Origin of the sequence: Streptomyces sp. NPDC050211 (assembly GCF_040656035.1) — a bacterium.
Classification (GTDB): domain Bacteria; phylum Actinomycetota; class Actinomycetes; order Streptomycetales; family Streptomycetaceae; genus Streptomyces.
On the sequence record NZ_JBFALC010000072.1, the window covers coordinates 1 to 45,630 of the forward strand.

The 45,630-nt window shown below is 69.8% G+C and carries 42 protein-coding genes; 21 read left to right on the forward strand and 21 right to left on the reverse strand.

The window, feature by feature from the left end; translation table 11 throughout:
• Window positions 1–145 precede the first annotated feature (145 nt).
• Window positions 146–1,300: a serine hydrolase domain-containing protein gene (locus AB0I98_RS41755; protein WP_362951086.1), complete on the reverse strand. Its 1,155-nt coding sequence runs from the start codon at window positions 1,298–1,300 to the stop codon at window positions 146–148.
• Window positions 1,297–3,864: a M14 family zinc carboxypeptidase gene (locus tag AB0I98_RS41760; protein WP_362951087.1), complete on the reverse strand. Its 2,568-nt coding sequence runs from the start codon at window positions 3,862–3,864 to the stop codon at window positions 1,297–1,299. The genes AB0I98_RS41755 and AB0I98_RS41760 overlap by 4 nt, the downstream gene beginning before the upstream one ends.
• A 309-nt stretch (window positions 3,865–4,173) precedes the next feature.
• Here AB0I98_RS41760 and AB0I98_RS41765 point away from each other — a divergent pair, with 309 nt between their 5' ends.
• The 4 genes from AB0I98_RS41765 (at window position 4,174) to AB0I98_RS41780 (ending at window position 7,707) form a co-directional block, all read left to right on the forward strand.
• Window positions 4,174–5,040: a hypothetical protein gene (locus tag AB0I98_RS41765; RefSeq protein WP_362951089.1), complete on the forward strand. Its 867-nt coding sequence runs from the start codon at window positions 4,174–4,176 to the stop codon at window positions 5,038–5,040.
• A gap of 96 nt (window positions 5,041–5,136) precedes the next feature.
• Window positions 5,137–5,610: a carboxymuconolactone decarboxylase family protein gene (locus AB0I98_RS41770; RefSeq protein WP_362951090.1), complete on the forward strand. Its 474-nt coding sequence runs from the start codon at window positions 5,137–5,139 to the stop codon at window positions 5,608–5,610.
• Between the two features lie 290 nt (window positions 5,611–5,900).
• Entirely contained in the window at window positions 5,901–6,845 is a 945-nt protein-coding gene (locus AB0I98_RS41775) for a TauD/TfdA family dioxygenase (RefSeq protein ID WP_362951091.1), read from the forward strand.
• A 67-nt stretch (window positions 6,846–6,912) separates the two neighbouring features.
• A complete protein-coding gene (locus tag AB0I98_RS41780) occupies window positions 6,913–7,707 on the forward strand; it encodes an EI24 domain-containing protein (protein WP_362951093.1) in 795 nt (264 codons plus the stop codon).
• Window positions 7,708–7,740: 33 nt separating this feature from the next.
• Here AB0I98_RS41780 and AB0I98_RS41785 read toward each other — a convergent pair whose 3' ends face one another.
• Window positions 7,741–8,979, reverse strand: a complete 1,239-nt coding sequence (locus AB0I98_RS41785) for a pyroglutamyl peptidase (protein ID WP_362951095.1) — start codon at window positions 8,977–8,979, stop codon at window positions 7,741–7,743.
• Window positions 8,980–9,052: 73 nt separating this feature from the next.
• Window positions 9,053–9,988: a LysR family transcriptional regulator gene (locus tag AB0I98_RS41790; RefSeq protein WP_362951097.1), complete on the reverse strand. Its 936-nt coding sequence runs from the start codon at window positions 9,986–9,988 to the stop codon at window positions 9,053–9,055.
• 50 nt (window positions 9,989–10,038) lie between these two features.
• Here AB0I98_RS41790 and AB0I98_RS41795 point away from each other — a divergent pair, with 50 nt between their 5' ends.
• Together AB0I98_RS41795 and AB0I98_RS41800 are read left to right on the forward strand one after the other, a co-directional pair.
• Complete coding sequence (locus AB0I98_RS41795) at window positions 10,039–10,437, forward strand: RidA family protein (RefSeq protein ID WP_362951098.1); 399 nt, start codon at window positions 10,039–10,041, stop codon at window positions 10,435–10,437.
• Between the two features lie 95 nt (window positions 10,438–10,532).
• The gene (locus AB0I98_RS41800) at window positions 10,533–12,968 is read left to right on the forward strand and encodes a glycoside hydrolase family 3 C-terminal domain-containing protein (protein WP_362951100.1); all 2,436 of its coding nucleotides are present in this window, start codon (window positions 10,533–10,535) and stop codon (window positions 12,966–12,968) included.
• A gap of 88 nt (window positions 12,969–13,056) precedes the next feature.
• Here AB0I98_RS41800 and AB0I98_RS41805 read toward each other — a convergent pair whose 3' ends face one another.
• Window positions 13,057–14,025: an aldose epimerase family protein gene (locus AB0I98_RS41805; RefSeq protein ID WP_362951102.1), complete on the reverse strand. Its 969-nt coding sequence runs from the start codon at window positions 14,023–14,025 to the stop codon at window positions 13,057–13,059.
• A 28-nt stretch (window positions 14,026–14,053) separates the two neighbouring features.
• Window positions 14,054–14,953, reverse strand: coding sequence for an SGNH/GDSL hydrolase family protein (locus tag AB0I98_RS41810; protein ID WP_362951104.1), 900 nt, complete (start codon window positions 14,951–14,953; stop codon window positions 14,054–14,056).
• 257 nt (window positions 14,954–15,210) lie between these two features.
• Here AB0I98_RS41810 and AB0I98_RS41815 point away from each other — a divergent pair, with 257 nt between their 5' ends.
• On the forward strand, window positions 15,211–15,705 hold the full coding sequence (locus AB0I98_RS41815; RefSeq protein ID WP_210573945.1) for a DUF3145 domain-containing protein: 495 nt from the start codon (window positions 15,211–15,213) through the stop codon (window positions 15,703–15,705).
• A gap of 133 nt (window positions 15,706–15,838) precedes the next feature.
• On the opposite strand, the gene fabF is transcribed toward AB0I98_RS41815, so the two are convergent.
• The 5 genes from fabF to fasR form a co-directional block, all read right to left on the reverse strand.
• Window positions 15,839–17,110: a beta-ketoacyl-ACP synthase II gene (gene fabF, locus AB0I98_RS41820; RefSeq protein WP_210573943.1), complete on the reverse strand. Its 1,272-nt coding sequence runs from the start codon at window positions 17,108–17,110 to the stop codon at window positions 15,839–15,841.
• A gap of 107 nt (window positions 17,111–17,217) precedes the next feature.
• Window positions 17,218–17,466, reverse strand: a complete 249-nt coding sequence (locus tag AB0I98_RS41825) for an acyl carrier protein (RefSeq protein ID WP_004001566.1) — start codon at window positions 17,464–17,466, stop codon at window positions 17,218–17,220.
• Window positions 17,467–17,543: 77 nt separating this feature from the next.
• Entirely contained in the window at window positions 17,544–18,542 is a 999-nt protein-coding gene (locus tag AB0I98_RS41830) for a ketoacyl-ACP synthase III (RefSeq protein ID WP_362951106.1), read from the reverse strand.
• Between the two features lie 22 nt (window positions 18,543–18,564).
• Entirely contained in the window at window positions 18,565–19,482 is a 918-nt protein-coding gene (locus tag AB0I98_RS41835) for an ACP S-malonyltransferase (RefSeq protein ID WP_362951146.1), read from the reverse strand.
• A gap of 89 nt (window positions 19,483–19,571) precedes the next feature.
• Window positions 19,572–20,777 (reverse strand): fatty acid biosynthesis transcriptional regulator FasR, encoded by a 1,206-nt coding sequence (fasR, locus tag AB0I98_RS41840; RefSeq protein WP_362951108.1) that lies wholly within the window; start codon window positions 20,775–20,777, stop codon window positions 19,572–19,574.
• Between the two features lie 210 nt (window positions 20,778–20,987).
• Here fasR and AB0I98_RS41845 point away from each other — a divergent pair, with 210 nt between their 5' ends.
• Window positions 20,988–21,650: a pirin family protein gene (locus AB0I98_RS41845; RefSeq protein ID WP_362951110.1), complete on the forward strand. Its 663-nt coding sequence runs from the start codon at window positions 20,988–20,990 to the stop codon at window positions 21,648–21,650.
• Between the two features lie 7 nt (window positions 21,651–21,657).
• Here AB0I98_RS41845 and AB0I98_RS41850 read toward each other — a convergent pair whose 3' ends face one another.
• Both AB0I98_RS41850 and AB0I98_RS41855 read right to left on the reverse strand, forming a co-directional pair.
• Entirely contained in the window at window positions 21,658–22,476 is an 819-nt protein-coding gene (locus AB0I98_RS41850; protein ID WP_362951112.1) for a serine hydrolase domain-containing protein, read from the reverse strand.
• An 18-nt stretch (window positions 22,477–22,494) separates the two neighbouring features.
• Window positions 22,495–22,980, reverse strand: coding sequence for a GNAT family N-acetyltransferase (locus AB0I98_RS41855; protein WP_362951114.1), 486 nt, complete (start codon window positions 22,978–22,980; stop codon window positions 22,495–22,497).
• A 94-nt stretch (window positions 22,981–23,074) separates the two neighbouring features.
• Here AB0I98_RS41855 and AB0I98_RS41860 point away from each other — a divergent pair, with 94 nt between their 5' ends.
• Both AB0I98_RS41860 and AB0I98_RS41865 read left to right on the forward strand, forming a co-directional pair.
• Entirely contained in the window at window positions 23,075–23,539 is a 465-nt protein-coding gene (locus AB0I98_RS41860) for a MerR family transcriptional regulator (protein WP_210573932.1), read from the forward strand.
• Window positions 23,536–24,558 carry an aldo/keto reductase gene (locus AB0I98_RS41865; RefSeq protein ID WP_362951116.1) on the forward strand — a complete coding sequence of 341 codons (1,023 nt, stop codon included), beginning with the start codon at window positions 23,536–23,538 and terminating at the stop codon, window positions 24,556–24,558. The genes AB0I98_RS41860 and AB0I98_RS41865 overlap by 4 nt, the downstream gene beginning before the upstream one ends.
• Before the next feature lie 82 nt (window positions 24,559–24,640).
• Here the strand turns inward: AB0I98_RS41865 and AB0I98_RS41870 are convergent, their stop codons facing one another.
• The 3 genes from AB0I98_RS41870 to AB0I98_RS41880 all read right to left on the reverse strand — a co-directional run bounded on the left by AB0I98_RS41870 (window position 24,641) and on the right by AB0I98_RS41880 (window position 27,487).
• Entirely contained in the window at window positions 24,641–25,501 is an 861-nt protein-coding gene (locus AB0I98_RS41870) for a DUF4429 domain-containing protein (RefSeq protein WP_362951147.1), read from the reverse strand.
• A 58-nt stretch (window positions 25,502–25,559) separates the two neighbouring features.
• Window positions 25,560–26,777: an alpha/beta hydrolase gene (locus AB0I98_RS41875; protein WP_362951118.1), complete on the reverse strand. Its 1,218-nt coding sequence runs from the start codon at window positions 26,775–26,777 to the stop codon at window positions 25,560–25,562.
• 83 nt (window positions 26,778–26,860) lie between these two features.
• Window positions 26,861–27,487, reverse strand: a complete 627-nt coding sequence (locus AB0I98_RS41880) for a TetR family transcriptional regulator (RefSeq protein ID WP_362951120.1) — start codon at window positions 27,485–27,487, stop codon at window positions 26,861–26,863.
• 66 nt (window positions 27,488–27,553) lie between these two features.
• Here AB0I98_RS41880 and AB0I98_RS41885 point away from each other — a divergent pair, with 66 nt between their 5' ends.
• Both AB0I98_RS41885 and AB0I98_RS41890 read left to right on the forward strand, forming a co-directional pair.
• Window positions 27,554–29,173 (forward strand): MFS transporter, encoded by a 1,620-nt coding sequence (locus AB0I98_RS41885; protein WP_362951122.1) that lies wholly within the window; start codon window positions 27,554–27,556, stop codon window positions 29,171–29,173.
• A gap of 266 nt (window positions 29,174–29,439) precedes the next feature.
• Entirely contained in the window at window positions 29,440–29,745 is a 306-nt protein-coding gene (locus tag AB0I98_RS41890) for a small hydrophobic protein (RefSeq protein ID WP_362951125.1), read from the forward strand.
• Window positions 29,746–29,944: 199 nt separating this feature from the next.
• On the opposite strand, the gene AB0I98_RS41895 is transcribed toward AB0I98_RS41890, so the two are convergent.
• Together AB0I98_RS41895 and aceE are read right to left on the reverse strand one after the other, a co-directional pair.
• Window positions 29,945–30,712 (reverse strand): potassium channel family protein, encoded by a 768-nt coding sequence (locus tag AB0I98_RS41895; protein ID WP_362951127.1) that lies wholly within the window; start codon window positions 30,710–30,712, stop codon window positions 29,945–29,947.
• A gap of 79 nt (window positions 30,713–30,791) precedes the next feature.
• Window positions 30,792–33,539: a pyruvate dehydrogenase (acetyl-transferring), homodimeric type gene (gene aceE, locus AB0I98_RS41900; protein ID WP_362951129.1), complete on the reverse strand. Its 2,748-nt coding sequence runs from the start codon at window positions 33,537–33,539 to the stop codon at window positions 30,792–30,794.
• 351 nt (window positions 33,540–33,890) lie between these two features.
• Between aceE and AB0I98_RS41905 the strand changes: the two genes are divergently transcribed.
• From AB0I98_RS41905 to AB0I98_RS41930, 6 genes are all read left to right on the forward strand, one after another.
• Window positions 33,891–34,322, forward strand: coding sequence for a DUF3052 domain-containing protein (locus AB0I98_RS41905; RefSeq protein WP_020116104.1), 432 nt, complete (start codon window positions 33,891–33,893; stop codon window positions 34,320–34,322).
• 126 nt (window positions 34,323–34,448) lie between these two features.
• Window positions 34,449–34,907 (forward strand): peroxiredoxin, encoded by a 459-nt coding sequence (locus tag AB0I98_RS41910; RefSeq protein WP_362951131.1) that lies wholly within the window; start codon window positions 34,449–34,451, stop codon window positions 34,905–34,907.
• A 115-nt stretch (window positions 34,908–35,022) separates the two neighbouring features.
• A complete protein-coding gene (locus tag AB0I98_RS41915) occupies window positions 35,023–35,598 on the forward strand; it encodes a TerD family protein (RefSeq protein WP_033320773.1) in 576 nt (191 codons plus the stop codon).
• A 108-nt stretch (window positions 35,599–35,706) separates the two neighbouring features.
• On the forward strand, window positions 35,707–36,282 hold the full coding sequence (locus tag AB0I98_RS41920) for a TerD family protein (protein WP_328365386.1): 576 nt from the start codon (window positions 35,707–35,709) through the stop codon (window positions 36,280–36,282).
• Window positions 36,283–36,340: 58 nt separating this feature from the next.
• Window positions 36,341–37,483 carry a DUF475 domain-containing protein gene (locus tag AB0I98_RS41925; RefSeq protein ID WP_362951133.1) on the forward strand — a complete coding sequence of 381 codons (1,143 nt, stop codon included), beginning with the start codon at window positions 36,341–36,343 and terminating at the stop codon, window positions 37,481–37,483.
• A gap of 95 nt (window positions 37,484–37,578) precedes the next feature.
• Window positions 37,579–38,322, forward strand: coding sequence for a Tellurium resistance (locus AB0I98_RS41930; protein ID WP_362951135.1), 744 nt, complete (start codon window positions 37,579–37,581; stop codon window positions 38,320–38,322).
• Between the two features lie 103 nt (window positions 38,323–38,425).
• Here AB0I98_RS41930 and AB0I98_RS41935 read toward each other — a convergent pair whose 3' ends face one another.
• The gene (locus AB0I98_RS41935; RefSeq protein ID WP_362951136.1) at window positions 38,426–39,205 is read right to left on the reverse strand and encodes a TerD family protein; all 780 of its coding nucleotides are present in this window, start codon (window positions 39,203–39,205) and stop codon (window positions 38,426–38,428) included.
• Between the two features lie 184 nt (window positions 39,206–39,389).
• Here AB0I98_RS41935 and AB0I98_RS41940 point away from each other — a divergent pair, with 184 nt between their 5' ends.
• The 3 genes from AB0I98_RS41940 to AB0I98_RS41950 are packed head-to-tail and all read left to right on the forward strand — an operon-like array spanning window position 39,390 to window position 43,931.
• A complete protein-coding gene (locus tag AB0I98_RS41940; protein ID WP_362951138.1) occupies window positions 39,390–40,556 on the forward strand; it encodes an HpcH/HpaI aldolase/citrate lyase family protein in 1,167 nt (388 codons plus the stop codon).
• Window positions 40,557–40,599: 43 nt separating this feature from the next.
• Entirely contained in the window at window positions 40,600–43,116 is a 2,517-nt protein-coding gene (locus tag AB0I98_RS41945) for a phosphoribosyltransferase (RefSeq protein WP_362951140.1), read from the forward strand.
• Window positions 43,116–43,931: an HAD family hydrolase gene (locus tag AB0I98_RS41950; RefSeq protein ID WP_362951142.1), complete on the forward strand. Its 816-nt coding sequence runs from the start codon at window positions 43,116–43,118 to the stop codon at window positions 43,929–43,931. The genes AB0I98_RS41945 and AB0I98_RS41950 overlap by 1 nt, the downstream gene beginning before the upstream one ends.
• A gap of 52 nt (window positions 43,932–43,983) precedes the next feature.
• Here the strand turns inward: AB0I98_RS41950 and AB0I98_RS41955 are convergent, their stop codons facing one another.
• Window positions 43,984–44,196 (reverse strand): zinc ribbon domain-containing protein, encoded by a 213-nt coding sequence (locus AB0I98_RS41955; RefSeq protein WP_362951144.1) that lies wholly within the window; start codon window positions 44,194–44,196, stop codon window positions 43,984–43,986.
• A gap of 16 nt (window positions 44,197–44,212) precedes the next feature.
• Complete coding sequence (locus AB0I98_RS41960; protein WP_362951149.1) at window positions 44,213–45,529, reverse strand: hypothetical protein; 1,317 nt, start codon at window positions 45,527–45,529, stop codon at window positions 44,213–44,215.
• Between the last annotated feature and the right edge of the window lie 101 nt (window positions 45,530–45,630).

The following is a 45,630-nucleotide window of genomic DNA, read 5'->3' on the forward strand; positions in this document are numbered from 1 at the left end:
GCTGGCGCGATCGCCGCCACATACCGCTGACGAGCCTCCGCGCGCTCGGTCTCTCGACACCGGCGCGCCCCCTACGGCTCCCTCGCGGCCGGCGCGTTGGACCAGTTGTTGTTGGTGGGCTCTTGCCCTCTGCTCTTGCTGGCGGTCAGGTCGCCAGCGCTGAAGTGTGAGCGGCCCTTACGAACCGCTCGTTCTCCGGTGCTGCTCCGCCTGGGTAGGCGAACCGGCGGCGTGTGTAGCCGTAGGCCAGGCCGCTGCGGGGGTCGGCGAAGGCCTGGGAGCCGGGGGCGCCGCTGTGGCCGAAGGCGCCGGCGCCCAGGAAGGGGTACCAGGTGTCGGCGGTGGCCTGGAAGCCGAGGCCGTAGGAGCGGTGGGTGCGGGCGACCAGGTCGTAGCCGATGGAGTGGATCTGGCCCACCTCTGCTGCGGTGTCCGGCTTGAGGAGGGGTGGGCGGTCGTTCATCTCGCTGATGGCCGCCGCGTACATGCCGGCCAGGCCGCGTGCGGAGGCCACGCCGCCCGCTGAGGCCTGGCCCTTGGCGCGTACGGTGCGGGAGTTGGCGAAGTCGGTGAATTCGCCCGGGTTCGGGACATGGGCGTTGAACGCGATCGACGCGAGGGTGTGCGGGCCGGTCGGGGCCGCGTCCAGTACGGCCTGTTGCTTCGGGGTCGGCAGCATGGGTTGGGCCGAGCGGAAGCGGGGCTCGAGTGGCTGCGGGAGCCCCAGGTGGAAATCGAGGGCGTACGGGGCGCGTACGCGTTCCTCGAACAGTTCCTGGAGGGTGTGTCCCGTCGCGCGGCGTGCCACCTCGCCGGCGAGGGCGCCGATGACCAGGGCGTGGTAGCCGAAGGCGGTTCCGGGGCGCCAGAACGGGCGTTGGTCCGCGAGCCGTTCGGCGATCATGCGGTCGTCGGCCAGCTCGTCGAGGGAGAAGCCGGTGTCGAGGCCGATCAGGCCCGCCCGGTGGGTCACCAGGTCGCGCAGAGTGAGGTTGGCCTTGCCCTCGGCGCTGAACTCCGGCCAGTAGTAGGTCACTTTGCGGTCGAGTTCCAGCGTGCCGTCCTGCACGAGCAGCGCGACCACGAGGTGGGCGGCGCCCTTGGTGGACGAGTACACGCCGTAGAGGGACGTGGCGTCGGCGCCCTCGCCGGTCCACAGGTCGACGACTCTGCGGCCGTGGACGTACGCGCACAACTGGCCCTCGTAGTCGTCCCGTTCGCTCGCCACGAACGCGGCGAATTCGTCGCGCACCGCCTCGAAACCGTCCGCCACGGTGCCGTGGATCTCCTTCGTCGTCATCCACCACTCTCCTGACTCGCCTGTGCCACGGTGAACAATGCCCGCGCCACCTGCGCGAATTCCCCCTTCGGATGATCCCGGAAGAGGGGTTCGGTGCCGAACAGCACGGCACCTGGACCACTGACGACCGAGGCCTGCCCGGCCGCTGCCTCCGGACCACCACTGCCGTCCTCCAAGGGCCGCCAGTGACCGGAGAGCAAGGGGTTACCGGTCGCGTACGACTGCTCCACCCGCACTTCTGGGCCGAGGTCGGTGAACCATACGGGCGCGTAGACGAAGCTGTGGTCCGGAGCTCCGCCGGTGATACGCCCGCCGTTATTCGCGACTTGCACTACGCCGTTGGCGTCACCGTTGCCCTCTACCGGCTTCGCGGCCAGCAGTCCGGTCGCGGAGGTGAGGTCCGCGCCGGTGGCGCCTCGGCCGACCAGCCCGCCGCCGTGGTGGGTGAGGAAGGTGTCCAGGGCTTTGCGGGCTGCCGGATTCAGGGCTTCGTAGGACAGTCCCGCCGAGACGAACAGCGCGTCCGTCTTCGACCAGTCGAAGCCCGCGTTCAGTACGGTCGTGGAGACGGGCGTGACCTCGAAGTTCATCTCCCGGAGCGCGAACAGCTCGCCCGCTGTGACGGCGGCTGTCAGGCGGAGTCGGCGCAGTTCCGTGGTGCCGCGCGTGTGTGTTGCCTCGAAGGTGACGTCGTGGGTGCGGGCCGCGGTGACTGCGGCCTTGCGTGCCGAGGGCGGGACGATTGCGCTGCCGTCCGGGGCCTGGCGTATGGAAATGCCCTGCTGGAGAAGGTCGTTGAGGGCCGCGATCTCCTGGGGGGTGTCCAGGCGGAGGCGGAGGGGGCCGTAGGGGGCTACGTGGGCGACGGGTGCGGCCCTGTCGAGGGTGCGGAGTGCGCCGTACGGCAGGCTGCCGCTCTGTGCGGACTTCACCGTGGCGCCCCAGAGGCGGCCCAGGCTCCAGCCCGAGATGTCGTACATCACCGATACCTTGTCGCTGATGTCGGTGCCGTCGGCGAGGAGGGCGTTCGCGAGGCCGCGCTTGGACTGGTGCATGTCGATGACGTAGGAGCCCTGTGCGTACGTCCTTCCGGCCAGGCGGAAGGGGCGGGTTGCGCGGGTGACGGTGACGTCGTTGGCGAGGAGGTGGTCCACGAGGCGGGCGGCTGCGGTCGCCGAGCGCTGGGTTGGCCCGGTGGGGATGACGTATGCGCGGGGGAAGTTCGTGGTGTAGACGTCCTCGGGGCCGATGCCGGGGACGCCGGGGACCGTCTCCTCCGAGACCGGGATCTGTGCCTCGCCTGCCGCGCCGCGCCGGAAGACCTCGATCTGGTCGGCGATCAGTGAACCGCGGTGAGTGCGCGTGAAGTCGAGGGTGGCGCGGATGGCGGCGCCCGCTATGTCGACGTTGATCGCGGACCTGCGGCGCAGTTCCGCCGTCGGGAGGGTGTCGTACTCCTCGTTGTTCACCGCTAGGGGGATCTCTACGGTGTGCGCGGCGACCGTGCCCTGGAAGGCCGCGTACTGCGGGGTGAAGATGGGCGGCCAGTCGTCCCAGCCCTCCTGCTGATCGCGGAAGGGGATTTGGGCGGGCTCCACGCCGTCCTTGGCGCGTGTGTAGCCGAGGCCGTTGACTGCCGACTCCATGCGCAGGGCGTTGGCGTAGGTGTTCTTGAGGAAGAGGTCGTACTCGTAGTTCTCGCCGTGCGGGGGAGTGGTGGGCTCGATGAGGGTGCCGTTGACGTAGCCGTGCAGGTCGAGCATGACGGCGGGTTGCTTGTCGATCTGGATCTGGCGCATCGCGCGCACCTCGGGCTGCGAGGCGGTCACGAAGTCCCGGTTCATGTCGAAGCCGTTGGCGTTGGCGCGGGTGCCGGCGATACGGCCGTCCGGGTTGGCGGTGATGTTGAAGTAGAGGCGGGAGCGGGAGAGGAGGTCCTTGGTCCGCGTGTCGCTCGCCGTTGCCAGTTGTTTGATGAGGTTGAGGGAGGCGTCTGTTCCCTCCCACTCGTTGCCGTGGATGTTGTTGTTCACGAACAGCGGGATCTTGTAACGCGCTTTGATCTCGGGGGATTTGGCGGCGGCTGCGGGTGCCTTGTCGATCAGCTCGCGCATCCGCTCCTGGGCGCGGGTCTGGCGGGCGGACTCCGGGGCGGTGACCGTGACGAGATACAGGCGGTGCCCGCCTGCCGAACGGCCTGCAACCTCTACGCTCACCCGATCGCCCAGGGACTGTAAGGCGTTGAGCTTGGGGGCGATCGCGTGGTACGGGGTGAGGCCCAGCTTGATGGACTTGTCGGCGGGGTTCTCGGGGTCGGGGGTGAGGATCTGCTCACGGGGATAGCCGCTTGCGGAATCGGTTCTGCCGACGGTGGTGGCGAGGGCCCGTTCGGCCGCGCTCACCGGGGTCAGGGCGGCCTGTCGGTCGAGGGCAGGGCCCTCGCGGGTGACGGGCTCGGTGTCGGCCCCGGCACTGCCGGGGGTGAGCAGAAGTGAGCCGGCCGTGGTGAGGGCCAGGGCGGTGATCAGGACGGGTCTCGCAGGGGCGGTTCTCGTGGTGCGCACGCGTACCTCCTCCGGGCTTCCTGAGATCGGTACGGCGAGATGTACCTGTTCGACTCAACGGCAACAAGAGGGAGTCCGTGTCGCCGATGCCCCGGATGGCGCATCCCCGGCCCGGTGAACGGGGCATGCTGAGGGGGCCCGGCGGTGTGCCACAGCGCCCAAGAGGGGCGCGGGGCTGTGACATATGAGGCTCCGCCACGATGGGGGTCCCCCTGCTCGAGCGAAGCCGAGAGTCGGGGAGCGACCAGCCCCGACGGACCCGCAGCCGAGTCACCGCCTTCCAGCGGAGCGCTTACGCGAGGAGTGTTCATGGCGACGATCCCTTCGCTCCCCAGCAGGGACGAGATGCTGCGCATGGCCCGCAGCACGACCGACATCACCGGCCAACTCCTGGACACGGCCGGGAACATCACCAGAATCGCCATCAACACCTTCGACCCACGTGACGGTTCGGGCGCGGAGGTGCTGCGCGTCCTGCGCGAGACCACCGCCGAACTCGCCGAAGCCAGCGCCTCCCCGCAGGCCCAGGAGGCCTTCTACCGCATCGTCGACACCCTCACCCGGCTCGGCACCAGCGGCGCCCCGCTCGCCGTGCACCCGGTCAGCGAACCGGCCCAGGCGCTGCTGGCGGCGCTGAGCGACAGCCTGCTGCCGGTGCTGGACGCGGTGGAGCCCGCGGTGGAGGAATTCGCCACCGCCCTCGGCGACTTCGTCGAGGCGACGTCACCGCTGCTGCCCGCGGCGGCGGGCCTGGCCGCGGGCGTGCTGCTCGCTCTCACCCCGCTGATCCGGGCGGCGACCGACGTCCTCGACGAGTCGACCCCCGAACTCCGCCGTGTCGCCGACGCGTTGACGTCCGCGCTGGCTCCACTGATGCCGCTCCAGGTGGCCCTGGCCGAGCGCGCGGCCGCCGCGGGCGCGGGTGTCGTACGCGCCGCCCTGCCGCCTCTCGCCGACCTCACGGAAGCCGCCGCGGCGACGACCAAGGCGGCGCGGCCGGTGCTCATCGCCGGGGAGGAACTGGTGGTGTCCGCCCTGGAGTCGGTTCAGCCCTTGATGCTGGCCACGGCTTCGCGCGCGGGGCGGGTGGCGCGGGCGGCGGCGGTGCGGGTGACGGCGGCGGTGTCTCCGGCGGCGGATCGCGGGGTGGTGGTGGCCGTGTCCGCGGCGGGGTGAGACGGGGAGACGCAGGTCACATTCGGCGATGTCACATCCCGTCGGGGTCGTTCCGTCATAGCTGTGTAGCCAACGAAAACGGCGGAGGAGATCACCATGACTGCCCGACTGGACGCCTTCAGCAGCCCGACCATCATGAAGGTCTTCAAGCAGATCACCGCGGCGAACTCGGTACTCAAGGGCTCGACGCTGCCGGTCGCGACACAGGAGCTCGTGAAGCTCCGCGCCAGCCAGATCAACGGATGCGGCTTCTGCACCGACATGCACTTCAAGGACGCCGTCGCCGCCGGTGAGACCCCCGAGCGTCTCAATCTGGTCGCGGCCTGGCGGGAGGCCACGGTCTTCACCGAGGCCGAGCGGGCCGCGCTGGAGCTGGCGGAGGAGGGCACCCGCATCGCGGACGCGGCAGGCGGTGTCACCGACGAGGCGTGGGCGAACGCCGCCAAGCACTACGACGAGGAGGAGCTGGCCGCCCTGGTCTGCACGGTCGCCCTCATCAACACCTTCAACCGGGCGAACGTCATGCTCCAGATGCCCGCCGGCGACTACCAGCCCGGCCAGTTCGGATAGCCGGGAGGGTCCACCCGCCCCGGTGACCGGTCACCGGGGCGGGCGCGACATTGACAGGACAAAGGGGGGCCCACACAATCGTCGTCATGATCGGGCACCTATTCGACACGACGACGGGGCCTCTGCGTGCCCCTGATCGGACCGGGTGCGAGCGCTCCGGTCGCTAGTCGAGTTGCCGCCGAGCCGTGTGCTCGCCGCGCGCAACGCCCTTCGTTCGCGATGCTCCAAGGCACACGTGTCTCGCGCCGGCCGTCTTCTGCCATAGACAACGCGAACGAGGAGACACATCCATGACCGTGACCGTCCCATCCGCCGTGCCGCCGACGGTGCTGCGCGAAGCGCGCGTGCCCGAGGGCGGGATGTACGAGGGTGCGCGCACGCTGCGGCGGCTGCCCGACGGGTGGCAGGAACGGCCGTATCGGCACCTTGAGCTTGTGCCGCAGGGGTGCACCATCGGGGCCGAGGTGCGAGGCGTCGACCTCTCGCGTCCGCTCGATCCCGCACTGCGCGAGGAGCTGAACCGCGCCCTGCTGGAGTGGAAGGTCCTCTTCTTCCGCGCCCAGCACCTCACCTCCGCGCAGCAGCGCGACTTCGCCCGTAACTGGGGGGAGTTGGAGACCAACCCGCTGCTCGCCCGCGGATCCAGCGAGGACGTGGTGCGCTTCGACAAGGGTGGCGAGGCCACGCCCACCTTCGAGAACGTCTGGCACGCCGACGTCACCTTCCGTGAGCGGCCCGCGCTCGGCGCCGTGCTCCAGCTCCGTGAGGTCCCGCCGTTCGGCGGGGACACCATGTGGGCGGACATGGCCGCCGCGTACGACAACCTGCCGCAGGACGTGAAGGACCGCATCGACGGCGCCACCGCCGTGCACGACTTCATCCCCGGGTTCGCCCGCTTCTACGGCCCCGAGCGCCTCGCCCCCTATCAGGACGAGTTCCCGCCCGTGGAGCACCCGGTGGTGCGCACCCACCCGGAAACGGGCCGACGGCTGCTGTTCGTCAACACCTCCTTCACCACCCGGATCACGGGCATGGAGCGCGAGGAGAGCGACCGGCTGCTGCGTTATCTCTTCCAGCAGGCGCATGTCCCGGAGTACCAGGTGCGGTTCCGCTGGCAGCCCGGAGACGTCGCCTTCTGGGACAACCGCGCCACACAGCACTACGCGGTGAACGACTACGGCTCGCACCGCCGCGTCGCCGAACGCGTCGCCATCGCCGGCGACCGCCCCTTCTGACCCCGCCCACTCCCACTCCCCACGGCCCACCCCGTCACTGTCAGTGCATGCCGCTAGAGTTTTCTCCATGCGCGATCTTGGGGTGGGCTTCAATTACCTGCTGAAGGGCCAACGCTGGGTGGCCCGGCACGGCAAGCAGTACGGCTTCGGGCTGGTCCCGGGCCTGATAACGCTCGTCCTCTATGCGGCGGCGCTGGTCTCGCTGGCGCTGTGGGGCGAGGACTTCGTGGCGTGGGCGACGCCCTTCGCCGACGACTGGTCCAGCCCGTGGCTCGGCCTGTTCCGCGGCTTCCTCACCGCCGTCCTGTTCGCCCTCGGCCTGCTCCTCTCCGTCCTCACCTTCACCGCGGTCACCCTCCTGATCGGCCAGCCCTTCTACGAGAACCTCTCCGAGAAGGTCGACCGGGACGTCTCCCCGGACGGCACCGCACCGGAGTCCGGCCTGCCGCTCTGGCGCGAGTTGTGGATCTCCGGCCGCGACAGTCTGAGAGTCCTCATACGGGCCGCGCTCTGGGGCGTCCTGCTCTTCGCCTGCGGCTTCATCCCGGTCGTCGGCCAGACGGCCGTCCCGGTGATCGGCTTCTTCGTCACCGGCTTCTTCCTCACGGAGGAACTCACCTCCGTCGCCCTCCAGCGCCGCCGCGTCGCCCTGCGCGACCGCCTCACCCTGCTCCGCTCCCGTAAGACCCTGGTCTGGGGCTTCGGCACACCCCTCGCGCTGGCCTTCGTGGTCCCGTTCGTCGCCGTGTTCCTGATGCCGGGCGCGGTCGCGGGCGCCACACTGATGGCCCGCGACCTGGCCGGCGAGGAGACCGTCGAGGACGGTGCCGAAGACTCCGAGGAGGAGGAAGTCACCCGGTGATCGCCCGGTGATCAGCCAGTGCTCGCCCAGTGATCATTCGTTGACGGCCACCGTCAGGATCGCCCGCACCTGACCGATGATGTCCAGCCGGTTCCGCACGAACTCGGGGTCGGTGACCGCCCCCGTCGCCGGGTCGGTGTTGCCCGTGCCGAACTGCAGCACCGGCGTGTGCACATGCCCGCCCGGCAGCGCGTCGTGCAGCCCCAGCCGGTCCCGCAACAGCGTGGCCCGGTAGGCGATCTCGTTGGACAGATAGTCGCCGCCGCCCCCGGCACGCGCCGTCGACCCGGGGGTCGGTCCGTCCGGCCGTACGACGGACTGGGTGCCGCCCGCCGGGATCTCGGTGACGCTGGTGTTGTCGTACACGGGGAACCGCCCGGTGTTCGCGGCCACGATCGCGGCGTACGGCAGGCTGGTCGTCGTCCACTGCGGCTGCGAGGCCGGGTCGCTGACCGGGATGGTCTCGGCCGTACCGGTGTTCTCGTTGTCCAGGAAGCCGCCCCGCCAGGCCCCGTTGGTCCGCTCGACGTCGAACCGTCCGACCCGGCCCTGGCTCACGGTCGTGAACAGGTCCACCTTCGGCAGATACGGCCGCAGCGTCCGCTCCACCGTCCCCTGCCCGAAGTCCCGCCAGCGCACCGGGAACACGGCGGTCTCGATCCGTGCCGGACCGTCCGCCGTCTCGATCACCGTGCCGTCGAGGGCCAGCGCGGTCGCCCCGGACGGATTGGAGATCCGGACGTCCCGGTCCAGCGTGAACGGGTCGAACCCAGTGACCAGAACCCGCTTCATCCCCTTGCCCTGCGGATACCGGATGGCGGTCTGCCCCCGAGAATTCCGCTCCAACTCGTCGAGCAGCTTGGCTCGTTGGGTGTCGCTGAGCCCGAACTCCGGCTCCCAGGTGCGCACTTCCCGGGTCATCCCCAGCCGCGCCCAGTACAGCGGCCGGTCGTCGTCCCGGCTCAGATCCCCGCCGACCGGCGCCCGACCCTGTGCCCGCGCCACGGCCAGCCGCCACAGTGCCGCGCCCTCCCGAACGACGGTCCGGCGGGCCTGCGCATACGACTCCGTCGCCGCGAGCGCCCGCGCGAACTCCGGCGCCACCGTGTCGAATCCGGAACGCCTGAGGATCTCCTGCGGTTGCGCCTTGTCCAGCCGCTGTTCCTCGACCGTCGGGGACGGGGCTGTGTCCGCCGTCGCCGTCGTCGGGGCGGCGAGCCCCGCCAGCAGGGCGAGTCCGAGTACGCCGATCCGAACACGTATGGAATTCAAGGGGGTCAGGTCCTTCCGTCGCTGCGGGGAAGCGTGCTCGGCAGTATTGCGTGACGGGAGGGACATGGGTAGATCAGCCAGGGGAGGCAGTCAACTCGGCGGCCACTTCCCGCAGTACGCCGATGAACGCCTCCGCCGCCGGTGACAGCGACCGCCCCCGCACCGTCGCCGCATACACCGCCCGCGCCGGAGCCCTCTCGTCGAGCACCGGCACCAGCGCGACGTCCGGGCGTACCGACTCGGCGGCCAGCGCCGGGACCAGGGTCACGCCGAGGCCCGCGGCGACGTAGCCCAGCTTGGCGGTCCACTCGCCGACGACATGGGCGACGCGGGGGCGGAAACCCTGGCGCAGGGCCGCGTCGAGGAGCGTGCCCTCGGGGCGGGAGCCGCCGGAGATCCAGTCGGCGTCGGCCAGTCGGTCGAGGCGGACGGGGCCTGGATGGTTCGCCAGGGGATGGTCGGCGGGGACGGCGACGTACAGGGACTCGTCGAGGAGGTGGTGGAGTTCGTACGCGTCGAGTGGCGTGCCGCCCGTCGTGGAGACCACGGCCAGATCGAGGTGGCCGGCGGTGAGGCGGTCCAGGAGGGCCGGCGTGAAGCCCTCCTCGCGGGTGAGCAGGACGCCGGGGTGGCGGGCGCGGAACGCGGCCAGCGCGCGGGGCACCAGCGCCGCGTCGGCGGTCGCGAACGCCCCGAACCGCAGCCGCCCGCCCGCCACTTCCCGCAGCGCCGCCAGCTCACGCGCGGCACCGTGCAGCGCCCCTACGACCGCCTCCGCGTGCGGCACCAGGACCCGGCCCGCCTCCGTCAGCCGTACACCCCGCGGCAGCCGGTCGAACAGGGGCGCCCCGCCCAGCGCCGCCTCCAGCGAGGAGACCTGCCGGGACACCGCGGACTGCGTCCAGCCGAGCGTGCGGGCGGCCACGGTGAACGAGCCGTTCCGGGCGACCTCCAGGAACACGCGCAGCCACAGGGTGGACAGGTCATGCGAGGTCGGCATGGCAGCCATGCTAGACATTCGCTTGTCGCATCCCGAGGCCCGAGCCTAGCGTCGAGGACATGAAGGTCACTCTCGACAGTCCGCCGTCCGCGCCGCAGCCCGCCAACGCCTACTACTCCCAGGTCGCCCGCGTCGAACTCCCCGGTGGCGGAACGCTGTTGTACGTCTCCGGACAGGTCGCCGACGGGGCCGACGTCGCCGCTCAGAGCCGCGGTGTCTTCGAGGCCATCGAGGCGCTGCTCAGGGCCCACGGAGCCACGCTCGCCGACATCATCAACATCCGCACCTACCTCACCGACATCGGCACGCTGCACGAATACGGCGCGGTCCGCCGCGAGTTCCTCACCGGCACAGCCCCCACCAGCATGACCTTCGAGGCGTCGAAGCTCTTCAAACCCGAAGCGCTGGTGGAGGTCGAGGTCGTGGCGGCCGTCAGCCCTCCTCGCCCAGCAGCCTGAGGAAGTCCCGGAACGTCGATGGTTGCGGTTTCGAGTCCTTCACGGGTGCCGAGGAAGGATGAAGACGTGCACGGACTCAACGAGGAGGCACCCCGATGGCGGGAACCCGCACCCACGCCGATGAAGCGCGCGAGGAGGTCGTCGAGGCCGCGCTCGCCAGGCTCGGACTCGACGCGAAGGCACGGCTGCTGTCCGGTCAGGACATGTGGACCCTGCCCGGGCTCCCCGAGATCGGGTTGAAGTCCCTGGTCATGTCGGACGGCCCGATCGGCGTCCGCGGTGTGCGCTGGACCGCCGACGACCCCTCCATCGCCCTGCCGTCCCCGACCGCCCTCGCCGCCGCCTGGGACCCGGAACTCGCCCGCAGGGCAGGGGTGCTGCTCGCCCAGGAGGCCCGCCGCAAGGGCGTCCACGTCCTGCTCGCCCCCACGGTCAATCTGCACCGCTCCCCGCTCGGCGGCCGGCACTTCGAGGCCTACAGCGAGGACCCGTACCTCACCGGCCTGATCGGCGCGGGCTATGTGAAGGGCGTCCAGTCGGGCGGCGTCGGCACCACGGTCAAGCACTTCGTCGCCAACGACGCCGAGACCGACCGCTTCACGGTGAACAACCTGGTCTCCGAACGCGCCCTGCGCGAGCTGTACTTGGCCCCGTTCGAGATCATCGTCGCGAACGCCCACCCCTGGGGCATCATGACCGCGTACAACACGGTCAACGGTACGACGATGACCGAGCACCGCTACCTGGTGAACGAGGTCCTACGCGGCGAATGGGGCTTCGACGGCTTCAACGTCTCCGACTGGGTGGCCGCCCGGTCGACCGTCGGTGCCATCGAGGGCGGGCTCGATGTCGCCATGCCGGGTCCGGAGACGGTGTACGGCGCGGCGCTCGCGGCGGCCGTACGGGACGGCAAGGTCGACGAGGCCACGGTCGACACCGCCGTACGCAATGTCCTGCGCCTCGCGGCCCGCGTCGGCATCCTGGAAGGCGCCGAGCCGGTCGTCACCGAGCTCCCGGAGAGCGTCGACGGTAGCGAGCTGGCCCGCGAGATCGCCCGCCGCGCCTTCGTCCTCGTACGCAACCAGGGAGCCCTACCGCTGAAGCCGGGAAGGGTCGCACTCATCGGCGCCGCCGCCCGCGACGCCCGTGTTCTCGGCGGCGGCTCCGCCACCGTCTTCCCGCCCCGGATCGTCTCCCCGCTCGACGCCCTCACCGCCGCGCTTCCCGAGGGCACCCTGACCTACGCCGTCGGCGCCGCCCCCGACACCGAACTCTCCGTCTTCGACCCGGGCTTCGAGCTGCGTGCGATCTGCCGCGACGCCGACGGAAACGTCATCGGCTCCGACTCCGCCCCGGGCGGCCAGCTCAAGTGGATGGGCCCGCAAGCCCTGCCCGAGGGCGTCACCTACGAGCAGCTGCACACCGTCGAGCTCACCGGCACCTTCACGCCGCGCGAGAGCGGGCTCCACACCTTCGGCATCCAGGGCATCGGCACCTTCACGCTCACCATCGGCGGCACGACGCACTTCGACGACGTCCAGAACCCCGCCAAGGACGACCCCTTCATCACCTTCTTCGGCGAGCCCACACCCCGCGCCCAGACCGAACTCACCGCCGGCGAACCGGTCGACGTCTCCCTGACCTACCTCGTCGAACGGCCCGAGGGCCTCCCGATGCGGGCGATCATCTTCGCCCTCGCCCACCAGGACCCGCAGCGCGACCCCGACGAGCTGATCGCCGAGGCCGTGGCAGCGGCACGCGACGCCGACACGGCGGTCGTCGTGGTCGCCACGACCGAGCGCGTCGAGTCCGAGGGCTTCGACCGGGCGGACCTGCGCCTGCCCGGCCGCCAGGACGACCTGGTCCGCACGGTCGCCGCCGCCAACCCGAACACCGTCGTGGTGGTCAACTCCGGCTCCCCGGTGGAGCTGCCGTGGCGCGACGACGTGGCCTCGGTCCTGCTCAGCTGGTTCCCCGGCCAGGAGGGCGGCGCGGCCCTCGCCGACGTCCTGACGGGCGCCCACGAGCCCGGCGGCCGCCTGCCCACCACCTGGGGGTCCCTCACCGACGCCCCGGTCACCCAGGTCGTCCCGTCCGAGGGCGAACTCCCTTACACCGAGGGCGTGTTCATCGGCTACCGCGCCTGGGAGAAGGAGGGCCGCAGCCCGTCGTACGCCTTCGGCCACGGCGTCGGCTACACCGACTGGACGTACGAGTCCGTCGAGGTCACGGGCACGACGGTACGGGTCCGGGTGCGCAACTCCGGACAGCGCCCGGGCCGCGAGGTCGTCCAGGTCTATCTCGCGCCGAGCGAGCCCGACGCCGAGCGCCCGGCGCGGTGGCTGGCCGGCTTCGCGGGCGTCGAGGCCGCGCCCGGCGAGACGGTCGAGGTCACGGTGGAGCTCCCGCGCCGCATGTTCGAGATCTGGGACGAGATGACCATGTCGTGGTCGTTTGTGAAGGGTTCGTACGAGATCCAGGTCGGCCGCTCGATCACGGACCGCCGTCTCACCGCGACGATTAACGTCTGAGGCGGGACGGGACTTCGGGACGAGCCTTCCCACGAACAGCCCCGGCCCGGGACCTGACACCCGGGCCGGGGCTCGTGTGTTCCCAGGACTAGCGGGCTGCGAAGCCGTACACCGTTTCCGACCGGAACACCTCACCCGGCCGCAGCACCGTGCTCGGGAACTCCGGTCGGTTGGGGGAGTCCGGGAAGTGCTGGGTCTCCAGGGCGATGCCGTCGCCGGGGGAGAAGGGCTCGCTCAGGTGGTCGGCGGTGTAGAGCTGGAGGCCGGGCTCGGTGGTCGCGACCGTCAGCGCCCGCCCGGACGCGGGGTCGTACAGCTCGGCCACCTGCTCGGGGGCCGACGTCACTCCCTTGTCGAGCACGAAGTTGTGGTCGTACCCGGCGCCGACCTTGCGCTCCGCACGGAAGTCGAAGCGGGTGTTCTCGATGGGGGCGACCCCGGTCGGGATCAGGTCCGCGTCGACCGGCGTGAACCGCGACGCGGCGATCCGCAGCTCATGCCCGCCCGCGTTCCCCGCACCGCTCAGGTTCCAGTACGAGTGGTTCGTCAGGTTCACGATGGTCGGCGCGTCGGTGACGGCCTGGTACGCGATCCGCAGCGCACCGGCGCCATCCAGCGTGTACGTCGCCGAGACCTCGAGCCGTCCCGGGAAGCCCTCCTCGCCGTGCGGGCTGACGCGCGCGAGCCGCACCCCGTGCTCGACCGGCGTCACGTCCCACACCCGCTTGTCGAAGCCGCGCCCGCCGCCGTGCAGCGAGTTGGGCCCGTTGTTCGGCTCCAGCGCGTATGTCACGCCGTCCAGCGAGAAGCGGCCGCCCGCGATCCGGTTCGCGTACCGCCCGACGAGCGCGCCGAAATACGGCTCCGGGTGTGCCGTATATCCATCGAGGTCCGCGAACCCCAGCACCACGTTCCCCGGCCGCCCCTCCCGGTCCGGCACCTCCACCGACTGCACGATCCCGCCGTACGACAGAATCCGCACGCGCACGTTCGCACGCTCCAGGGTCCAGCGGTGGACAGGGGTGCCGTCGGAAAGTGTGCCGAAGAGTTCGTTCATGTTCGGAACTCTAATTCGGAAGCCCGGCTCACGCCTTCTTCGCGGTGACCGTGCGATAGGCGATCTCCGCCAGCCGCGCCTGTCCGTTCACACTCGGGTGGAACCAGTCCCAGCGGCTCAACTGCTCCGTACCGAACCGGTACTCGTACACCGCGCCGCCGTCGAAGCGGCAGTACCGGTCCTTCTCGCACACCTCCTCCAGCACCTCGTTGTATGCCTCGACCCGGTCCTGCACCGTGTCCCGCCGCAGGGTCGCTGCCGCGTCCAGGGCGTCCGCGTCGTCCAGCATCGAGGGGCAGATGCCGAGCTTCCACACCGCCTTACCCATTGGGTTGCTCCGCCCCTCGGACCACAGCCGCTTCAGATCCGGCACGCTCGCCACATACACCTGGGCCTTGGGCAGAGCAGTGCGCAGCGTGCTCATCGCGTCCTCGAACTGGGTGCGGAAGTCGGCCACCGACGTCATCGCCGACGTGGTCGCGCGACAGGCGTCGTTCGCCCCCGCCATCACCGCCACCAACTGCGGCTTCCGCGTCACCGCCTGCGCCATCTGCCCGGCCACGTCCGCCATCAGCGCCCCGGTCCGGGCGTAATTCCAACTGCGCTCGGCGGCCTGCGTCCGCCCGAGCAGCCGTACGGCGAGACTGTCCACGTCCTCTCTGCTGCCGGTCGCCCACGAGGCCTCGGGGCAGTCCGACAGCACCGAGCACGCGTCGAAACCACGGGTGATGGAGTCGCCCACCGCGGCGACCGAACTCGGGCTGCGGTCCCACGTCGGCGTCGGCCTCGGGGACGGCTTCCCCTGCTTGGCCTCGGTGCCTCTCGGAGCCGGCGAGTCGCCACCGGTGGCGTCGCACCCCGCGACACTCAGGACAGCCGTCACCAGAACGGCGAGAACGGCCGTCGCACGGCCGCTGCGCTTCCGCATCCCCTGGTGGTCCCCTCGCTCGACATGCAATGCTCCTCCCCCATAACAACGCGCGGGAGTTCCCGACCGCGCGAGAAGCAACGCCGCGCACCCGTACAAGCGTCCTGCCGGGTGAATGGCGGGCGTTTCACGGCACCGGGACCGACGGTACGTCACACTCCTTGCGCCGCCGCACGGTAGCCTCGCCATCAAACGTGGCTGGAACCACTGCCGTTCCGCCAGTTCGCAAAGATGGTCCGCTCTGCCCGGAGGTCCCGGTGACGACACGTGGAGTTCTGTACGTGCACTCCGCGCCGCGCGCGCTGTGCCCGCATGTCGAGTGGGCCGTGGCCGGGGTGCTCGGCACACGCGTCAGCCTCGACTGGATCCGGCAGCCCGCGGCACCCGGCACCTGGCGCTCCGAGTTCTCCTGGCAGGCCGAGGCCGGCACCGCCTCCAAACTGGCGTCCGCCCTGCGCGGCTGGCACCTCCTGCGCTTCGAAGTCACCGCCGAGCCCTGCCCCACCGCCGAGGGCGAGCGCTACAGCTGCACCCCCGACCTCGGCATCTTCCACGCCGTCACCGGCATCCACGGCGACATCCTGATCCCGGAGGACCGCCTGAGGGCAGCCCTCGTCCGCTCCCAGCGAGGAGAAACGGACCTGGAAGCCGAACTCTCCAAGCTCCTCGGAAAGCCGTGGGACGACGAGCTGGAGCCGTTCAGGTACGCGGGTGAAGGAGCCCCGGTCCGCTGGCTGCACCAGGTCGTGTAGAGCGCCCCTTCAGGGGCGCGGGGAACTGCGCGACCAGCCCCCACCGACCGGCAGTCGGCCGACAACAGATCCAGCAACGGCGAATGGCCCGACCTCCCCACGGAGACCGGGCCACTTCCAGCTAACGGCGCTGTCACACCGTACGGAACGCCAGCACCACGTTGTGCCCGCCGAACCCGAACGAGTCGTTCAGCGCAGCGATCCGACCCTCGACCGGCAGCTTCCGGGCCTCGCCGCGCACGACATCCGCGTTGGCCTCGGCCTCAGGGTCGAGGTTCTCGACGTTGATGGTCGGCGGAGCCACCCGGTGGTACAGGGCCAGCACCGTCGCGACCGACTCCACGCCGCCCGCGCCGCCCAGCAGATGCCCGGTCATCGACTTGGTCGCGGAGACCGCCATGTGATCCGCGTCGTCGCCGAACACCTTCCGCAGCGCCTTCAGCTCGGCCACGTCACCGGCCGGCGTGGACGTCGCGTGCGCGTTGACGTGCATGACCTCGGCGGGGTTGAGGTCGGTGTTGTCGAGCAGGTTCTGCAGCGCGTGCGAGATGCCGCGCCCCTCCGGCTCGGGCTGCACGATGTCGTGGCTGTCGGCGGAGATACCCTGCCCGACCGCCTCGGCGTACACCCGCGCACCGCGCTTCGCGGCGTGCTCGGCGGACTCCAGGACGATCACGCCGGCACCCTCGCCGAGGACGAAGCCGTCACGGGCCACGTCGTACGGACGGGACGCGCCCTCGGGATCGTCGTTGTTCTTGGACATCGCCATCATGTTGCCGAACGCGGCGATGGGCAGCGGATGGATCGCCGCCTCCGTGCCACCCGCGACGACGACGTCGGCGCGGCCGGAGCGGATCATCTCGATGGCGTAGCCGATGGCCTCGGCGCCGGAGGCACACGCGGAGACCGGCGTGTGCACGCCCGCGCGGGCGCCCACGGCCAGACCCACGTTGGCGGAGGGGCCGTTGGGCATCAGCATGGGGACGGTGTGCGGGGAGACGCGGCGGACGCCCTTCTCCTTGAGCACGTCGTACTGGTCGAGCAGGGTCGTCACGCCGCCGATGCCGGAGGCGATGACCGCGCCGAGCCGGTCGGGGTCGACGGCGCCGTCCTCACCGGCCTTGGCGGTGAAACCGGCGTCCGCCCAGGCCTCCTGGGCGGCGATCAGCGCGAACTGCGCCGAGCGGTCCAGGCGGCGGGCCTGCGGCCGTGGAATGACCTCGGAAGGCTCCACGGCGACCGGGGCCGCGATACGGACGGCCTGCTCGGCCGCCCACTCCTGCTCCAGGGGCTTGACGCCGGACTTGCCGGCGATCAGGCCCTCCCAGGTAGAGGCTGCGTCGCCACCCAGCGGTGTGGTTGCGCCGATACCGGTGACGACCACGGTGCGATTGGTCGGGCTCACGGGAATTCTTTCTCCAACGGATCCGAGGAGGACAACCCCCGCTCATCGCGGGGACAACGGCGCCACCGCCGGGTGGCGGGGCCTTGCAGTCAGGACTACGGGGTGAGTCAGCCCTGGTGCTTGAGGATGTAGTCGGTCGCGTCGCCGACCGTCTTGAGGTTCTTGACGTCCTCGTCCGGGATCTTGACGTCGAAGCGCTCTTCGGCGGCGACGACGACCTCGACCATGGACAGCGAGTCGACGTCCAGGTCGTCGGTGAAGGACTTGTCCAGCTGGACGTCCTCAACCGGGATGCCGGCGATCTCGTTCACGATGTCGGCGAGACCGGCGACGATCTCTTCCTGAGTGGCGGCCATGTCAGGCGCTCCTTCTATGTATCCAGAGGGTGTGGCGTTGGTTCCCGTGCCGGATCGGGTGATCCGGCACGGAGTGCCTAGGGGAGGGTAACGACCGTGGCGGCGTAGACGAGACCCGCCCCGAATCCGATGACGAGCGCGGTGTCGCCGCTCTTCGCCTCGCCGGTCGCCAGAAGCCGCTCCATCGCGAGCGGAATCGAGGCGGCCGAGGTGTTGCCGGTGGTGCGGACGTCACGGGCGACCGTGACATGCTCCGGCAGTTTCAGCGTCTTCACCATCGAGTCGATGATCCGCTCGTTGGCCTGGTGCGGAATGAAGACATCCAGGTCGTCCGGGCTGATTCCGGCCGCGTCCAGCGCCTGCTGGGCGACCTTCGCCATCTCGAACACGGCCCAGCGGAACACCGCCTGGCCCTCCTGCGTGATCGCAGGGAACTTGCCCGTGGAGCTGTCGTACTCGTTCCACGGCACGGTCTGCTTGATGGTCTCGGACTTGTCGCCCTCGGAACCCCAGACGGTGGGGCCGATCGCGGGCTCCTGCGCGGGACCGACCACGACCGCACCGGCACCGTCGCCGAAGAGGAACGCGGTGGCCCGGTCCTCCAGGTCGGTCAGGTCCGACAGCCGCTCGACGCCGATGACGAGGACGTACTCCGCGGAGCCCTCGACGATCATGCCCTTGGCGAGCGTGAGGCCGTAGCCGAAGCCCGCGCAGCCCGCCGAGATGTCGAACGCGGCGGCCTTGGCGGTGCCGAGCTTGTCGGCGATCTCGGTGGCGACGGCCGGGGTCTGGCTGAAGTGCGAGACGGTCGAGACGACCACCGCGCCGATCTGCTCGGCGGAGATCCCCGCGTCGGCGATCGCCTTGCCGGACGCCTCGATCGACATCGCGGCGACCGTCTCCTCGTCGGAGGCCCAGTGCCGGGTCTCGATGCCGGAGCGCGAACGGATCCACTCGTCGGACGAGTCGATCTTCTCGAGGATCACCTCGTTCGGCACGACCCGGGTGGGACGGTAACCGCCCACGCCGAGAATGCGCGCGTACGGGGCGCCCTTGCTGGGCTTGATCTTCGACATGTTCGTTACGGCTCCTTAGGCGTCAGGCGTCGGCGTGCTCGGCGATGAGCTCGCGGGCCGCGTCGAGGTCGTCGGGGGTCTTCAGGGCCAGCGTCTTGACGCCGGGGAGCGCGCGCTTGGCCAGGCCGGTGAGCGTACCGCCGGGGCAGACCTCCAGGAGCGCGGTGACGCCCAGCTCCTTGAAGGTCTCCATGCACAGGTCCCAGCGGACGGGATTCGCGACCTGCCCGACGAGGCGGTCGAGCACCTCGGCGCCGGTCGCGACGGCCTGGCCGTCCTTGTTCGAAACGTAGGTGACCTTGGGGTCGGCGGGCGTCACGTCCGCGGCGGCCTTGGCCAGCACGTCGACCGCCGGAGCCATGTGATGCGTGTGGAAGGCGCCGGCCACCTTCAGCGCGACGACCTTGCGGACGCCCTCGGGCTTGTCCTCGGCGAGCGCGGCGAGCTGCTCCAGCGTGCCCGCGGCGACGATCTGACCGGCGCCGTTCACGTTCGCCGGGGTCAGGCCCAGCTTCTCCAGATGCGCCACCGACACCTCGGGGTCGCCGCCGAGCAGCGCCGACATACCCGTCTCGGTGACCGCGGCGGCTTCGGCCATGGCCAGACCCCGCTTGCGTACGAGGGTCAGCGCGGCGGTGTCGTCGAGGATGCCCGCGAAGGAGGCGGCGGTGAACTCGCCGACGCTGTGACCGGCGACCGCGCCGGGCGCAATGTCACCGAGTGCCGCGGCGGAGAGGATTCCGGCCGCGACCAGCAGCGGCTGGGCCACGGCGGTGTCGCGGATCGCGTCCGCGTCGGCCTGTGTGCCGTAGTGGGCGAGGTCCAGTCCGATGGCGTCCGACCACGCGGCGACGCGGTCCGCGGCACCGGGCAGTTCGAGCCAGGGGGTCAGGAAGCCGGGCGTCTGGGCGCCTTGGCCGGGAGCGACGAGTACGAGCACTCTCACACTCTCTCTTGTGGACGGCCACGGCCGCCCGTGGGGACAGGGACGAAGAACGCGAAGGGGTTTTGTAGGCCCCCGACAAAAGGCTAGGCCTGCGGATCTCCATCGGCCAGACGCCCCAGGATCAGCGCGATCCGCAACGTGAACGCCGACCGTACATCTGATGGCGACCAGCCGGTGACGTCAGTCACACGTCGGAGCCGGTAGCGCACGGTGTTGGGATGGACGAACAGCATGCGCGCGGCGCCCTCGAGGCTGCTCGCCTGTTCGAGATAGACGGAGAGCGTCTCCAGGAGCGCAGACCCGGCTTCCTCCAGCGGTCTGTAGATCTCCTCCACCAGCTGCTCGCGAGCGCTCGGGTCCCCGGCCATCGCGCGCTCCGGCAGCAGATCGTCGGCCAGCACCGGCCGCGGGGCGTCCTGCCAGGCAGAACACGCCTTCAGCCCGGCCGCGGCGGCCTGCGCGGACCGGGTCGCGGCCAGCAGATCCGGTACGACGGGACCCGCCACCACCGGCCCGGCGGCATACGGCCCGATCAGCGACTTGGCCACCGCGAGGGGATTGTCGCTGCCGCCCGCGATCACGACGAGCCGGTTGCCGAGCACCCCGGTGAGCACCTGCAACTTGGCGTGCCGGGCCGCCCGCCGGATCGCCTCCACGGTCAACTCACTGTCACCGTCCGGCGCCGTACCCAACACCACGCACACATGCTCGGGAGCGTTCCAGCCGAGGGCGGCGGCGCGCGATACCGCGCCCTCGTCGGCCTCCCCGCTGAGGACCGCGTTCACGACCAGCGACTCCAGGCGCGCGTCCCAGGCACCGCGTGCCTCGGCGGCCTGGGCGTAGACCTGGGCGGTGGCGAAGGCGATCTCGCGGGCGTAGACGAGGAGCGCCTCGCGCAGCACGTTCTCGTCGCCGGGCGCCGCCACCTCGTCGATCGCGGACTCCATGACCTCGATGGTGGTGCGCACCATCTCGACGGTCTGGCGGAGGGTGATGGCCCGGGTCAGCTCGCGCGGCGCGGTACCGAACACGTCGGTGGAGATCGCCTGGGGGGCGTCGGGGTGCCGGAACCACTCGGTGAACGCGGCGATGCCCGCCTGGGCCACCAGACCGATCCAGGAACGGTTCTCCGGGGGCATGGCCCGGTACCACGGCAGCGTCTCGTCCATGCGCGTGATGGCTTGCGCGGCGAGATTTCCCGACGACTTCTCCAGCCGCTTGAGGGTTGCGGGGTGGGGGTGGATGTCGTGGGCGGTGGCGGGGGGCTTGCTGGATTCGGGTTCGGGCACGGGACAAGACTGCCTTATCGGATGGCTCGGTCGCCTACGGGGGCGCTTAATGCCGGTGTCGAGACCCCGACCGTGCTCAGCGCTTCGCGCCTCCGCGCGCTCGGGCTCTCGACACCGGCGCGCCCCCTGCGGCTCCCTCGCGGCCGGCGCGTGGGACCAGTGGAGGTTGGTGGGCCCTTGCCGCTTGCTGGATGTGACTACGGTGGGGGCGTGATGGACGTACGGCGTGCGACGGACCGCTACCGGGGAGGCGAGCCCGCGGCCGGCATCGAGTCGTGGCACGCCTTCTCCTTCGGGCCGCATTACGACCCCGACAACCTTCGCTTCGGGCCGGTGATCGCGTGCAATGAAGAGCACCTCGCCCCCGGCGCCGGTTTCGACGAGCATCCGCACAGCCATACCGAGCTGGTGACCTGGGTGGTCGAGGGGGAGCTGACGCACCGTGACTCGCACGGGCACGAGACGGTGATCCGGCCCGGTGATGTTCAGCGGCTGAGTTCGGCGGCCGGGGTGCGGCATGTGGAGCGGAATGACGGTACCGAGCCGCTCACGTTCGTGCAGATGTGGCTGGCGCCGCTGGAGCCGGGTGGTGATCCCGCCTACGAGACCGTGCGGGGCATCGCGGACTCCACGCCGTACGCCGTTCCGGAGGCGGGCGCGATGCTGCACGTGCGGCGGCTCGCGGCGGGGGAGCGTACCGCCGTGCCGGACGCGCCTTTGACGTATGTGCATGTGGTGCGCGGGACCGTCCGGCTCGGTCCGCATGAGCTGGGGCCGGGGGACGCGGTGCGGGCGACCGACGAGAAGGATCTCGAACTTCTGGCCGTGTCCGCGCCGGCCGAGGTGCTGGTGTGGGAACTGCCTGAGAAGTAGGCGGAGTTCAGCGGGCCTCGGTGAGTACCGCGTCCGTGAACGCCGGCCATACGTCGACCGCCCAGGGGCCGAAGGCTCGGTCCGTGAGGGCGACGCAGGCCAGCCGGGCGTCCGGGTCGATCCAGAGGAACGTACCGGACTGGCCGAAGTGGCCGAAGGTGCGCGGTGAGGAGGAAGCGCCGGTCCAGTGGGGGGACTTGGAGTCGCGGATCTCGAAGCCGAGGCCCCAGTCGTTGGGGTTCTGGTGTCCGTACCCAGGCAGGACGCCCTTGGTGCCCGGGTACTGGACGGTCATGGCCGCGGCGACCGTGCGGGGGTCGAGGAGGCGGGGGGCCTGGACCTCGGCGGCGAAGTGGGTGAGGTCGTCGACGGTCGAGACGCCGTCCTTCGCCGGGGAGCCCTCCAGCGTCGTCGAGGTCATGTCCAGCGGCTCCAGCACCGCCTGGCGCAGATACTCGGCGAAGGGGATGTCCGTGGCCTTCGCGATGTGGTCGCCGAGCTGCTCGAAACCCGCGTTGGAGTACAGCCGCCGCTCGCCGGGTGCGGAGGTGACGCGGTGTTCGTCGAAGGCGAGTCCCGAGGTGTGGGCGAGGAGGTGACGGACGGTCGAGCCGGGCGGGCCGGCCGGTTCGTCGAGTTCGATGGCGCCCTCCTCGTACGCGACGAGGGCGGCGTATGCGGCGAGCGGCTTGGTGACCGAGGCGAGGGGGAACCGGTGTCCGGTCGGGCCGTGGGACCCGAGGACGGTGCCGTCGGCTCGTACGACGGCCGCGGCGGCGGTGGAAACCGGCCAGTTCTCGATCAACGCGAGGCTCTTCAAGGACATGCGTCGAGCGTAAGCCGCTCAGAATTTCAGGCGCATGAAGGGGTCCTTCGTGCGCGCGAAACCCAGCGAGGCGTACAGCGGCTCGGCGTCCTCGGAGGCGGTGAGGTCCACCTGCCCGACGCCCCGCTCCCGGAACCACTCCAGCAGCTCCGCCATGCACGCGCGCGAGTACCCGCGGCGCCGTGCGTCAGGGTCCGTGGCGACGCTGAAGACGAAGCCGACCCGCCCGTGCGGATTCCCGGCCTTTCCGATGCGGTACTCGACCGTCCCGGCCACCAGGGCCGCCAGGGCCCCCGGCCGCTCCGGATGGTCGACGACGAACGCGGCGAAGTCCCCGTCGGCGTCGGCGAGCCGGTCCCGGAGGGTGGGGAGCGACTCCGTATGCCAGTCCGTGCTGGACCCTGTGGAACCGGACCCTGCGGAGAACACGGAATCGATCATGATCTGACGCAGACGGAGCACTTCCTCCGCGTCCTCGGCTGTGGCACGGCGTACGAGACTCATGGCCCGCACGCTAATGACAACAGCCCGTGGAGTCTTGCCGATTTCTCACGGTCGGCTTGCCTGGAGTGCACTCCAAGGCCATAGCGTTGAGGCCATGACGGTGATGGACACCACGAGTACCAGGACCGACACCTGCGCAGGCCCGCCGCACGTCGATCGGCGGCCGGACGGCCAGGACAGCTACACGATCAGCGAGGTCGCCGCGTTCACCGGCCTGACTGCGCACACCCTGCGCTGGTACGAGCGCATCGGTCTGATGCCGCACATCGACCGCTCGCACACCGGCCAGCGCCGCTACAGCAACCGCGACCTGGACTGGCTCGACCTCGTCGGCAAGCTCCGGCTCACCGGCATGCCGGTCGCCGACATGGTGCGGTACGCCGAGCTGGTGCGCGAGGGCGACCACACCTACGGCGAACGGTACGAACTCCTCGAGGCGACCCGACGGGACGTACGCGCCCGGATCGCGGAGCTGAACGACACCCTCGCCGTACTCGACCGGAAGATCAACTTCTACGCGGACGCCGGGCGTGCCCTGGCGTCGGAGAGGCCCCGATGACCGACAGCACCAGGATCCCCACGACCCGGCTGGGCGAGCACGGCGGCCCCGAGGTCGGCGTCCAGGGCCTCGGCTGCATGGGTATGAGCTTCGCCTACGGTCCGACGGACGAGAAGGAGTCCCGGGCCACCCTGGAGCGGGCGCTGGAACTGGGCGTCACCCTGTACGACACGGCGGACGCGTACGGCGCCGGGGAGAACGAGAAGTTCCTGTCCCCCTTCTTCAAGGCCCACCGCGACGAACTCGTCATCGCCACCAAGTTCGCCCTGTCGATCCCGCCGGACGACCCGACGCGGCGCATCATCCGCAACGATCCGCCGTACATCCGCCAGGCCGTCGAGGCGAGCCTGCAGCGCCTGGACGTCGACGTCATCGACCTCTACTACATGCACCGCCGGGACGTGAACGTCCCCATCGAGGAGACCGTCGGCGTCATGGCCGAACTGGTCCGCGAGGGCAAGGTCAAGCACCTGGGCCTGAGCGAGGTGACGGCCGCCGAACTGCGCGCCGCCCACGCCGTGCACCCCATCGCAGTGGTGCAGTCCGAGTGGTCGCTGTTCAGCCGCGACATCGAGGCGTACGTGATTCCCGCGGCCCGCGAGCTGGGCGTGGCGCTCGTGCCGTACTCCCCGCTCGGCCGGGGCTTCCTCACGGGCTCCTTCGCCGCCGCCGACAAGGACCTGACGCCCGACGACTTCCGCCGCCAGCAGCCCCGCTTCACCGGCGACAACGCGGCCGCCAACGTGGCTCTCCTGGACCCGATCCGCACAGTCGCCGACTCCCACGACGCCTCCCTCGGCCAGATCGCCCTCGCCTGGGTCCACCAACAGGCAGCCCAGCACGGCCTCCCCGCGGTCCCGATCCCGGGCACCCGCAAGCCGAGCCGGGTGGAGGAGAACACGGCCGCCACGAGGATCGTGCTGAGCGAGGAGGACCTGGCGCTGCTGGACCCGATCGCCGGAAAGGTGTCAGGAAACAGGTACGCGGACATGACGTTCACATCGGCAGGCAGGGAGTAGTGCAACGCCCTTAGGGGCGCGGGGAACTGCGCGACCAGCCACGGACGGCCCGCACCAGCCCTACAACCGCACTCGGCAGACGCTAAAGCTCTGCCAACAACTCCGCCTTCTTGAGCGAGAACTCCTCATCCGTCACCAACCCCGCCTGATGCAGCTCCCCAAGATGACGGATCCGCTCGGCGATGTCGGCGGGATCGCGCCTCGGCGCGCTCGCCGGCACCGCGGCGACGGGCCCGCACTCCCGCACGGCGGCAAGTACAGCCGCCGCGAACGGCAGTGACTCATGCACAGGCCCGTACCCCAACCCGAACACCACAGCCCCCGGATCCTGATCGGCCTGCGCCGGCGGCGGCACAGCCGCATCGCGCCGCAGCAACCGCAGATACCCCTCGAAGACCTCCGGCGACCGCCACTCGACCCCACTCAGGTCGCCGACGGCGAACGTCTGGTCCCCGGCCTTCCACTTCGCGGACGACGCCCCGGTCCAGAACCACCGGAACGACACCGAACGCCCGTCGAAGGACGCCTTCGCGTCGTACGCCTTGAAGGCCCGCGGAGCATCTGGCGCGGCCACCAGATACCGTTCCGCCGGCCCGCTCTCGGTCAGCGCGGCCCGCAGCTCGTCGGCGTAGTACTCGGCCAGCGTCTCCTTGTCGGCCGGCAGCACAAGGCGGTAGGGATCGCTGCCCTCCTTCAGCTGGCCGGCGGCCGCCTCCAGCAGCGGATCCGCCCCCGGCCGCGGCTCGGCCCGCAGGATCACCGTGCCGCGCTTGCCGTGGGTGAGCGTCACCCCCTGCAGAGCTGCGAGCGGCACGCGCCGCTCGCCGAGCACCTGGAACAGCTTGGGTGTTCGAATCCCCCGTTCGTAGCGGATGAGCACGGAGTCGGACTCGAACTCCCAGGCGGCATGAAATCCGGCCAGTACGTCACCCATGCGGCTCATCGTATGCGGCACGAGCTCCTTCGTCCCCTCCCCGCGCAAACCGCAGTTTCTTGCGCCTCTACGCGCGTCCGGCCGTGGCGCTGTCGGACAAACCCGCCCGGCAGCCTTCGTCATCGTCGGCGCAGTGAACCGAGTGGTACGCGCCAATGCCGATCTCGGCGAAGTTCAGCAGACTCTCCGTACCGGGCTCGAAATAGCCGCCATGTCCCTTCGCGTCCCGTGCCCCCAGCACCCGCGCCCCGAACGCGCGGGACATCGGATCGGCACCGTGCCCCAGCCCGCCGAGCTCGAGATACGGCACGTCCTCGATCCAGTCGTCGGCGTCCCGCATCGCCCATACATGAGCGGAGGTGCGCAGATGGGACGCCTTGGCGACCCGCATGCCCGGGCTGCCGGCCACGGCTATGTCGGCCACCCGGCCCGGCAGCGTATGCGCGGCGAGTCCGCACACCACGGAGCCGTAGCTGTGGCAGAACAGCGAGACGGCCGAGGCTCCGGGCAACGCCCTGACCAGCGAGTTCAGTCGTACGGCTCCCTCGGTGGCGCGTGTCGCGGTGGCCGACTCGATGCCGAGACCGGCGGGGGTGGTGTAGTCGGCCCAGGCGATCACGGCCGTACGCGTCGAGGGGCTCGCCTCGCGTTCGGCGTGGTAGAGGGATTCGGCCATACCGGCGGTCGCCGTGTACTTGCGGGCCGTCTTCTGGAAGGAGAGCAGGTCTGTGTCGACACCGGGCACGACAACGGAGACGCGCTCGGCCTTGTTCAGGTTGCCGAAGACCTCGGCGACCCGCCCCCCGCCCGCGGGGTCGAAGGCGAGGATCTTGCGCTCGGCCTGCATCAGCGACTCGAGGCGGTGCATACGACGCCCCGCCTCCTGCTGCCCGTCGGGCGTCAGGCGTTCGTCGTGCATGCGTTTTCGCTCGACCTTGCGTGCCTGGTCGATGGCGATCCGGTTGGCGCGGTAGCGCAGCTCGACCGGGGCGCCGTTCATATTGCCGACCGCGAGGGAGTAGCGCTGCGCGAGGTCGATGCGCTGCGCCGCGGTGAGCGTGGCGAAGAAGCGGCTGAGCAGGGCGGGACCGGCGTCCGGGTCGGGGAGTCGGTGACCGTTGATACGGCCGTCCTCCCACGCGGTGACCGAAGCCTGGAGCGGGGTGGACGTCCGCTGGTGGCGCAGGGCGGTCCAGCCCGTGGTCGCCAGCATCACGAACACCACGGCCAGCGCGAGCAGTGCGCGCCAGACGTTCAATTGGGGAGAGGTGTCGAAGGAAGTCACTGGGAGGACACACTAGGAGAACGAGACGGTCTCGCGTTAACCAAGTGACGGGGATCACGTTTGGGGGTTACGTGACGATGACCTCAGTTCGTTCGCCAGTTCCCCATCAGCGCCGGTCCCAGTTGTTCCAGGTAGGTGGCGGTCAGCTCGCGCATCGCCGTCAGGCTGAAGTCGTCCCCTTCTGACCACATGCGCTCCGTGACCCTGATGACCGAGCTGAAGACCGCCACGACGAGACGTGGTCGCGGATCGGTGTCCACGTCGAGCCCTTCGCGCTCGGCGATGATGCGGGCGATTTCCTCCTCCAGCTCCGCCGAGCGCCCCAGATGAGCGGCGAGCAGGGAGGGTGTCGATTCGATCATCCGGTAGATGCGCATGTGGAGTTCGAGCGGCACCACTTCCTCGATGGCCTCGCCGATGGTGTCCCAGCTCTCCAGGACGGCCCGGCGCAGCGCCTCCAGCGGAGCCTCGTGGGGCGGGCGGGCCCGTACGGCCTCGACGAAGCGGGACTCGGCGAGGCGAGCGGCGAAGAAGGCGGCCTCCTCTTTGCTCGCGAAGTAGCGGAAGAAGGTGCGCTGCGAGACCTCGACGGCCTCGGCGATGTCGTCGACGGTCGTCTGCTCGTACCCGCGCGTGGTGAACAGTTCGAGCGCGGCGCGTAGCAGCGCGTCCCGGGTGCGCTGCTTCTTGCGTTCGCGCAGTGTTTCCATGTGTGTCAGTTACCGTCTTGTGAATTGGTTTGTCAATTGTCAGTGGCTGTCATTAGCCTCGAACGCATGACTAGTCAGACCACCATCGACAAGACGGGGCCGGGGGACAAAGCACCACAAGCCCCGTCGGACGCCAGCCCGGCCAAGGGGCTGCGCGGCCACCCGTGGTTCACCCTCATAACCGTCGCCGTCGGCGTCATGATGGTGGCCCTCGACGGCACCATCGTGGCCATCGCCAACCCGGCCATCCAGCAGGACCTCGGCGCCACCTTCGCCGAGGTCCAGTGGATCACCAACGGCTACTTCCTCGCCCTCGCGGTCTCCCTGATCACCGCGGGCAAGCTCGGCGACCGCTTCGGCCACCGCCAGACCTTCCTGATCGGCGTCGTCGGCTTCGCCGCGGCGTCCGGCGCCATCGGCCTGTCCAGCAGCATCGGGCTCGTCGTCGCCTTCCGCGTCCTGCAAGGCCTGTTCGGCGCCCTGCTGATGCCGGCCGCGCTCGGCCTGCTGCGGGCCACCTTCCCGGCCGAGAAGCTCAACATGGCCATCGGTATCTGGGGCATGGTCATCGGCGCCTCCACCGCCGGCGGCCCGATCCTCGGCGGTGTCCTCGTCGAGCACGTCAACTGGCAGTCGGTGTTCTTCATCAACGTGCCCGTCGGCATCCTGGCCGTCGCGCTGGGCGTGTGGATCCTCCTCGACCACCGCGCCGAGAACGCGCCGCGCTCCTTCGACATCCTCGGCATCGGCCTGCTCTCGGGCGCGATGTTCTGCCTGGTCTGGGCGCTGATCAACGCGCCCGAGTGGGGCTGGGGCGCGGGGAAGACCTGGCTCTTCGTGGCGGTGTCGGTCGTGGGCTTCGTGCTGTTCGCGCTGTGGGAGAAGAGGGTCAAGGAACCGCTGATCCCGCTGGCCCTGTTCCGCTCGATCCCGCTGTCCGCGGGCGTGGTCCTGATGGTCCTGATGGCCATCGCGTTCATGGGCGGCCTGTTCTTCGTGACGTTCTACCTGCAGAACGTGCACGGGATGGGCCCGATCGGCGCCGGCCTGCACCTGCTCCCGCTCACCGGCATGATGATCGTCGGCTCCCCGCTGGCGGGCGCGATGATCACCAAGCTCGGCCCGCGCGTGCCGCTGGCCGGCGGCATGGCGTGCACCGCCATCGCCATGTACGGCATGTCCACGCTGGAGACGGACACGAGCAGCGCCCTGATGTCCCTCTGGTTCGCGCTCCTGGGCCTCGGCCTCGCGCCGGTCATGGTCGGCGCCACCGAGGTCATCGTCGGCAACGCCGCGATGGAGCTCTCCGGCGTCGCGGGCGGCCTCCAACAGGCCGCGATGCAGATCGGCGGCAGCCTCGGTACGGCCGTGCTGGGCGCCGTGATGGCCTCCAAGGTCGACAGCGACCTCGCGGGCAACTGGGCGGACGCGGGCCTTCCGCAGCTCACCCCGGCGCAGGAGGCCCAGGCTTCCGAGGCGGTCCAGGTCGGCATGGCCCCGATCGCCAAGGGCACGCCGGAGGCGATCGCCGCGAAGATCACCGACGTTGCCCACGACACCTTCATCTCCGGCATGAGCCTGGCGTCCCTGGTGGCGGCGGGAGTCGCCGCGGTGGCCGTGCTGGTCGCGTTCCTCACCAAGCGGGGCGAGAACGCGGAGGCGGGAGCGGGGGCGGCCCACATCTAGGCGCTCAACACCGCGGAATGCAAGGCGATTTCGCCCATCAGGGTGACAGCGCTAAAGATTCCTCGCACCCGGCACGCGCCGCGGTTCACAGTGGTCACGTCCTTCGTGCGGCATGTTCCAGAGGCAAGTTCGTACGACGAGAAGGGCGACCGGGACTGCGGCGCGCTGCCGGAGGGGGGCGGCGCGCCGCAGTCCCGCAGGATTAGGAACGCAACCGGGGGTACTCGTCCGCCGACCGAACCGATCGACGGGCCCCGGGAGTTGAGATGGCGGGCTTCGGACACGGAACGCGCAGGTACCCCCGCTCACGTGGCCGGACGTGGTCACGGACCGGGCCGGATCGCGCGACCCTCGGCATCATCGGAGCGATCTGCGCCATCGCCGGCTTCTTCACCCTGGGCATCATCCTCGGCCCCGTGGCCATGGCCTGCGGCTGGCTCTCCATGGGCCGAACCTGGTCAACAGCCCGCCCACTCCCGGCCCTCATCGCCCTGGTCCTCGGCACGATCGACACCCTCCTGGCCATCCTCTGGCTAGCAGGCACAACAACCCCAGGCCAGGGCTTCCTCTAAGCGCAAACCTACGGGGCGCCACGCTGCGGGCATGCGTGTCGCCTGGGGCGGCGGCCCACCCGGCAGGCGGCGGGCTGCCGTCCCGCCAAGCTGCGGGCATGCGTGCCGCCTGGGGCGGCACGGGTGGGCGCAGGCGGCGCCCCGTCAGCGCCGGGCCGCGCGACCCACTCCGCCTCAGCCAACACCCCGGGCAACGCGACTACTGACGCTGCCCGTCCCTACCCCCCGGCACCACAACCCCCGCCGCCCCCGACAACGCCGCGACCTCCGCCCGCAACGCCCGAACCTCCTCCGTCAGCAGGGCGATCGCCTCCGTCTGCCGCCGCTCCTCCACGTCATCGGACTCGAACCGCGCAATGAACCACGCAGCGATATTCGCCGTGACGACACCCAGCAGCGCGATCCCGGACAACATCAACCCGACCGCCAGAATCCGCCCCAGCCCAGTGGTCGGCGCGTGATCGCCATACCCCACGGTCGTCATCGTCGTGAAGGACCACCACACCGCGTCACCCAGCGTCTTGATGTTCCCGTTCGGCGACTCCCGCTCCACCGACAGCACCGCAAGCGACCCGAACATCAGCAACGCCACCACCGCCCCGGCGACATACGTCGTCAACCGGATCTGCGAGGCCATCCGCGCCCGCTGCCCCACCAGCAACACCGTGGACACGACCCGCAGCAGCCGCAACGGCTGCACGAGCGGCAGCACCACCGCACACAGGTCCAGCCAGTGCCGCCGTACGAACTCCGCCCGGTGCCGCGCCAGTACGAGCCGCACCAGATAGTCGGCGGCGAACGCCCCCCACACCACCCACTCGACCACCGCGCAGGCCACCGTCAGCGAGCGCCCCGCGGACGTGTCCACGATCGGCACGGCATAGGCGACGGCGAACAGCACGGCAAGCACCATCAAAGGCCGCTGGGTGCGCTGTTCCCAACGCTCCTGCGCCGATTGCTCCTCCATGCCCGCATCGTAGGGAACGTGAAAGGGCGGTGAAGCCGCAGGCCCCACCGCCCTTTCAACCACCAAGCTGCGCGCAGCGCTACGCGTCGCCCCCAGCAACCCCGGGATCGGCGGCCGAGACATCGAGCAACTGGTACCGGTCGATGGCCTGCTTCAGCACCGACCGATCGACCTTCCCCTCCTTCGCCAGCTCGGTCAGCACGCCCACCACGATCGACTGCGCGTCGATGTGGAAGAACCGCCGAGCCGCTCCCCGCGTGTCCGCGAACCCGAAGCCATCGGCCCCCAGCGACTGGTAAGTCCCGGGCACCCAGCGCGAGATCTGGTCCGGAACCGCCCGCATCCAGTCGGAAACCGCCACGAACGGTCCCTCGGCTCCGCTCAGCTTCCGCGTCACCCACGGCACCCGCTGCTCCTCCTCGGGATGCAGCAGGTTGTGCTCCTCGCACGCCACGGCCTCGCGCCGCAGTTCGTTCCAGGAGGTCGCCGACCACACGTCGGCCTTCACGTTCCAGTCCTCGGCGAGGATCCGCTGCGCCTCCAGCGCCCACGGCACCGCGACCCCGGACGCCATGACCTGCGCCGGAATCGACCCCGCGGTCCCGGCCGAGATCCGGTGGATGCCCTTGAGGATGCCCTCGACATCGACGTCGGCAGGCTCGGCCGGGTGCTGGATCGGCTCGTTGTAGACGGTGAGGTAGTAGAAGACGTCCTCGCCGTGCGGATGCTCCGCGTCGCTGCCGTACATCCGGCGCAGCCCGTCCTGCACGATGTGCGCGATCTCGTACGAGTACGCCGGGTCGTACGCCACACAGCCCGGGTTGGTCGAGGCCAGCAACTGCGAGTGCCCGTCGGCGTGTTGCAGACCCTCACCGGTCAGAGTCGTACGGCCCGCCGTCGCACCCAGCACAAAGCCGCGCGCCAACTGGTCGGCCATCTGCCAGAACTGGTCGCCGGTGCGCTGGAAACCGAACATCGAGTAGAAGACGTACACCGGGATGAGCGGCTCGCCATGCGTCGCGTACGACGAACCCGCCGCGATCAGCGACGCCGTACAGCCCGCCTCGGAGATGCCGTCGTGCAGCATCTGCCCGGTCGGCGACTCCTTGTACGCGAGGAGCAGTTCACGGTCGACGGCCTCGTACTGCTGGCCCAGCGGGTTGTAGATCTTCGCGCTCGGGAAGAACGAGTCCATGCCGAACGTGCGGTACTCGTCCGGCGCGATCAGCACGAACCGCTTGCCGATCTCCTTGTCCCGCATGAGGTCCTTGAGGAGCCGTACGAAGGCCATCGTCGTCGCGATCGACTGCTGGCCGGTGCCCTTCTTCACGGTCGCGTACGTCTTGTCCTCCGGCAGCGTCAGCGGCTTGGAGCGCACGACGCGCGTCGGGACGTAACCGCCGAGTCCATTGCGGCGGTCGTGCATGTACTGGATCTCCTCGGAGTCCCGCCCCGGGTGGTAGTACGGCGGAACCCCGCTCTCCAGCTCCTTGTCGGCGATCGGCAGGTGCAGCCGGTCCCGGAAGCGCTTGAGGTCGTCGACCGTCAGCTTCTTCATCTGGTGCGTGGCGTTGCGGCCCTCGAAGTTCGGGCCCAGCGTCCAGCCCTTGATCGTCTTGGCCAGGATCACCGTCGGCTGGCCCTTGTGCGCCTTGGCCGCCGAGAACGCCGCGAAGATCTTCTGGTGGTCGTGGCCGCCGCGGCCCAGGTGCAGGATCTGGTCGTCGGTCATGTTCTCGACCATCGCGCGCAGCCGGTGGTCGTCGCCGAAGAAGTGCTGCCGGATGTACGCGCCGGTCTCGGTGGCGTACGTCTGGAACTGGCCGTCCGGCGTGGTGTTCATCTTGTTGACCAGCACACCGTCGCGGTCCTGGGCGAGCAGCGGGTCCCAGGTGCGGTCCCAGACCAGCTTGATCACATTCCAGCCGGCGCCCCGGAAGACCGACTCCAGCTCCTGGATGATCTTCCCGTTGCCGCGTACCGGGCCGTCGAGGCGCTGCAGGTTGCAGTTGACGACGAAGGTCAGGTTGTCGAGGCCCTCACGGGCCGCGATGGACAGCTGGCCGAGCGACTCCGGCTCGTCCATCTCGCCGTCCCCGAGGAAGGCCCAGACATGCGACTTGGAGGTGTCCGCGATCCCGCGCGCCTCCATGTAGCGGTTCATCCGCGCCTGGTAGATCGCGCCGATCGGGCCGAGGCCCATCGACACCGTCGGGAACTCCCAGAAGTCCGGCATCGACCGCGGATGCGGATAGCTGGACAGCCCCTGCGGCGCCTTCGACTTCTCCTGCCGGAACCCGTCCAGGTTCTGCTCGCTCAGGCGGTCCAGCAGGAACGCGCGGGCGTAGATGCCCGGGGAGGCATGCCCCTGGAAGAAGACCTGGTCGCCGCCGTCGCCCTCGTCCTTGCCGCGGAAGAAGTGGTTGAAGCCCACGTCGTAGAGCGAGGCGGAGGAGGCGAAGGTGGCGATGTGCCCGCCGACGCCGATGCCGGGACGCTGGGCACGCGAGACCATCACCGCGGCGTTCCAGCGCGTCGCGTTGAGGATCTTGCGCTCGATCTCCTCGTTGCCGGGGAAGAACGGCTCGTCCTTGGTGGCGATCGTGTTGACGTAGTCCGTGCTGCGCATCTCGGGCACGGCCACGCGCTTCTCGCGGGCCCGCTCGATCAGCCGCAGCATCAGATAGCGGGCCCGCTCCCGGCCGCGCTCGTCGACGGCGGCATCGAGGGAGTCGAGCCACTCCTGGGTTTCCTCGGGATCGAAGTCAGGAACCTGACTCGGAAGGCCGCCAATGATGATCGGGTTTCGATCGGATCCGGAAGCCACGGTGTTCCTTACCTGTCGGAGGGCTGCTTTTCGGGGTTTGCGGGTGCCCAGCACCGTCCACCATCGTCTACCTCGGCATGCCAAACGTCATCTCTACTTCGAGGTAACCCAAGCTTGACGCTCCTATAGGGTTCCCAAACGCGCAAAGAGGGCAGAAAGGTGTGGCGTATGTCACGAACGGCTTGGGGCGTCCTGCCGGGAGTTGCGGCGAGACAGCCAGGATCGTCACCGTTTCGGCGGTCTGAACGGCCGGGTACTTGCGCGATCCGTCCCGCCCGTGTGGACTACGGCCAATGCTTCGCGCACGCGCGTGGCTGAGATATTCACCAAGACATGATCAGGAGGCAACCCGTGAGCGCGACCGCGGACCACGCGGAGACGAGCCCTGCCGTCAGGCTGGGGTTCCAGCCCGAGCAGGTGGTCCAGGAGATCGGCTACGACGACGACGTAGACCAGGAGCTCCGCGAGGCCATTGAGCAAGTGATCGGCAGTGACCTTGTGGACGAGGACTACGACGACGTCGCCGATGCCGTGGTGCTCTGGTTCCGCGACGAGGACGGCGACCTCACGGATGTGCTGGTGGACGCCACCACGTACATCGAAGAGGGCGGCTCGATCCTGTTGCTGACGCCGAAGACCGGCCGCGACGGCTACGTTGAGCCGAGCGACATCTCTGAAGCCGCGACCACGGCAGGGCTGTCCGCGTCCAAGAGCGTCAGCGTGGGCAAGGACTGGAGCGGCAGCCGGCTGGTGACGCCCAAGGCCGCCAAGTCCAAGAAGTAACCCGGCCTCGTCCCCGAACGGCGGACGGGCTGAATGAATTCACTCAGCCCGTCCGACGGCCCGAAGTGGACGCTGCATAGGGTGTTCTCACCACCCGAACAGCCCCACCGAAAGGGTTCTACGACGATGGCGATCCAGGTCGGCGACAAGGCACCCGACTTCGAGCTCAAGGACAACCACGGCAGGACCGTGCGGCTGTCCGACTTCCGCGGCGACAAGAACGTGGTGGTGCTCTTCTACCCGTTCGCCTTCACCGGCGTGTGCACCGGCGAGCTGTGCGAGCTGCGCGACAACCTGCCGAAGTTCACCGACCGCGACACCCAGCTGCTCGCCGTCTCCAACGACTCCATCCACACCCTGCGCGTCTTCGCCGAGCAGGAGAGCCTGGAGTACCCCCTGCTGTCCGACTTCTGGCCGCACGGCGAGGCCTCGCGCGCCTACGGCGTCTTCGACGAGGACAAGGGCTGCGCGGTGCGCGGGACCTTCGTCATCGACAAGGAAGGCGTCGTGCGCTGGACCGTCGTCAACGGTCTGCCGGACGCCCGTGACCTGAACGAGTACGTGAAGGCGCTCGACACCCTGTGATTGTTCGGTTCCAGGGCCTGCGGGGTCCGGGAACCCCTCACTAGGATCGAGACGTTGATCCGATACCAACGCACAAAACGGGGCTGACCGCCCCTGGACACCATTGGGAGGACTCGTGGGAGTCAGCCTCAGCAAGGGCGGCAACGTATCGCTGAGCAAGGAGGCACCTGGTCTCACCGCGGTCATCGTCGGTCTGGGGTGGGACGTTCGTACCACCACCGGCACCGACTTCGACCTCGACGCCAGCGCCATCCTCACGAACGCGGAGGGCAAGGTCAGCAGTGACGCCAACTTCGTGTTCTTCAACAACCTGAAGAGCCAGGACGGCTCGGTGGAGCACACCGGTGACAACCTCACCGGTGAGGGCGAGGGCGACGACGAGCAGATCAAGGTCAACCTCGCCGGCGTCCCGGCGGACGTCGAGAAGATCGTCTTCCCGGTCTCGATCTACGACGCCGAGAACCGCCAGCAGTCCTTCGGCCAGGTCCGCAACGCGTTCATCCGCGTCGTGAACCAGGCCGGCGGCGCCGAGATCGCCCGGTACGACCTCTCCGAGGACGCCTCGACGGAGACCGCCATGGTCTTCGGCGAGCTGTACCGGCACGGTGCGGAGTGGAAGTTCCGCGCCATCGGCCAGGGCTACGCCTCGGGCCTGCGCGGCATCGCGCAGGACTTCGGTGTGAACGTCTGAGCCGGTCCGACTGCCTCACCCGCCCGGCGCCGCACCGTTTGAGTACGGCGCCGGGCGCACAGGACTCCGTACAACCGCACAGGCTTCACTCGGGGAGGGACCAGGATCATGGGCGTCACGCTCGCCAAGGGAGGAAATGTCTCCCTGTCCAAGGCCGCACCGAACCTCACTCAGGTGTTGATCGGTCTCGGCTGGGACGCTCGCTCCACCACCGGAGCCCCGTTCGACCTCGACGCCAGCGCGCTGATGTGCAGCGGCGGACGGGTTATGGGTGACGAGTGGTTCATCTTCTACAACCAGCTCAAGAGCCCGGACGGCTCGGTGGAGCACACCGGTGACAACCTCACCGGTGAGGGCGAGGGCGACGACGAGTCGATCCTGATCGACCTCTCCAAGGTGCCGGCCCAGTGCGAGAAGATCGTCTTCCCGGTCTCGATCCACATGGCCGACGAGCGTGGCCAGACCTTCGGTCAGGTCAGCAACGCCTTCATCCGCGTGGTCAATCAGGCCGACGGCCAGGAACTCGCCCGCTACGACCTCAGTGAGGATGCCTCCACGGAGACCGCCATGATCTTCGGCGAGGTCTACCGCTACCAGGGCGAATGGAAGTTCCGAGCGGTCGGACAGGGGTACGCGTCGGGGCTGCGGGGCATCGCTCTAGACTTTGGAGTCAACGTTTCGTAAAGCCGGGTGCGGCGCGGGGGAGACCCGTACACCCCGTACACAAGGGATTGGGTAGCCAGTGGTTCTGAAAACCTTCGGCTGGTCGTTCGCGGTCACCGCGCTCGGCCTCGTCGCGGCGGTCCTCATCGGGGGGTGGACCGCCTTCGGTATCGTGGCGATCCTCTCCATCCTTGAGATCTCGCTGTCCTTCGACAACGCAGTCGTCAACGCCGGCATCCTGAAGAAGATGAATGCCTTCTGGCAGAAGATCTTCCTCACGATCGGCATTCTCATCGCCGTCTTCGGTATGCGGCTGGTCTTCCCTGTCGTCATCGTCGCCGTCAGCGCCTCGATGGGTCCGATCGAGGCCGTCGACCTCGCGCTGACCGACAAGGACCGTTACGAACAGCTCGTCACCGACGCTCACCCGTCGATCGCGGCCTTCGGCGGTATGTTCCTGCTGATGATCTTCCTCGACTTCATCTTCGAGGACCGCGACATCAAGTGGCTCGGCTGGATCGAGCGGCCGCTGGCCAAGCTCGGCAAGGTCGACATGCTGTCGGTCTGCATCGCGCTGATCGTGCTGCTGGCCACCTCCATGACATTCGCGACCCACGCCCATCTGCACGCCGGCAGCGCGAACAAGGCAGAGACGGTTCTGCTCTCCGGTGTCGCCGGTCTCATCACGTACATGATCGTCGGCGGTCTCTCCGGCTACTTCGAGGACAAGCTCGAGGAAGAGGAGGAGCGTGAGCACGAGCAGGAGGAAGCGGCGGAACGCGAGGGCAAGCCACGCCCGGCGATCGTCCTGGCCGGCAAGGCCGCGTTCTTCATGTTCCTCTACCTCGAGGTCCTGGACGCGTCCTTCTCCTTCGACGGCGTCATCGGCGCCTTCGCCATCACCAACGACATCGTCCTGATGGCGCTCGGCCTCGGCATCGGCGCCATGTACGTCCGGTCGCTCACGGTCTACCTGGTCCGCCAGGGCACCCTCGACGACTACGTCTACCTGGAGCACGGCGCGCACTACGCGATCGGCGCGCTCGCCGCGATCCTCCTGATCACCATCCAGTACCAGATCAGCGAGCTCATCACCGGCTCCATCGGTGTCATCCTGATCGGCTGGTCCTTCTGGTCCTCCGTCCGCCGCAATCGCGCACTCGCGGCGGCCGAGGGAAAAGCCGGCTCGGACGAGAAGACTGAGGTCTCGTCCGGGGTGTGACACCGCTGTAGGTGAGGAACGCTCTGTGCGGGGCGGCTTCGAGGCGAGTCCTCGTGGCCGCCCCGCCGGACTTTATGTGGACGTGGGGGCGGGAAATGGGCTTGCTGGACGGACTGCTCTGGCGCGGTCGGCGCGAGGCCGGGTTCGACTCGGGCAGCGCCGCGAGCAATGCGATCGAGCTGACGAAGCGGCACAGTCAGGTCTCACTGACCAAGCAGGACGCGGCCACCGGGCATCTGCGCATCAATCTGGCCTGGCGGATGCGGACCTCCGACATCGGCGGTTCCCAGCGGGAGAGTCTGCTGCGGCACCCCTTCAAGGCGCTCAAGCCGCCGGAGGTGCTCGGGCACAGCCAGAGCATGGTCAATGTCGACCTGGACCTCGGCTGCCTGTATGAGCTGATGGACGGCACGAAGGGGGTCGTCCAGCCGCTCGGTGGGTTCTTCGGCGACGTGAACTCGGCGCCGTACGTCAAGCTCAGCGGCGACGACCGGTTCGGGTCGGCGTCCGGCGAGACGATCTACGTCAACCTCGACCATCGTGAGGCCATCAAACGCATCCTGGTCTTCGTCTACATCTACGACCAGACGCCGGCGTTCGACCGTACCCACGCCATCGTCACCCTCTACCCCAGCAACGGCCCCCGCATCGAGATCGGCCTCGACGAACGCCACCCCCAGGCCCGCTCCTGCGCCGTCGTCATGATCGAGAACATCAAGGGCGAAATGATCGTCCGCCGCGAGGTGAAGTTCGTCTACGGCTTCCAGGCGGAACTGGACCGGTTGTACGGGTGGGGCCTGCAGTGGGGCAGGGGCTACAAGACAAAGGCGGAACGCTAGCTACGTAGCCTGCGGGCATGCGTGCCGCCTGGGGCGGCACGGGTGGGCGCAGGCGGCACCCCGTCAGCGCCGGGCTGCGCGACCCACCCTGCCCGCACGACAACTAGCGGCCGATGAACTGGGGCCCCTGCGGCGGCAGTCGGAAGTCGCTGTCCGGCGCGGCGGTCACCGGCTGCGGGTAGCCGTACGCGGGCTGGCTGGTCGGATGGGGATACCCGTACGCAGGCTGCGCGGGCACCCCGGCCGGCTGCTCCGGCGGCAACGGCTGCGCCGGAGCGGTCGTCGGGGGCGCCGCCTGAACGGTCGCCGCAGCTGCCGCCGCCGCTTCCTCCGCCGCCTCCGACTCGTCCACCGAGATCCCGAAGTCGGACGCCAGCCGCTGCAGTCCCTCCACGTAGCCCTCGCCCAGCGCCCGGAACTTCCACCCCTCCCCACGCCGGTACAGCTCACCGCAGATCAGCGCGGTCTCCCGGCCGGTCTCGGGCTTGATGTCGAAGTAGGCCAGCGGCTCACCGTCGGCGACGGCGGCGTCATACAGCGCGATGCGCAGCCCTCGTACCCGGTCGAAGGTGACCCCATCGGCCGATGCGACCAGCAGAATCTGGCTGACGTCGGCCTCGACACCGGTGAGATCTGTCTGAATCGTGTCGGTCGGGCCCTCGGCGACCCGCTTCTTGCCGAGCCGCCAGACCGTCCCGGAGGGGTGCCGGGGCTGGTTGTAGAAGACGAAATCCTCGTCGGAACGCACACGTCCGTCGGGGCCGAGGAGGAGCGCGGAGGCATCGACATCCGGGACCCCCTGCCCGGGCGTCCAGCGCACCACGGCACGTACCGTGGTGGCATTGAGTGGGACGTTCGACCCCTTCAGCATCGCGTGCGTCATGCGGTCATCCTGCCCTCTCGGTCCTGGTCACGACAACGCGGGGGTACTTATCCCATACGGGCTGTGCCGACCCGCGTTACCTGAAATTCATGCCCTGCGGGAACCCCAGACATAGGCCTCTACGTACTATTACCGGCCACCTTTCACATGTCACAGGTTGCCCAGCCGTCACGGGGGAGTCCATATGCGTCATTTCGGGCACATCGCCCCGGAGGTGCGGCAGCGCCTCTTCCACCAGGAGCCGTGCGACTTCAGCGCCGACTCCGCAGCGCGGCTGCTCTCCGCGGCCCTGGGCGCCACGCTCTACAGTCCGGCCACCCGGCCCCGCCTCGCGGACGACATCCTCAAGCAGGCCGGCCGCGGCGTGGTCTCGATGGTGCTGTGCCTTGAGGACTCGATCGACGACTCGGAGGTCCCGGACGCCGAGGAGAACCTCGTACGGCAGTTCACGGACCTGGCCGGGCAGAAAGACGCCGACCCGCCCCTTCTCTTCATCCGGGTCCGTAGCCCCGAGCAGATCCCCGACCTGGTACGACGCCTCGGCCCCGCCGCCCGGCTGCTGTCCGGATTCGTGATGCCGAAGTTCACCGAGGAACGCGGCATCCCCTTCCTGGAGGCCCTGGAGAGCGCCGAGAGCGCGAGCGGCCGACGTCTGTTCGCCATGCCGGTGCTCGAATCGCCCGAGCTGCTGTACCGCGAGTCCCGCGTGGAGACCCTGGAGGGCATCTTCCGCGCGGTCGACAAATACCGCGTGCGGGTGCTGGCGCTGCGCCTCGGCGTCACCGACTTCTGCTCCTCGTACGGCCTGCGCAGAGCCCCCGACATGACGGCGTACGACGTCCAGATCGTCGCCTCCGTGATCGCCGACGTGGTGAACATGCTGGGACGCGTCGACGGCACCGGGTTCACGGTGACCGGGCCGGTGTGGGAGTACTTCCGCGTACAGGAACGCATGTTCAAGCCCCAGCTGCGCCGCAGCCCCTTCCTGGAGGGGCAGGCCGAGGAGCTGCGTGAGGCGCTGATCGAGCACTCCATGGACGGGCTGCTGCGCGAGATCACCCTCGACCAGGCCAACGGCCTGCTCGGCAAGACCTGCATCCACCCCTCGCACGTCCTGCCCGTGCACGCACTCTCCGTGGTCAGTCACGAGGAGTTCAGTGACGCCCAGGACATCCTGCGGCCCGAGCGGGGCGGCGGGGGTGTGCTCAGGTCGGCGTACACGAACAAAATGAATGAAGTGAAGCCGCATCGCGCATGGGCCGAGAGGACCATGATGCGCGCCGAGGTCTTCGGTGTGGCGAACGAGGACATCGGCTTCGTCGAACTGCTCGCCGCCGGAATTCCCGGCTGAACCGGCAGGATCCGGCTGAATCCGCTTGAACAACAAGGGACGCATGAACAGGGCAGTGAACAACGGGGCATCGGACCAGGTGTGGACCGGCAGCTGGGTCGCCGAGCGGCTCGGCGTCGAACTCGTCGGCGACGACGAGCTGACCGGCCTGCTGGGGCTCGCGCTGCGCCGCAACCCCAAGCGGGCGCATCTGCTGGTCTCCAACGTGCTCGGCAAGCACGTACCGCAGTCACCGTCCGTGGTGTACGGCGCCGGCTTCGCACTCGGCCGCCGGGTCCGCGAGCTGCTCGGCGACGACGAGGCGGGCCGCGCGGTGGTCCTCGGCTACGCCGAGACCGCGACCGGGCTCGGCCACTCCGTAGCCGACGGCCTCGCCCTCGCCCCCTACCTCCACTCCACCCGCCGCCCGATCCCCGGCATCGCCCCCGCCGGCGGCTTCGAGGAGTCCCACTCCCACGCCACGTCGCATTTGCTGCTGCCGGAGGACCCGGCGCTGCTGGCCGGGGATGGGCCGCTGGTGCTGGTCGACGACGAGTTCTCGACGGGTAACACGGTGCTGAATACCCTCCGGGATCTTCACGAGCGGTATCCGCGCCGCTGGTACGTGATCGTCGCCCTGGTCGACATGCGGTCGGCGGCGAATGCGGGGCGGCTGGAGGACTTCGCGAGGGAGATCGGCGCGCGGGTTGACCTGGTGGCGGCCGCTTCGGGGACCGTACGGCTGCCGGAGGGGGTGCTGGAGAAGGGGCAGGAGCTGGTGGCGCGGTACGAGGCAGAGAGTGCCGCGGTGGGTGGTCCGTCGTCTGCGGGTTCGTCGTGGCCGGTCGGCCCGCACCCGGACGACAACCGAACCCACCCCCACATCACCCGTGTCGACCTGCACTGGCCCCCCGGCCTCCCCGACGGCGGTCGCCACGGCTTCACCCCCTCGCACCGAATACGCCTGGAGCGCGCCCTCCCCACGATGGCGGCGAGGCTCGCCGAAGCGCTGCCGGAAGACGCGCGCCGCGTGCACATCCTCGGCTTCGAGGAGCTGATGTACGCCCCGCTCAGGCTCGCCCGTGAGCTGGAGCAGATCGCGTCGGATACGGAGGTGCGCTACTCCACCACCACCCGCTCACCCGTCCTCGCGGTCGACGACCCCGGCTACGCGATCCGCACCCGCCTGGTCTTCCCCGCCCACGACGCCCCGGCCGACGGCCCCGGCGAGCGCTACGCGTACAACGTGGCCGGCGCCGGATTCGACGCCGTGATCGCCGTGGTCGACTCCACCGCCGACACCCCGGAACTGCACGCGCCCGACGGCCTGTTGGCCCGGCTCGCCGCGCACACCCCGCACGTCCTGCTCGCGGTCGTGCCGTCGTACGTCCCCGAGCCCCCGCTCGTCCCCGAAAGGCCCGACATGCTGCCCGAGCCCCTGCGCGGCCCCGCCTTCTCCTCGTACGCGCCCGAGGAGGTCGGCTGGCTGCTGCAGGATCTCTCGGATGTGACGCTGGAGGCGCCGACGGAGGAGCGCGAGGAGGCCATCCAGAGCGGCGGCGCGCACTACGCGGAGTCGCTGCCGGTGGAGTACCAGCCGAGCGAGCAGTACCAGGAGCTGTTCCACGCGGCGCTGGACACGTCCGCGGCGCGGATCGCGCGGGCGGTGGGCGCGGTCACCGAGCTGGTGCTCGCCGAGCGATCACCCCGACCGGTCCTCGTGTCCCTCGCCCGCGCCGGCACGCCCGTCGGTGTCCTGATGCGCCGCTGGGCCGAGTACCGGCACGGCCTCGACCTGCCGCACTACGCGGTGTCGATCGTGCGCGGCCGCGGCATCGACGTGAACGCCCTGCGCTGGCTGGCGGCGCATCACGACCCCGCCGACGTCGTGTTCGTCGACGGCTGGACCGGCAAGGGCGCCATCACCCGCGAACTCGCCGACGCCCTGCGAGAGTTCGAGGAGGCCGAGGGGGTGTCCGGCTTCGACCCGGAGATCGCGGTGCTGGCCGATCCGGGCTCGTGTGTGCGGACGTACGGCACGAGGGAGGACTTCCTCATCCCGTCCGCCTGCCTCAACTCGACGGTGTCGGGCCTGATTTCGCGTACGGTGCTGCGCGCGGACCTGGTCGGGCCGAACGACTACCACGGCGCGAAGTTCTACCGCGAACTCGCCGGCGCGGATGTGTCGGTGGACTTCCTGGACGGGGTGGCCGCGCGCTTCCCGGAGGTGGCGGACGCGGTGGACGCGCTCGCCAAGGAGCTGCTGTCCGCGGACCGTTCGCCGACCTGGGAGGGCTGGGCGGCGGTCGAGCGGATCAGCGAGGAGTACGGCATCCATGACGTGAACCTCGTCAAGCCGGGCGTCGGCGAGACGACGCGGGTGCTGCTGCGCCGCGTGCCGTGGAAGATCCTGGCGCGGGCCGGGGCGGGCGCCGACCTGGACCACGTACGACTGCTGGCCGAACAGAGAGGTGTCCCGGTGGAAGAGGTCGCCGAACTCCCGTACACCTGCGTGGGGTTGATCCACCCCAAGTACACGCGCGGTGCGACGGGCGCCGACGGCAGGGCGGTGACGGTCTGATGCCGGTGCTTGTCGCGAGCGACCTCGACCGCACGCTCATCTACTCCGCAGGCGCCCTCGCCCTGACCATGCCGGACCCACGGGCGCCCCGGCTGCTCTGCGTCGAGGTGCACGAGAGCAAGCCGCTGTCGTACATGACGGAGACGGCGGCCGGATTGCTGACGGAACTGGGCGACGCGGCGGTCTTCGTACCGACCACGACCCGCACCCGTAAGCAGTACGAGCGCATCAACCTGCCCGGCCCGGCGCCGAGATACGCGATCTGCGCGAACGGCGGGCACCTGCTCGTGGACGGGGTCTCCGACCCGGACTGGTATGCGCGGGTGACGGCCCGGCTGGCGGACGAGTGCGCGTCGCTCGCGGAGGTGCGGGACCACCTGATGGAGACGGCCGATCCGCTGTGGGTGCGCAAGCACCGGGTCGCCGAGGACCTCTTCGCCTACCTGGTCGTGGAGCGTGAGCTGCTGCCCGAGGAGTGGGTGAAGGAACTGGCGGTCTGGGCGGAGAACCGCGGCTGGACGGTGTCGCTCCAGGGCCGCAAGATCTACGCCGTCCCGAAGCCGCTGACCAAGAGCGCGGCCATGCGCGAGCTGGCCCGCCGCACGGGCGCCGATCTGACCCTCGCGGCCGGCGACTCCCTCCTCGACGCCGACCTGCTCCTCGCGGCCGACCAGGGCTGGCGGCCGGGCCACGGCGAGCTGGCCGACGCGGACTGGACCGCTCCGGCGATCACCCCGTTGCAGGAAAGGGGCGTGCTGGCGGGGGAACGAATCCTGCGGGAGTTCTTGAAGGCAACCCGCACGACAGCGCCGTAAAAGGGGCGCGGGGAACTGCGCGATCAACCCCAACGCACTCGCAGCCGCCCAGCTAGCCGCAGCACCCCCCACCGCAGCATCCCCCACCGGCCGGAGCCGGAGCCGAAGCCGTACTGGCCGTACCTCCGACCGCAACCGTCGACAACAACTTCACCGTGTCCTCATGCCCCGCAGGGCAGTCCGCCGGGGCCGAGGACTCAGCCATAGGCCGGCTCAATTCAAACCTGTCACCGCAGGTCCGACACCGATACTCATAACGAGGCATGCGCACAGATTAACGGTCAGTGCGGCGCAGCCCCCCGCTCCTCCCGGATCTGCGCCACCACCCGCGCCACCGTCCGCCGCACCGCCTCCGTCTCCGTCAGGAAGTGCCAGTAGTCGGGGTGCCGCCCCTCCAGCGTGGTGATCGCGCGCTCCAGCCGGGCCACGGAGTCGTCCAGCGGGCGGGCGTGCCGGGGGTCGGGGGTGTTGCGGCCGGCCATGGCGAGCCGCTGGGCGTCGCGGATGGCGAAGCGGGTGCGGTCGATCTCCTGCTGGGGGTCCTTCTGGACCGCGTTCAGCCGCCGCAGCCGGTCGCCGGCGGCGGAGACGGACTCGTCGGTGGTGTTCAGCAGCGCCCGCACGGTCGACAGCAGCGCGGTCGCGTCCGGCCAGCGCTGCTCGTCGCGCGCGGTCTGCGCCTCCTTCAGCTTCTGCTCGGCCTGCCGTACGTTCTCCCCGGCCTGCTCCGGCACATGCTGGAGGTCCTGCCAGCATGCCGCCACGAACCGCCGCCGCAGCTCGCTCAGCACCGGGTCGACCTGCCCGGACCGGGTGGTCAGCGCCTGTGCGCGGGTCCGCAGCGAGACCAGCCGGTGATCGATCTCGGCCGCCCGCTCCGGGAGTCGCTCGGCCTCCACCTTGATCGTCTCGGCCGCCCGCGCGACCCGCTCGGCGCGCTCCAGGGTCTGCGGGACGCCGTGCTGTCCGGCGCCCTGGTTGAGCTTCGTCAGGTCCGAGCCGAGGGCGGCGAGACGGGCGGCGAGGTCGTCCGCCTTCAGCCCTGATTCTCGTACCGCATCGAGCGCGTTCGACGCGGCCAGCAGTCCCTGCCGGGCCCGCTCGACCGCGGGGGCGAGCCGGGCGAGCTGGGTTTCGGCCTTGCCGAGCAGCGGCCCGAGTCCGTCCGCGAATCGGTCCAGGTCCTGCTTGACCCGCCCCAACTCGTCCTTGGCGGCGGTCAGCTCGGCACGCGCGCGTGCCGCCACCGACGCCTCCAGATCGTCGCGGTCGAGGTCATGGGCGTCGACGGCGTTGATGTACTGGTGGCTGGCCTCGTCGATGCGCCGGCCGAGCGCCTCGAAGTCGCCCACCGCGCGCCGGGCGGCGGGGGAGTCGTCGACCGCCGTGATCGTCTCGATCGAGATCCGCAGGTCGCGCTGGGCAGTGTCCAGTTCGTAGAACGCGGCGGCCGCGGCGTCCTTCGCAGCCTGCGCCTCCGCCCGCTGGTTCTCGGCCCGCCCGCCGAACCAGCGCCGGGTGCCACCACCCGCGAACGCGGCGGGCAGCGCCAGCGCCGCGACGAGGGGCAGGCTCACGAGGACGAGCGCGTCCCGCAGGGCGGAGGGCCGTGGTGCGGAGGGCGCCGCGCCCCGAAGGGGCGCGGGGAACTGCGCGACCAGCCACGACGGCGCCGCAGACGAATGACGGCCAAACAACC

Excerpts from the sequence above, each read along its gene's own strand:
- AB0I98_RS41755 (WP_362951086.1), bottom strand. The coding sequence starts at position 1,300 with ATGACGACGAAGGAGATCCACGGCACCGTGGCGGACGGTTTCGAGGCG.
- AB0I98_RS41765 (WP_362951089.1), top strand. The coding sequence starts at position 4,174 with ATGGCGACGATCCCTTCGCTCCCCAGCAGGGACGAGATGCTGCGCATG.
- AB0I98_RS41770 (WP_362951090.1), top strand. The coding sequence starts at position 5,137 with ATGACTGCCCGACTGGACGCCTTCAGCAGCCCGACCATCATGAAGGTC.
- AB0I98_RS41775 (WP_362951091.1), top strand. The coding sequence starts at position 5,901 with ATGACCGTGACCGTCCCATCCGCCGTGCCGCCGACGGTGCTGCGCGAA.
- AB0I98_RS41780 (WP_362951093.1), top strand. The coding sequence starts at position 6,913 with ATGCGCGATCTTGGGGTGGGCTTCAATTACCTGCTGAAGGGCCAACGC.
- AB0I98_RS41790 (WP_362951097.1), bottom strand. The coding sequence starts at position 9,988 with ATGGCTGCCATGCCGACCTCGCATGACCTGTCCACCCTGTGGCTGCGC.
- AB0I98_RS41795 (WP_362951098.1), top strand. The coding sequence starts at position 10,039 with ATGAAGGTCACTCTCGACAGTCCGCCGTCCGCGCCGCAGCCCGCCAAC.
- AB0I98_RS41800 (WP_362951100.1), top strand. The coding sequence starts at position 10,533 with ATGGCGGGAACCCGCACCCACGCCGATGAAGCGCGCGAGGAGGTCGTC.
- AB0I98_RS41805 (WP_362951102.1), bottom strand. The coding sequence starts at position 14,025 with ATGAACGAACTCTTCGGCACACTTTCCGACGGCACCCCTGTCCACCGC.
- AB0I98_RS41810 (WP_362951104.1), bottom strand. The coding sequence starts at position 14,953 with ATGCGGAAGCGCAGCGGCCGTGCGACGGCCGTTCTCGCCGTTCTGGTG.
- AB0I98_RS41825 (WP_004001566.1), bottom strand. The coding sequence starts at position 17,466 with ATGGCCGCCACTCAGGAAGAGATCGTCGCCGGTCTCGCCGACATCGTG.
- AB0I98_RS41830 (WP_362951106.1), bottom strand. The coding sequence starts at position 18,542 with ATGTCGAAGATCAAGCCCAGCAAGGGCGCCCCGTACGCGCGCATTCTC.
- AB0I98_RS41850 (WP_362951112.1), bottom strand. The coding sequence starts at position 22,476 with ATGTCCTTGAAGAGCCTCGCGTTGATCGAGAACTGGCCGGTTTCCACC.
- AB0I98_RS41855 (WP_362951114.1), bottom strand. The coding sequence starts at position 22,980 with ATGAGTCTCGTACGCCGTGCCACAGCCGAGGACGCGGAGGAAGTGCTC.
- AB0I98_RS41860 (WP_210573932.1), top strand. The coding sequence starts at position 23,075 with ATGACGGTGATGGACACCACGAGTACCAGGACCGACACCTGCGCAGGC.
- AB0I98_RS41865 (WP_362951116.1), top strand. The coding sequence starts at position 23,536 with ATGACCGACAGCACCAGGATCCCCACGACCCGGCTGGGCGAGCACGGC.
- AB0I98_RS41870 (WP_362951147.1), bottom strand. The coding sequence starts at position 25,501 with ATGAGCCGCATGGGTGACGTACTGGCCGGATTTCATGCCGCCTGGGAG.
- AB0I98_RS41880 (WP_362951120.1), bottom strand. The coding sequence starts at position 27,487 with ATGGAAACACTGCGCGAACGCAAGAAGCAGCGCACCCGGGACGCGCTG.
- AB0I98_RS41885 (WP_362951122.1), top strand. The coding sequence starts at position 27,554 with ATGACTAGTCAGACCACCATCGACAAGACGGGGCCGGGGGACAAAGCA.
- AB0I98_RS41890 (WP_362951125.1), top strand. The coding sequence starts at position 29,440 with ATGGCGGGCTTCGGACACGGAACGCGCAGGTACCCCCGCTCACGTGGC.
- AB0I98_RS41895 (WP_362951127.1), bottom strand. The coding sequence starts at position 30,712 with ATGGAGGAGCAATCGGCGCAGGAGCGTTGGGAACAGCGCACCCAGCGG.
- AB0I98_RS41910 (WP_362951131.1), top strand. The coding sequence starts at position 34,449 with ATGGCGATCCAGGTCGGCGACAAGGCACCCGACTTCGAGCTCAAGGAC.
- AB0I98_RS41920 (WP_328365386.1), top strand. The coding sequence starts at position 35,707 with ATGGGCGTCACGCTCGCCAAGGGAGGAAATGTCTCCCTGTCCAAGGCC.
- AB0I98_RS41930 (WP_362951135.1), top strand. The coding sequence starts at position 37,579 with ATGGGCTTGCTGGACGGACTGCTCTGGCGCGGTCGGCGCGAGGCCGGG.
- AB0I98_RS41935 (WP_362951136.1), bottom strand. The coding sequence starts at position 39,205 with ATGACGCACGCGATGCTGAAGGGGTCGAACGTCCCACTCAATGCCACC.
- AB0I98_RS41940 (WP_362951138.1), top strand. The coding sequence starts at position 39,390 with ATGCGTCATTTCGGGCACATCGCCCCGGAGGTGCGGCAGCGCCTCTTC.
- AB0I98_RS41945 (WP_362951140.1), top strand. The coding sequence starts at position 40,600 with ATGAACAGGGCAGTGAACAACGGGGCATCGGACCAGGTGTGGACCGGC.
- AB0I98_RS41950 (WP_362951142.1), top strand. The coding sequence starts at position 43,116 with ATGCCGGTGCTTGTCGCGAGCGACCTCGACCGCACGCTCATCTACTCC.
- AB0I98_RS41955 (WP_362951144.1), bottom strand. The coding sequence starts at position 44,196 with ATGCCTCGTTATGAGTATCGGTGTCGGACCTGCGGTGACAGGTTTGAA.